Origin of the sequence: Rhodospira trueperi, assembly GCF_900101965.1 — a bacterium.
GTDB classification, from domain to species: Bacteria; Pseudomonadota; Alphaproteobacteria; order Rhodospirillales; family Rhodospirillaceae; genus Rhodospira; species Rhodospira trueperi.
Map to the genome: position 1 here is coordinate 56,130 of NZ_FNAP01000007.1, position 56,665 is coordinate 112,794.

Here is a 56,665-nt window from a genome sequence, read left to right on the forward strand (position 1 = left end):
GATTTCTTTCCGTTGACCGTCCACTACCAGGAAAAGACCTTCGCGGCCGGCAAGATCCCCGGCGGCTTCTTCAAGCGGGAAGGCCGCCCGACCGAGAAGGAAACCCTGGTCTCCCGCCTGATCGACCGGCCCATCCGGCCGCTGTTCCACAAGGGCTACAAGAACGAGACCCAGGTCATCTGCACCGTGCTGTGCCATGACATGGAGAACGACCCCGACATTGTCGCCATGATCGGCGCCTCGGCGGCGCTGACGATCTCGGGTCTGCCGTTCATGGGGCCGATCGGCGCCGCCCGCGTCGGCTACATGGACGGCAAGCCGGTGCTGAACCCGACCCTGGATCAGGTCAAGGAGTCCGATCTGGATCTGGTCGTCGCCGGCACCAAGGACGGCGTGCTGATGGTCGAATCGGAAGCCCAGGAGCTGCCCGAAGAGGTCATGCTCGACGCCGTCATGTTCGGGCACGAGGCCTATCAGCAGGTGATCGACGCGATCATCGATCTGGCCGAGATGGCCGCCAAGGACCCGCGCGAGGTGCCCGAGCCCCCGCCGGAGGCCGAGACCGTGGCGACCAAGCTGCGGGAGATCGCCACCGAGGGCCTGACCGCCGCCTACGCCGAGCCGGACAAGGTGGAACGGCAGAAGAAGGTCGCGGCCGTCAAGGACGAGGCCAAGGCCGCGTTCGAGGACGACGAGGCCGCCCTGGCCCTGTTCGGCGGCGCCTTCAAGTCCCTGGAAGCCGACATCGTGCGCGGCACCATCCTGAAGACCGGCCAGCGCATCGACGGCCGCGACACCAAGACGGTGCGCCCGATCGAGGTCGAGGTCGGCTTCCTGCCGCGCGCCCACGGCTCGGCGCTGTTCACCCGGGGCGAGACCCAGGCCATGGTCGTCGCCACCCTGGGCACCGGTCAGGACGAGCAGATCATCGACGCCCTGGAGGGTGAGTTCCGCCAGAACTTCATGCTCCACTACAACTTTCCGCCGTACTCCGTCGGCGAGACCGGTCGCATGGGCGGCGCCGGGCGGCGCGAGATCGGTCACGGCAAGCTGGCGTGGCGCGCCATTCGGCCGCTGCTGCCGGCCAAGGCGGACTTCCCCTACACCATGCGCGTGGTCTCGGAGATCACCGAGTCCAACGGCTCGTCCTCCATGGCGACCGTGTGCGGCTCGTCGCTGTCCCTGATGGACGCCGGCGTGCCCATGCCGCGCTCGGTGGCCGGCATCGCCATGGGCCTCATCAAGGAGGGCGACGACTTCGCCGTGCTGACCGACATCCTGGGCGACGAGGACCACCTCGGCGACATGGACTTCAAGGTGGCCGGCACCTCGGAAGGCGTCACCGCGCTCCAAATGGACATCAAGATCACCTCCATCACCAAGGAGATCATGGACGTCGCCCTGAAACAGGCGAAGGACGGTCGTATCCATATCCTGGGCGAGATGGGCAAGGCCCTGACCGGGGCCCGCGAGGAAGTCTCGGGCAACGCGCCGCGGATCACCACCATCAAGGTGAACCCGTCCAAGGTGCGTGAGGTGATCGGCACCGGCGGCAAGGTGATCCGCGAGATCACCGAAACCACTCAGACCAAGATCGACATCGAGGACGACGGCACCATCAAGATCGCCGCCACCGATGCCGACAACGCCCAGCGCGCCGTGGACTGGATCAAGGGCATCGCCGCCGATCCGGAAATCGGCGTGGTCTACACCGGCAAGGTCGTGAAGGTGGTCGAGTTCGGCGCCTTCGTGAACTTCCTGGGCAGCCGCGACGGTCTGGTGCACATCTCGGAGCTGTCCAAGCAGCGCCCGCAGAAGGTGGCCGACGTCGTCAACCAGGGTGACATGGTCAAGGTGAAGGTGCTGGGCTTCGATGATCGCGGCAAGGTCAAGCTGACCATGAAGCAGGTGGACCAGGAAACCGGCGCCGACCTGAGCCAGTCGGAGGACTGATCCCCGTCAGGGCAAGGGCGGGTGATCAGACCCCTCTTATCCATAATGCGGGCACGCGGAAGCCGGGCGGGAGATCATCTCCCGCCCGGCTTTTTTTGGTGCGCCAAGCATGGCGCATAGCGCCGTGCCGGGCGCTGTCTGGACCGCTGTGGTGCCGGTCTCCGGGGACCTTGGGGGGGAAGTCTCCTGCGGGCCCTGGTGACGGGATACCGGCCACTTCAGGCCGCATCAATCCGCGTAGCGCGCGGCGATGGCGCGCACCGCGTCTTCCTGAGCCAGCAGGGCATCAACGATGTCGGGGTCGAAATGCGTCCCCCGTCCGTCGCGGATGATCTCCATGGCGTTTGCGTGGCTGAAGGCGGGCTTGTAGACGCGCTTGCAGATCAAGGCGTCATAGACGTCGGCGACGGCCATCAGGCGCGCGGCGGTGGGGATCTCCTCGCCCTTCAGGCCGGACGGATAGCCGCTCCCGTCCCATTTTTCGTGATGCCCGCCGGCGATGTCGCAAGCGAGGCTGAGGAACCCGATGTCGGACGGGTCGCTGCCCTCGGCGGCGGCCAGCAGCGCTTCACGACCCAGCGCGGCATGGGTCTTCATGATCGCCATCTCGTCGTCGGTCAGTCGCCCGGGCTTGAGAAGGATGGCATCCGGAATGCCGACCTTGCCGACGTCGTGCAGTGGGGCGGACTTGAACAGCAGTTCGATGGTGTCGTCGTCCAGGAAGGCGGCGAAGCGTGGATGCTCCGCCAGTGCCTCCGCGAGCAGGCGGACATAATGCTGGGTCCGCTTGATATGGTTCCCGGTCTCGTTGTCGCGCGTCTCCGCGAGCGAGGCCAGGGCGCGAATGGTGACATCCTGGGCGTGCACCACCTCACGCGTTCGCGCCATCAGTTGGTCCGTGCGCTCACGCACCTCGGCTTCCAGGGTGCGGCTGTAGTCCTCCAGCACGCGGCGGGCGTGACGTAATTGCAGATGGGTGCGGATGCGGGCCAGGGCGACCGAAGGCGAAATCGGCTTGGTTAGATAGTCCACCGCGCCCAGTTCGAAGCCGCGCGTTTCGTCGTCCACCTCGCCCAAGGCGGTGACGAAGATGACCGGGATGTCCGCGAACTCCGGCGTGTCCTTCAGCACCCGGCAGAGCGCGTGGCCATCCATGCCCGGCATCATCACATCCAGCAGGATCAGGTCCGGCGGCGGCCCTGCCCGCAGGCGCTGCAGGGCCTGATGGCCACTCTTGGCGACGGTCAGGCGGTAGCTGCCGCCCAGCAGATCAACCAGTACTTTGATGTTCATCGGTTCGTCGTCGACGACCATCAACAGAGGACGGGTGTCATCGGGGCTCATCAGCGGATCCCTTGGAATGAGGGGGGTGATTGAGCGCGGTGTCCAGGCGCTCCAAGGCGGCCAGCGCGTCGTCAAAGTCGAAGCTGGCGGCGGCGGCAGTCAGAACCTCCGCCTCCGCCTTGAGATCCGGGCGCGCGCCGGACAGGCGGCCCGCCAGCGTTTCGGCCAGACCTTCGGAACTCGGGTCGCCCGCCGACAGGGCGGCTTGCAGGGCCGCGAGGGTCTTTCGCAGGGCTTGGGTGTCGGCGGTGGCTGTGGGGGCGGTCTCCGGCGCGGTCGCGCTGTCGTCCGACGCCGGGACGTCCGCCATTCGAGGGGCAGGTTGCATGGCCAGGATCGACTTGATGAGGGGCGACAGGGCACTCCCCAGCCGGTCCATCTTTTCCTCGGATGGCGCTTCGCCCTTTGCCAGCGCTGTTTCCACCGCGCCGGCCGCGCGCGCCACCTGGGTGGCGCCGATGGTGGCGGCCGTGCCCTTCAGGGTGTGCGCGATGTGGCGAGCGTCCTCCAGACGACCCTCGCGCACCGCCTGATGCAGAACCAGGCTTTGAACGCCCTGATTGCGGGCGAAATCGTTCAGCAGCCGGCGCAGAAGCTCCACCTTGCCGTTGACCGAGCGCACCGCCTGACGGACGTCCAGCACGTCCAGCACCGGCTTGCCTAGACTGTGCAGGATCTTGGTTTCCAGGTCGGGGTCGGACAGCGCGGGCGCGGGCGCGGGCACAACATCCTTGTTCAGCCAGCGCGCCAGGGTTGAGAAGAGGGCCGGCGGATGGATCGGCTTGGCGATGTGATCGTTCATCCCGCTGTCCAGACAGCGCTCGCGATCAGCGGCCATGACGTGGGCGGTCATGGCGATGACGGGCAATTCGGCCAACTCGGGCCGGCGGCGCAGCCGGCGCGTGGTTTCCAGGCCATCGATCCCGGGCATCTGCACGTCCATCAGCACGAGGTCGAAGCTCTCGCGGTCCAGCCAAGCCAGGGCCTCAGGGCCATCGCCGGCTGTGAAGACCTCGATGCCGGCGTTCTCCAGCATGTCGCGGGCGACCTGCTGGTTCAGCGGTGTGTCCTCGACCAACAGCACCCGCGCTCCGGACAGGGACCCGCGCGCCGACGGCGCATCCCCGTGTCCCGCCCGTGCCAGCGAACTCTCGGCGGCGGTCTCGTTACTCCAAAGGCCGGCCAGACGCAGCAGCGTCAGGCGCAGCCGCCATTCGGTCGGCGGCGGCTCCAGGTGGATCACGCCCTCCGCATCGTCACCAGTCGTGTGCGTTGCCAGCACGATCAGCGGCGCGCCCTCGACGTCGCGGGCGGCGTCATCAGCAATCACGGCCAGGGGCGGTGAGTCGTCCGAGCCTCCGTCCGCCACACGCAGATCCAGCCGCTCCAGAATCAGCGCGAGGGCAGCCCGGCGTTCGGCATCATCCACCCTCAGGCGCACGACCCGGCCTCGCAGCGCGGCGGGCACGGGATCGTCCGCCGGCGGACGGTCCGGTTGGTCGAGCGGCAGGACAACACTGAAGGTGGAGCCCAGGCCCGGGGCGCTGTCCACGGCGATGGTCCCGTTCATCAGGGCCACGATCTGGCGGGAGATCGCCAAACCCAGGCCGGTGCCGCCGAAGCGCCGCGTGGTTGAATTGTCAACCTGACTGAAGGCTTGAAACAGCCGAGCCTGCTGGGTCTGGCTCATGCCGATGCCGGTGTCTGAAACGGCGATCATGAGGTGCGGTGAGTCGCTCGTCTCCGCGGTGCGGGCCCGCGAGACGGTCAAGCCGATGCCGCCGCTTTCGGTGAATTTGACGGCGTTGCCGGCCAGATTGATCAACACCTGCCCCAGGCGTACCGGATCGCCCCGCAAGGAGTCCGGCACGTCTCGGTCCACATGGAGGGTCAGCGACAGGGTCTTTTCCCGCAGTCGGGGCCGGATCACGGTGACCACGGAGTCGATCACTTCCGACAAGCGGAACGAGACCCGCTCCAGCGACATCTTGCCGGCCTCGATCTTCGAGAAATCAAGAATGTCGTTGATGATCGCCAGCAGGTTCTGTGACGCCGTCGAGATGTTTTCCAGGTAGTCGCGCTGGCGCGGCGTCAACTCCGTTTGCAGCGTCAGATGGCACAGTCCGATGACCGCGTTCATCGGTGTTCGGATCTCGTGGCTCATGTTGGCCAGAAACCGGCTCTTGAACTGGCTTGATTGCTCGGCCGCCTGGCGCGCCTGTTCGGTCGCCACCTCGGCTTGCTTGCGCGCGGAGATATCGTGGAACAGGGTCACCGAGCCGACGATAACGTCGTCCTCGATCAGGGGAACGGAGGAGATGGCGACCGGGAAAAGTGTGCCGTCGCGGCGGCGAAACGCCTCGCCCTCGGACCGATAGGCTTCGCCCCGGCGGATGGTTTGCAGGATCACACAGTCATTCGCGGGGACCGTGCGGCCGGACTCGAACTTGTGATGTACCAGGGTATGGATGTCGGCGCCGAGCAACTCGCCAAGGGTCAGGTCCAGCAAGCGTTCGGCTTCCGGATTGACGAAGGTACAGCGACCGAATGCGTCAAGCGCGTAGACGCCCTCGCCCATGGCCTTCGTCATGCCGTGCAGGAAGCGGTTGCGCTCGCGGAAGCGCTCCTCGATCAGCTTGCGCTCGGTGATATCGGTGCGGATGGAGATGTACTGAAAGGGCGTTCCATCGTTGTCCAGAAACGGTACGATTGTCGCCGAGACCCAGTACGGCTGGCCGTTCTTGGCCCGGTTCTTGATCTCTCCGTGCCAGACCTCGCCACGCGTAATCGTTTGCCAAAGCTGGGCGAAAAACGCCGCGTCGTGTTCGTCAGACCGAACCATGCGGTGGTTTCGGCCGATGATTTCGTCGCGATCATGCCCGCTGATGGCGCAGAACCGGTCGTTGGCATAGGTGATCGTGCCGTCCTTGTCCGTCGCCGTGACGATGGCGTGTTGGTCTAAGGCGAATTTCTGGAATTCCAGGTCCCGCTTGACCTCTTCCAGGCGTCGGTTCGAGGCTCTCACCGAGCGCAGCATCCAGACGCCCGTGCCGACCACGAACAGGATCACGATGCCGGACAGGACGACCCGCGCGAGACGGTACGCCTCGGTTCGTCGGTCGATATCGAGGTTCAGCGCGTTGAGGGTCCGCTGACTTTGAAAGAACAGGCGGTTGGCGTTCTCGTTCATGCGCAGGAACAGCGGCGGCAGGCGCGCCATGAAGTTTTCGAGATCACGCTCCAACGCCAAGTAGGCGACCGCGTCGGACACCCGCCCCAAGGAGTCGTGACGGTTCATCAGATCGATGAGTTCATCCGTCAGGTGCTCGACATCGTCCAGTTTGGGGGTGATCTCGATGACCTCAAGAACATAGGGGAAATCGGTGTGGGTGGCCTCGTACGGGATGACGCGCTCCATGACGGCGCGCGATTCGATGTTCAAGCGTGTCTCGCGCCGGAGCACGCCACCATTGGACAGCACCTCCAGGGCCTCACGCAAATTCGCGACGGTGGACTCGACCTGCTCGCGCATCCACTCCCGGTCCTTGGCGTTGCGGGTGGCCGACGCAATGCGATACGTCAGCGCCTCCAGGCGGACTAGGTCATTGACAATGACCTCGCCGATCAGCACCCGATTGCTTTCATTGCGGGCGCGGTCGTTCAGGTCTCCGATCAGGCTGGAGAACAACAGCTCGCCCCCGATCAGCGCCAACACGCCAACCACATAAACCACGAACAGGACGAACAGCGGCCGGGTGGAAATGCTGTCGGTCCGTTTGGCGCGCGATGGCATCAGTTGGCCACTCCGACTCGACCGTCCCGATCAAGAAACCCGAATGAGCGAAAGATGGCTTGGCCGCGCTCCGACGCCGCTAGGCCCATGAATCGGTGCGCCAATTCCGGGTGTGCCGAAAAGGTCAGCAAATTGATCGCCAGGATCTTGGGTTCAGCGAGGGCTGGGTCGATATCCAGCACATCCAACTGGTCCCGGTTTTCGGGAAAGAAGGCGGTGGCGCGCCAGTTCATGATGAGGTCGGCGGCCCCGTCCAGGAGGAACTGGTTCAGGTTGCGGGAATCCGTGGCCATGAAGCTGGTGTTGGCGAGGACATCGCGGTTGAGACCGGCCGCCTCCAAGACTCTCTGAGTTTCCCGGCCGATGCTGCCGCTCTGCGGGTTGGCGATCACCACCGATAGCGCCGGATCCGCCAGGGCGGCCAGATCCGCCGGAATGCGCTTTGGGTTGCCCTCCAGCACCAACAGGGCCGAGACGTTGTAACCGAGCTCGAAGGCCTCGCCCAGGAGCCCTTCCTCAAGGTTCCGCGTGCGATAGGACAGGGATCCGGGGAAATAGAGGTCACCCAGACGGTTGGCCTTCAGGCTCTTGTAAAGGTCTTCCGAACCGCCCTGGCTGATGGTGACCGTGGCGCCGGTTTCGGCTTCGAACACGGCGGCGACGGCGCGGATGGGATGCAGCATCGTGATGCCGCAATAGATCAGCAGGTTAGCGTCGCTCGTCCGTGCCGCTTGGTCCACATCGTCATCGCAGCCGGCCAAAGCGAGCCCCATGGACACCAGAAGCAACACCAGAAGCCATGGACGCGCCTGGTGTGTCCCGCAGCGAGAGCGTCGGACATCACGCATGAGTCGAAACATGGACCCTCCCGCACTCCTGATCCTGCTAGACCGGTCGACGAAAAGGATGACCTTTGTCGGCGGCCGGCCGGTGCGCTTGTGGTGTCGCTGGGTGGCACCCGCTTGAAAGCAACGTCGGGCTGGCGCCGCGACGCGGCGGAGGGCCTTGATCCTGACACGTCAGGACCAAAGCGGCTAGCATAAGGCGTCGTTGACATGGATCACACATCGTTCCGCTCATCCCCGGCCGCTGTCTGGTCGCGCGCACGTCAGCCAGGAGGCGTTCCGGCATGCTCCTGAGCGTGTTGGACTGTTCGTTCAGCGAGGTGGTCGCGGTCGGCAAATCCCCGGGGGCCACGGCGCCGAGCGGACGAACCGGTCATGGCGAGAGCAAATCCCGAGCGATCCGGACCGGATCGCGACGCCAGCTTTGACCAAATGGGGCCGTCGCCCACGGCGCCGATTCAAGGAGGGCCGCCCTTTGGGCGGTCGGGGCGGCGAAAAAAACAAAGACTCAACAACGCCGGCTGGGCGTCGTGAAGGCCGGACGAATCAAGTCTATCGTCGGCCGGTATCAGCCCACCGACGAAGCGGGTCACCCGTTTCGTCGGGCGGGGTCAGGGCGTTTTGCGGTCGGGTTTCCGAGACGTGGCGGGGGATCTCTGGTCGGTGATCCGGGCGCCGTTCCGGAACACATGGGTGGCGTCGGCGTTCCAGGTCAGGCCGGTGGTTTCGCCCGTCCGCATGGCGGCGTCCGGGCCAAGTCGGGCCACCACAGGGTCGACAAGGCCCACGTCCACATGCCACAGCACCGACTCTCCCAGGTGCTCGATCACCTGCACCGTGCCGGACAGGTGCCCGGCACCGGGCGCGCAGGGGGTGACGGCCTCCGGGCGTACGCCTACCTCGACCGCCATGCCGGGCGTCAGCCCGTGACCCGGCAGCGGAATCCGCCCGGCCTCGCCGTCCGGCACCGCCGTGTCGTTCCCGGTCACCGTCGCCGGCAGCAGGTTCATCGGCGGCGTGCCCAGAAACCGAGCGACGAAGGGCGTGGCGGGCCGCGTGTACAGCTCCAGCGGCGGCCCGGCCTGCACCACCCGGCCGGCCTCCATCAACACCATGACGTCGGCCAGGGTCATGGCCTCGGTCTGGTCGTGGGTGACGTGAACCATGGTCGTGCCCAGGCGCCGGTGCAGCGCCGCCAGCTCGCGCCGCACCGACAGTCGCAGCCCGGCATCCAGGTTGGACAGCGGTTCGTCGAGCAGGAGCACCGCCGGATCCCGCACCACCGCGCGGCCGATAGCCACCCGCTGGCGCTGTCCGCCGGACAGGGCCGCCGGGCGGCGGTCGAGCAGGTCCTCCAGGTGCAGCATGCGGGCGGCCTCGTGGACCCGCGCGGTGATGGTCGCCTTGTCGCGGTGCCCGTCGCGGAGACGCAGGCCGAACGCCATGTTCTCGAACACCGTCATGTGCGGATAGAGCGCGTAGGACTGGAACACCATGGCCACGTCGCGCCGCTTCGGCGGCAGCGCGGTCACGTCCGCGCCGCCGATGCGGATGGTGCCGGCGGTGGGGTCCTCCAGTCCGGCCAACAGGCGCAGGAGCGTCGACTTGCCGCACCCGGAGCGTCCCACGATCACGGCATAGGCCCCGTCCGGCAGCGACACCGTCACCCCGTCCAGCGCCGTGACCGCGCCGAAACGCTTCGCCAGTCCGTCGATTTCGACCCCCGCCATCGGTCCTCCTTTAACCCTTCACCGCCCCGGCGGTCAGGCCGGAGACGATCCAGCGTTGGAACACCAGCACCAACAGCACCATCGGCACGGTGACGATGACCGACGCCGCCATGATGCGCCCCCACGGCAGTTCGTGGGCGCTGGCCCCGGAGATCAGGGCAATGGCCACCGGCACCGTGCGCGTCTCCGCCGTCAGGGTGAACGTCAGCGCGAACAGGAACTCGTTCCAGGCGACGATGAACGCCAGCAGCCCCGTGCTCACCAGCGCCGGCCAGAGAACGGGCAGGAACACGCGGCCGATGATGGTCAGCGGGCCGGCGCCGTCCATGATCGCCGCCTCTTCCATCTCCTTCGGGATCTGGCGCACGAAGGTGGTCAGCATCCACACCGTGAATGGCAGCGTGAGCATGAGGTAGCTCAGCCCCAGGCCGGGCAGGCTGTTGTACAGGCCCAGCGAGCGGATCAGCAGGAACATGCCCGACAGAACCGCCACCTGCGGGAACATGGAGACGCTCAGCACGGTGCCCAGCAGCAGGCCCCGGCCCCGGAACGACACCCGCGCCAGGGCGAAGGCCGCCGTCACCGCCAGGGTCAGCGACATCCCCACGACCCCGCCGGCCACGGCGATCGAATTCAGGATGTTGCGCGCGAACGGCTGCTCGGCGAACACGGCAGCGTAGTTGGTTCCGGTGGGGGTCTCGGGCCACAGGCCGGGGGTGAACAGGGCGCTGCCCGTCTCCAGACTGGTCACCACGGCATACCCCAGCGGCCCGATGGAGACCGCCACGATCAGGACCACGGCGAGGGCGAACCCGGCGCGGGCGATCATGACCCGGCCTCCCGTTCGCGCAGCCGGCCGGCGGTCAGAATCAGCGCCGCCGCCAGGGCGATGACCAGGAACACCAGCGTCGCCGCCGCCGAGCCGCTGCCGGCCGACTGGAAGTCGATCAGCTCGCGCCGGGCGTAGACCGACATGGTCATGGTCGCCGGGCTGTTGGCGGTCAGCACGTAGACCAGATCGAACACCCGCAGGGCGTCCAGGGTGCGGAAGACGATGGCCACCACCAGCGCCGGACGGATCAGGGGCAGCGTCACCCGAAAGAAGACCCGAACCGGATGGATTCCATCGACCCGTGCGGCCTCGTAGATGTCGCGCGGCAGCATCTCCAGCGCCGCCAGCACCAGCAGCGCCATGAACGGTGTCGTCTTCCACACGTCCACCCCGATGACCGCGATCATGGACAGCAGCGGATCGGCCGTCCACGCCAGCGGCGCGTCGATCAGGCCCATCCCTTCCAGGGCCGCGTTCACGACGCCGAACTGATCGTTGAGCATCCAGGCCCACATCTTGGCGGACACCACGGTCGGAATCGCCCACGGCACCAGCACGGCGGCGCGCACCCAGGCGCGGCCGGGGAACCGTTGATGCAGCACCAGGGCCACCAAGACGCCCAGCACGGTCTCCAGGCTTACCGACGTGACCGTGAACACCAGCGTGTTGCCGACCGACCGCCACCACTGCGGATCGACCAGGACGCCGAACGCCTGCCCGCCGTAGACGGCGTAGTAGTTCTCCCAGCCGATGAACGCCGCGTCGCCCGCGCCGGCCAGCGAGGCGTCGGTGAAACCGAGCCAGATCGTGCGTCCCAGCGGCCAAGCCGCCACGCACAGCAGCACCAGGACCATGGGCGCGATCAGCGCCCAGGCCTCGCGCACCCGCCGACGGGCGAGGGGAGTCGCGGCGCCCCGCTTCACCAGCCGCCGCGCTTGATCCGCTGCACGCGCGCGGCGATGGCCGCCACGCCGGCCGCGCCGTCCGACTGTCCACTGAGCACGCCGTGCACACCGTTGAAAAAGGCCGTGCTGACCTGATTGTATCGCGCCCCCGTGACCGTCGACGGCCGCGCCACGGCGGCGTCGAGCACAGCGCGCATGTCGGCCAGGAACGGCACCGCCTCCAGCACCTCGGGATCTGCGTACAGCGCCGGGCGGGAGGGATTGAACGACCCGACGATGGCGCGGCGCTTCTGTTCGGCGGCGCCGGTCAGGTGGCGCACCAGATCCACGGCCGCCTCGACATGCGCCGAGTGTTTCGAGACCGCCAACTGTGCACCGCCCAGGGTGGCTGCCGGCGCACCGTCCGGCCCGGCCGGCAGGGGAGCGACGCCGACCTTGCCCCGCACCGGACTGTCGTCGGACTGGGCCAGCGCCCAGGCATAGGGCCAGTTGCGCATGAACACGGCGCGGCCGGACTGGAACAGGCCGCGCGCGTCCTCCTCGGCATGGTTCAGCACGCCCGGCGGCGAGATGGTGCCCACCCAGCCGGCGGCGCGGTCCAGCGCGGCGGCGGCGGCCGGCGTCTCAAGGGTGATGGCCCCATCCGGCGCCACGAGGGTGCCGCCGCCGTGGCTGGCGACCCATTCCAGCGCGTTGCAGGTCAGGCCCTCGTAGGCGCGGCCTTGCCAGACGTAGCCCCACAGGTCCCCGGCCCCATCCGCCCGCTCGGCCGCTTGGATGGCGGCGGCGGTGTCGGTCAGCGCGGCCCAGGTGGCGGGCACGGCGCGGCCGTGCTTTTCCAGCAGGTCGGCGCGGTAGTACAACAGGCCGGCGTCGATGAACCACGGCAGGGCCACCAGACGGCCGTCGACGGTGTTGTTCTCGATCAGGACCGGCAGATGATCCCCGGCCGCGTCGCCCAGCGCCGGCCCCAGGTCCACCAGATGCTCGGCCAGCAGCCCGGGCCAGACCACATCAATCTGCAGGACGTCGATGTCGTCGGCGCCGGCGGACAGAAGCTGCTGATAGAGCCCCAGGCGTTCGGTGGCGGAATTGGGGATGGCCACCAGTTCAACGTCGTGACCGCTCTGCTCGGCCCAGGCGCGGACGCCGTCCTCGCACAGCGTGCGCTGCTCGCCGAGCGCACTGCACGCGATGCGCAGAGTCTCGGCCTGGACGGACGGGGCCAGCATCATCAGACCTGTGGCCAGCAGGGCGCGACCGACCCACGGGCGTCCCATCGCGGACATGATTCCCTCCCCTGTCTGTCGTTGGCGCATCACCCGACGCGCGGGTGCGATGATAGGACGCCAGACCTTCGGGGGAAACCGTCCGGTCACGGAGGTGAAGCGATCCGGGGCCGATTCGGGCGCGCCACTATGCGCGTCGGCGCCGGCTTGCGCTGCTTAAGCTGTACAGGCAGCCGCAATAGTCCTGACGGTAGAATTCCTCGCGTCGGGCGATGTCCAGGGCTCGGTCGACACCGCCGCCCTTGCGCCAGTCGTGATCCCAGTAGACCAGACCGTCATAAGGCGCGACGGCGCGGTGGGCACAGGCGTTGACCTGCGTCCGGTTCTTCCAGCGCGACAGGGCGAGGGACGATGTCAGGACCGGAAAGCCATGATCGTGGGCATGGCGTGCCGCGCGACCGAGGCGCATGTCGAAACACACGGTGCACCGTCGGCCCCGTTCGGGCTCGTCCTCCAAGCCCTTCGTCCGGGCGAACCACGCATCGGTGTCGTAATCGGCATCGACGAACGGCACCCCGAGGCGCTCGGCATAGCGCTTGTTCTCGTCCTTGCGCCGCCGGTACTCCGAGGCGGGGTGGATGTTCGGATTGTAGAAGAAGACCGTATAGGCGATGCCGGCGGCGGACATCGTCGCCATGATATCCCCGGAACACGGCGCGCAGCAGGATAGGAGCAGCACCCGGGCTGCGGTACCGCCGGGCGGGGTCAGCCCGCGCGCGTCGTGCGGAGACCTGGGGGGTGGTTCAGGCATCGGGTTTTCTCCGTGGCTTTCTGTGCCATAGGGTCCGCGCGGCCCCCAACCTGTCCCTGCTCCGCGCCTGACGCGTGGCGATGCAGGGAAAGGCCCTCCGGTCGCCCGGAGGCCCCCCTTTTCGAGCCGGTCAGGCCGGCACCGCCGCCAGCGCCTGTTCGACGTCGGCGATCAGGTCGTCGGCGCCCTCGATCCCGGCGGACAGCCGGATCATGTCCGGGCTGACCCCGGCGGCCGCCAGTTCCTCGTCGTTCATCTGGCGGTGGGTGGCGGAGGCGGGGTGCAGCACGCAGGTCTTGGCGTCGGCCACATGGGTGGCGATGGAGGCGATCTTCAGCCCGGCCATGAAGGTCTCGGCGGCGGCCCGCCCCCCTTTGACGCCGAAGATCACCACGCCGCAGGTGCCGTCGGGCAGGTACTTGGTGGCCAGTTCATGCTGCGAATCGCCGAGCAGGCCAGGATAGCGTACCCAGGCGATCTTGTCGTGCCCCTGCAGATACTCGGCCAGACGCAGGCCGTTGTCGCAGTGTTTCTTCATGCGCAGCGGCAGCGTTTCCAGGCCGATGTTGAGCAGGAAGGCGTTCATCGGCGCCGGCGTCGCCCCCAGATCGCGCATCAACTGGACCACGGCCTTGGTGATGTAGGCCCCCTCCAGGCCGAAGCGCTCGGTGTAGACCACGCCGTGGTAGCTGTCGTCCGGCGTTGTCAGGCCGGCGAAGCGGTCGCCGTGGGCGGTCCAGTCGAACCGGCCGGAATCGACGATGGCGCCGCCGACCGCCGCCGCGTGGCCGTCCAGGTACTTGGTGGTCGAATGGGTGATGATGTCCGCGCCCCACTCGAACGGGCGGCAGTTGACGGGTGTCGCGAAGGTGTTGTCCACGATCAGCGGCACGCCGTGGGCATGGGCCGCCGTGGCGAACTTCTCGATGTCCAGCACGGTCAGCGCCGGGTTGGCGATGGTCTCGCCGAAGACGGCCTTGGTGTTGGGCTGGAAGGCGGCGTCCAGCTCTTCCTTCGAACAGTCGGGCGAGACGAAGGTGAAGGCGATCCCCATCCGCTTCATGGTGATGGCGAACAGGTTGTAGGTGCCGCCGTAGATGGCGGACGACGCCACGACGTGATCCCCACACGACGCGATGTTGAACACGGCATAGAACGACGCCGCCTGCCCGGACGAGAGCAGCAGGGCCGCCGAGCCCCCCTCCAGCGCCGCGATCTTCGCGGCGACGCGGTCGGAGGTGGGGTTCTGCAATCGGGTGTAGAAGTAGCCCGCCGCCTCCAGGTCGAACAGGGCCGCCATGTCCTGACTGGTCTCGTATCGGAAGGTCGTGCTCTGGACGATGGGGATGTTTCTCGGCTCGCCGTTCTTCGGCTGGTAACCGGCATGCAGGCACTGGGTCTCGAGGTTCATTGGCAGGATGTCCTTTCGGCGGTCGCCAGGATGAAGGCACGGATCAACGGCCGTCTTCGAGGGGACAGAAAGAGGCCCCGGAGTTTCATGGCGGGTGACAAGAGGGCCAGATGACACACATGAACGCGGCGCGTCTACCCCGGGAAACAGATCGACCCACCATGGCAGGCGCGCCAAAAGGGTGGCCCCGGCACCCGCGATTCTCTGTGCGGGCGGACCGCACCCGACAGGCATCTGATCAGAGCGGTTCCCTGGGAAGAAGGACCCCGCCGGATGGGGGGCGCGGCTCCGTCCGGAGCCAAGTCGTCACCCAACGGCCACTCAAGAACGGTGCCGGTCGGGCGGACAACGCCCGCCCGACAACGGGAGGGCGGAGCCGGGGGTCATCCCAAAATCAAACTCCGTTTGATCGGCCGAACAGAATCGTCTCTCTGCCCCGACCTGTCCATCGATGGACCACCGGGCGCTTTCGCGGTCCAACGCGCCGGATCAGGCCGTGGCCCGGACGTGGCGGCGCGGGATCGCCTCCAGCGCCCAGGTCCGCAGAGCCTGGAGATCGCTGGGCAGGCGGGTCTCGATACCACCGGCAAATGCCAGGAACGCGTCCCGGTTCAGGCCGTTGACCCCCAGCAGCACCGGGATGCCCAGGCACAGCGCCTCGCCGACGAGGTCGCGGAAACCGTGGCCCTCGGCCTCGTGCTTGCCGAACTTGTTGAGGATCAGGAGATCCGGCCGGGGGGCCAGACGCTCGGCCACCGCGACCACGGCCGCCTCCAGCGCGTCGGCGTCCAGGCGGCACCCCCGCGCATGCGCGCCCCTCCACTGCGAGATGCGCATCACCGGGCCATCCGGCAGGACCCGGACGTCCATGTCGCACACCGGGCTGTCCGCCCGGTCGGTGTTCTGCTGGACCACGCCGGCCACGCGCACCCCGTCCCGTTGAAGATCGGCGGCCACGGTAGCGAGCAGGCGGTCGGCCGCGCCCCGGGTCTCGTTCAGCACATATCCGAGAGCGGGGGGGCTCATCGGGCGCCACCGGCGACGGCCGCCGCCGGATCGTCCGCCGCCCATCCGGCGACCGCCTCAATCAGCGGCGCGAAGGCCCGCGCGACGGCGCCGTCGGGGTGGTCCAGCACCGCGGGTCGACCGCTGTCCGACCCGATCGCCAGCTCCGGCGCCAGGGGAATGGCGGCGATCTTGCCGACGCCCTCGACCGCCAGCGCGGCGTCCAGACCGGCGTCCGGGAACACATGGAACGACCCGGAGCAGTGCGGGCAGACCACGCCGGCCATGTTCTCCACGGCGCCGATGATGGGCAGGGCACGCTCGGCGCAGACGCGCGCGGCCTTCAGGCTGTCCATCTGCGCCACCGCCTGGGGCGTGGTCACCAGCACGGCGGCGGCGGGCGGGCCGCCGTCGTCCAGCACATCGCACAGGGTGATCATCTCGTTGCCGGTTCCCGGCGGCATGTCCACCACCAGCGCGTCCAGATCCCCCCAGTCGAAGCTGCCCAAAAGGTGGTGGATGAAGTCGTGCTTGTAGGAATCGCGCCAGACGATGGGCGTGGCATCGTCCTCCATCAGGAAGGCCAGCGATCCGACGCGCAGCGGATGGGCGATCCCGTCGGCCGCGAAGGTCCGCGTTTCCAACCCGGCGGCGGACAGCCGCACCCGGGCCCCGACCAGACCGAAGAAGCGGCTCTGGTTGGGGCCGTGGATGTCGGCGTCGGCCACCCCCACGCGCAGGCCGCGCGCCGCCAGTCCGGCGGCGAGATTGGCGGAGACGGTACTCTTGCCCACACCGCCCTTGTTGGACAGTACCACCACGACCTGTCCCACCCGGGACAGCCGCGCCCGCACCAGCGCGCGATCATGATCCGACTTGTCCAGGGGGCAGGACGGCGCGACGGGACAGAACGAACAGGCGTGATCCCGCCCGCAGGCCGACAGTGTGGTGGTCGGTTGCGTCGTGTCCATCGGCTCAGTCCGCGCCCAGATCGAGCAAGATCCACCCGGTCGAGACGTTCTTCAGGCCATCGCGCTCGGCGTCGCTGCCTTGCCAGACGGCGAAGGCGACGGGCACCGACCCGCCCGTGTCGAACGTCACCTGATGGGGGCCGTTCGGCTCCAGCGGCCGCGACAGGACGACGGTCCATTCGTTCGGATCGTCGCTGTTCTCCACGTACTGTGACTCACCGGTGACCGGCTGTTCTTCCAATCTGGTCAGGCTGCGCGCGCCGCCGGCGGCCAGATTCTCGAACGCGTCGGTGTCGGCGCGCCAGTACCAGATGTTCACCGGCTCATCCGGGCCGTTGCCCATGATGTACGAGGTCGTGTCATCGCCCAGCGAGAACTGGACCGCGACGCCGTCCCGGAAGCGATCCCGCAGGGTGACGGTGTCGTGCGTGTCGTCACGCCAGCGCAGACGGACATAGAAGCGGTCGGACGTGCGGGCCGGGGTGAAGTACAGGGCCTGACCCTCGTCCGCGTAGTTGATCCGCAGACCGACCGACTCATGGACGACGGGCGCGGGCGCGACATGGACCCGGTACTCGGGCAGGCGCTCCCAGATGACGTCATCGGGATCGTTGGTCGAGCGCAGATACACGTCGTCGGGGATGCGCCCCACGGGAATTGTCTCGTAGGGCAGCACCCGGATGACGTTGGGTTCGGCGATGGTGACGTCATCTGCGGCAATGGCTGGAGCTGGGGCCAGTGCCGGCCCGACGGCCAGCAGGGTCAGGGCGCCCAGCGTGCAGGCAGTGTGTTTCATCCGGACTCTCCTGTGTCACCGGAGGTGCGGGGGGGTGCGGTCTCCGGGTCGCGGAAGGAACCGACCATGCCTTCCAGGTCGGCGACGCGGCGGCGGGATACGGATGCCAGCGCCGGGATCAGCGCCGCCAGCGTCGGGTCGAGGTCGTGGCCGGGGTGTTCGCGCAACTGGGCGGCGACCGTCGCCAGCGTCGGCCCCAGGAACCGGCCCAGCACATCGCGTTGCGCCCGCCGGGGCGGCGCGGGATCACCGCCCCGCTCCAGGGCGCCGGCCTCCAGGTGGCAGAGCACGGCCATGAACTCCATCAGGCTGGCCACATGATCGGGCTCGTCGCGCCGCCCCTCGTCTCCGGTCGCGGCCTGCAACCCGAAGTGCCGGTAGAACGCGCTCAGGTTCAGCATGAACACCGGACGGGACAGGCCACCCAGCACCCCTTCGTGATCGCCCGCCATCAGCGAGGCCACGGGGCGGCCGTTGCGGCCGTGCAGGAAGGCGCTGATGTAGCCGGCCTCGAACGCGGTGAAATCGCCCGTCTCTCCGGCAGCCGGCGGCGCGTCGCCGTCGGTGGCGCGCGCCCAGGCGACGTCCAGCGCCTCCCGGTACGCGCCGGAGGCCAGCGCGGCATGGAATTCCGGCACCGGATGGGCCAGCGCCAGCGCCGACAGGCGCCACAGCGTTTCCCAGGCCCGCGCCCGCGACGGGCTGTCCGCGACGGCGGGCGGATCGGTTGTCAGGATCGACATGGCTCATCCCACCTTGAACATGTCGGCGCGGCGATACCCGATCAGGGTTTCCATCAGCTCGCTGGCGCCGCTCTCGGCCTTCTTGCGGCGCTCGGCCGCCAGCGTCCCCAGCGCCTCCGAGACACCAGGGCCGAACAGCTTTTCGAGGTAGGCGAGGGGAATTCGGTCCTCGCCCGTGGGCTTGCCGTCGGGGCCGATCTTCGGCGGCGACAGCGGCGGCACATAGAACACGTTGGGCCGCGTGCCCCGGTCGGGATACAGCGGCAGCGCCACCTTGTATTTGTCCACGAGGATGTGGATGGGGCCGGCCTCGTCGTCGCGATAGCCGATGAAGCGGATGCGACCGGAACACTGGCTGGCGCAGGCGGTGGGCAGCCCCTTTTCGATACGCGGGAAACAAAAGATGCACTTCTCGGACATGCTCGTCTGTTCGTTGAAGTACACCTTCTTGTAAGGACAGGCGCTGACGCAGTATCGATATCCCCGACATCGCTTCTGGTCCACCAGGACGATGCCGTCCTCCTGCCGCTTGTAGATGGCGTTGCGCGAACAGGCCGCGAGACATGCCGGGTTCTCGCAGTGATTACAGAGGCGGGGCAGGTAGAAATAGTGCGTATTCGGGTACTCGCCCTCGCCCTGGTCCTCGTCCCAGTTCGCTCCCCAGGTGGGCTTGACGTTGGGACGCAGCCACGGATCCACGCCGTTCATCAGCGCTTCCTCGTAGTTGTAGTCCCAGGGAATCCCGTAGTCCTCGGCTCCGGGTTCCTTGCCAATCTTCAGCTTGCCGTTGCTGTCGAACCCGCCGCCCATATCGGCGAAATTCCGGGGATACCCGGTCCCGGGTTTGGTCTCGACATTGTTCCAGTACATGTATTCGCGGCCGTTCCGGTTGGTCCATTGCATTTTGCAACCGGACGAGCAGGTATGGCAGCCGATGCACTTGTTCAGGTCCAGCACCATGCTGATCTGGCGTTTCACGGCCATGCGTTGGGTCCTCCCTGGATGCCCTGGGCGTCTGGGTTATTGTGGGGGCGAGCGCGGACCGGCTACGCCACCGGTTCGACGTCGACGCTGCTTTCGTGCGCGAGTTGGTTCGCGTTCCACTTGAACAGCTTGAAGCCCAGGTGACCCCAGCCGCCGGCCAGTTCCAGCGGCTGCAACAGCGTCGCCATGGCGTTGTTCATGGGCTTTGCCTGCTCGTACTGGTGCGGTTCCCAGCCGTGTTCCATCATCAGCGAGGTCTCCGGCAGGCTGGGATAGAACTTGGCCTGGGCGAAGAACTCGCCGGTGCCGTTGAACACGCGCACCTTGGCGCCGTCGGCGATGCCCCGGGCGGCGGCCAGGGTCGGGTTGATGTAGATGTTCGGCTCACCCCGTTGCAGGCGCATCATCCACTTGTTCGACCGCCAGTTGGAGTGAATGCCCCAGCGGGTGTGCGGCGAGTAGAACGACAGCGGATAGCTTGACGCCGCGCGGCCGGCATGGTGGCGCGCCGTCGGCACGGTGGCCCCCAGGCGCACGAAGCTGGGGTGGTCGCAGAAGAAGGTCATGCGCCCGGTCAGGGTCTCGTAGGGCTTTTTGCCTTCGGTCTGGGCGACGAACGGGTTGTAGGGCTCATCCTCCGGGATCGGCTGGTTGGCGCCGCCCTCGGCCGTCATCACGAAGAAGCCACGCTCCACGCCCTCTTCCAGGGTGACGCCGCCCAGTTCGGGGCTGTTCTCCACCAGCCATCTGGTGGCGTCGTAATCGGTCATGAGCTGACCGCCCAGGGTGTAGTCGTCGTGGATGGTGTGCAGGTCGCGGGAGACCTCCCCATCCTGGAAGCCGGCCACGCCGCGCTTGATGGCCCGGTCCTGAATCTTACGGGTCAGGAGGGCCATGATGTCCCAGTCCGGCTTGGCCTCACCGATCGGGTCGACCGGCCGCGAGAAGACATTCATGAAGCGGTGGAAGCCCACTGTGCGCAGATCCCAGGCCTCGTAGTGGCTGGCCGCCGGCAGCAGGTAGTCCGCCCATTGCGCGGTGGAGTCCATGCGCACGTTGATGTCCACGAACAGCGCCTCAACCTCCTTGAGGATGCGCTCGCGGTACTTGTCGGCGAACTTGTTGCGGCGGAACTTGTTGTCGGCGATGGAGATCAGGCCCTTCATGTCGCCGTGATACGGCATCCAGCCCTGACCGATGCTCTCGTCGATCATCTCCTGGAGGTCGTCGAGATCGAAGCCCACCCGCTCCTTGAGCTTGTCGTTGTCAAAGTGCTTGCGGGCGTGTTCCATCATGTGGCCGCGCTGGAACTCGCCCAGCCCGCCGGGTTCCAGGCGCGGCAGCTTCTGGAAGCCGAACAACGCCAGTTCCAGCCACTTGGGCTGGTTCCACGCGATCCACGAGGTATCGATTCCGCCGGTGCGTCCGCCGTGGCCGGTCAAGGCCAGCATCAGCGACTGCGCCCAACTGGTGTAGATGCCGTTGGAGTAGCGGCCGATGTTGAAGCCGTGCATCAGCACCGCCTTGCGGGCGCCGGCGAAGCGGCGCGCCTCTTCGCGCACCAGGGCGGCACTGATGCCGGTTTCGGCCTCCGTGACCTCAGGCGCGAAGCGGGCCGCCTCGGCGCGGACGTTCTCGAACACCGTGGTGACCGTGATCCCCTCGACCTCGAACGTCCCCTCAAGCGCCGGGTCCACGCCATCGAGGGCAAGGGTCTTGTCCTCCGACCCCATGGACCCGCGCATGGGCACGGCGGCGCCGCTGTTCAGGTCCCAGTGATAGAACACCTGATCGGACCCGCCCTCTTTCAGGTCCGCCTCGCGCAGCAGCGTTCCGGTGTCCACGCGCACCAGCGCCGGCAGGTCGGTCTGCTCCTTTATGAAGTCCGGTTTGGTCAGGCCCTCCGTGATGATGACGTTCACGAAGGACATGGCCAGGAACGGGTCGCTGCCCTGGTGGATGGGCAGCCACAGGTCGGCGTGGATGGACGACGGGTTGTAGTCCGGCGCCACCGAGACGACGCGGGCGCCGTTGTACTTGGCCTCCCAGATGAAATGGGCGTCGGGGATACGCGTGGCGTTCGGGTTGATCAGCGACATCATGATGTAGTCGGCGTCGAACCACGCATCCGACGTGAAGCTCTCCAGCGGATTGCCGTAGGCCAGATGGGCGCCGGTGTTCAAATCACCGACGTCGGTGAAGATGTCGAGCTGCACGCCGCCGACCAGCGAGGCGAACCGATAGGGCGCGGCGAACCGCACCATGGACAGGTTGCCCGACCCGGTGTGGGTCATCAGCTTGCCGGGGCCGTGCTCGACAAAGATGTCGATGATCTTGTCGGCGATTTCCTCGGTGATCTCGTCCCAGGACAGCCGCTGCCACTTGCCTTCGCCGCGCGCGCCGACGCGCTTGAGCGGGTAGCGCAGGCGGTCGCCCTCGTACATCGCCGCCGAGTGGATGGACCCCTTCTGGCAGCCGCGCGGGTTGGCGTCCGGTACGGTCGGGTTGATCTGCGGATACTGGCCGAGCTGCTCTTCACGCAGCACGATGCCGTCCTTGACGAAGACGTTGAAGGCGCAGTTGCCCTCGCAGTTGATGCAGTGGGCCGCCTTGCCGATCTTGTCCCAGGTGAACTCGCGCCGATATAGGTCTTCCCAGCCGCGATACGGGTACTCCTCGTTGAGGGTATCGTCGATCGGCTCCAGCCGGTTCAGCGCCCAGGCCTGGTTGCCGACCAAGACCCCGGCGCCGACCAGGGTTCCGCCCTTCAGGAAATCGCGTCGCCCGATGCGTTGCATGTGTGTCCTCCCCATGTCTCGGGCCCGTGTCCCGGGCACCGTTCGGGCGCGGCCCGCCGATGCCTGATTTTGGGGAGGGACCATAGCGAAGATGCGGCCTTTAAAGGCTGCGAAGTTGTTACTGTCTGTAAATGAGAAGTAAACGCAGCAACGCGCGGGCTTGGCGTTCGGGCATGGGCTGGTGTAATCGGGAACCGGGACAGCAACGATCCCGCCAATAATCACGGGAGGGACGGCCGTTCTCGGCCGGCATGACCATGATGGACCAACCCCAGGCACCAGAGCAGGTGATCGAGAACCCGCGCGGCGCCAGCGGTCCTGACGTCGTTCGCGCCGACACCCTGGGTCGGTTCCTGGACGACCGCCAGGAGGATCTGGTGGACCGGTCCCTCGCCATCGCCAAGACCTACGGCTATGCGCCCCTCGCCACCACCATCCGCGCGGCGTGGGTGGAGGCGGTGCTGACCCTGTCGGAAAGCCTGTGCGCCGCCGTGACCCATGACCACGCCAGGACCGACGGCGAGGCTCTCGGCGCCCCCGTGGACCACGGCCTGGACCCGCGCTTCGCCCGGTTGCGCGAGGTCGCCCGCCGCCATCGCTCGCGCGGGATCACCGTGCAGATGTTCCTGGGCCTGCTGAAGCACTTCCGGAACGTCTATTGCGGGGTTCTGGCGGACATGCCGGGCGCGGAGCGGACCCGCGCCGCCGTCATCGGCCGCGTGCGCGATTTCTTCGACGGCGCCGAACTGAGCGTCGTCGCCGACTGGGCCGTCGCCGGCAAGGGCGAGCGGCTGATCGAACTCCAGACCCGCACCCGGACGCTGGCGCTCGAAAAGGACCGCTACCTCGCCATCTTCGAGAGTCTGCGCTCACCCGCCTTCCTGTTCGACCGCGCCCGCACCCTGGTCAACGCCAACCAGGCCGCCGCCGAGTTGTTCCTGGGCGAGGCGGACGCCGGCGACATCACCTATCTGCGCCACATGCAGCAGCGGAAGTCCGTGCTGGAGACGATGCTCGCCCCCCTGGTCGACTCCGCGGGAGAGGGGGAACGGAGCGTCTGGCTGGAAACCGTGGAGGGGCCGCGCTGCTTCGACGTCCGCATCCGGCCTCTGCACGACGCGCTGGAGCGGACCACGCTGGGCCATGTGCTGCTGCTGAACGACATCACCGCCCACCGCCGCGCCGCTGAGGACGCGCAGCGGGCGGAACGCCAGATGTCGCGCTTTCTGGCCACCATGAGTCACGAGATCCGCACCCCCCTTCATGCCGTGCTCGGTGCCGTCGACCTGCTGCGCACGGCCGAACCGAGCACCCGCCGTACCTACCTGGACGTGATCGAGGGCGCCGGGCAGACCCTGTTGCAGACCCTGAACGCCGTGCTCGACTACTCCAAGCTGGAGGACGGGCCGCCGGTGCCGCGCGTCGTGCCCACCGACATTGCCGCCGCGCTGGCGGCGTTCCGGCGCGTCGTCGTGCCCGTCCGGGCCGGGCAGGCGACTCGCCTGTCGGTGGAGATCGGTGATGACGTGCCCGCGTGCCTGTACCTCGACTGGGCCATGACGCGTCAGGTGCTCTCCAACCTCGTTCACAACGCCATTCGCTTCGACGACGGGCGCGGTGTCGGCGTCCGCGTATCCGCTTCGGTCGGCCCCGACGGTGCCGGCGCGGTTCGATTCGAGGTCTCCGACCACGGCCCAGGGCTCCCCGAGGAGGACGCCAAGGCCCTGATCCAGCCCTTCGACAAGACCAGTGCCCGCTACACCGGCGCGGGCGGCGCCGGCCTGGGGCTGGCCATCTGCAATCGCCTTGTCAGGGCGATGGATGGCCGCATTGGCGCCGAGACCAGCGACGGCGGCACCCTGGTCTGGTTCGAGTTGCCCTGCGGGACGGACGGCGCCGACGACGCCCTGTCCGATTCGCTGCCCCGCGCGGTGCCGGTCGCCTGGACGGAGGGCCAGCGCTGCCTGCTCGTGGACGACGACTGGAACTGCACCGTCATCACCACCCGCAACCTGGAGCACCTGGGCTTCGTTGTCGATCATGCCGACAGCGTGGCCGCCGCCCTGGCCGCCGTCGAGGCCGGGGACTATGACGCCATGGTCGTAGACTACGTGCTGCCCGACGGGAACGGCTCGGCCCTGGTCCGCGCCCTGCGCGAGCGCGGTGCCGTGGCGGACGCGCGCATCGTTGCCCTGACCGCCAACGTCGAGGTCGTCAACGGTGCGCGGGAGGTTCACGCCTTGTTCGACGCTGTGGTGGCTAAGCCCGCCGACCGGGCCACGCTGGGGCAGGCCCTGTTCGGCGCCGACGCGGCTGCGGCCGGTCTGGCCGACCGTGCGGCTGATCGATCCGCGCTTGAGGAACTGTCGCCCGACAGCATCCGCGCCATGGCGCAGGCCTTCCGGACACAATGGCGGGACTTTCGCGCGACCCTCTCCCGCCTGTCCGGAGACGACCCGCCGCCGCCCGGAACCATCGCCGATCTGGCCCACCGTCTGGCGGGCAGTTCCGCCCTGCTGGGCCTGCGCGACCTCGAAGAACCGCTGCGCGATCTGGAACACCGCTGCCGGGCCGGCGCTGGCGCCGGGGATATGGCCGACCTGATCGGGGCTCTGGACCGGGACCCGGTGAACAGTCCGTCGTGGGCCGCCATCGCGGCCGTCGTGGAGGGACCGTGAGCACCGCCCGCACGCCTCCCGCGTCCGCGCCCGAGGCGATGCCCGGCGATCTCGGGGATGTGCTGTGCGTCGAGGACGACCCGGTGGTGCAGATCGCCCTGGGCGATGTCGTCCGACGCGCCGGCGCCTGCCAGCACATCGCCGCGTCGGCCCGCGAGGCCGAAACGCACCTGGAGCGCCGCACGTTCGACCTGATTGTGCTCGACCGTCGCCTGCCGGACAGCGACGGGCTGCTGCTGATCCAGTCCATCCGGCGGTCCTCCGACTGTCCGGTGATCGTGCTGTCGCGGATGGGCGACACTCAGGACCGCATCCTGGGCTTGGGCCTGGGGGCGACCGAGTACGTCACCAAGCCGTTCAGCCCGGCGGACCTGAGCAGCCGCATCCGCTTCATGCTGATGGACCGCGCCCGTCAGCGCGCCAGTGACCGCTCGCAGCCGATCACGCGGGGACGGCTGTCGTTCCTGCCCGTGTCGCGCCGGCTGAGCATCGACGGCGCGACCGTCTTCCTGCCGCCCGCCGAGGCTCGCTTGCTGCTCGTTCTGCTGGAGAACGAGGGCGAGGTCCTGACGCGCGACGACCTGACCCAGGCCGCCTGCGGTCGCGACTGGAGCCCCGGCGACCGCACCGTGGACGTGCTGATCGCCCGCCTCAGGAAACGCATTCCCCAGGACGTGGCGGAGATTGTCACGGTTCACCGGGCGGGATACCTGCTGACCATCGCCCCGGCCCACCCGTGATCCCGGTGGAGGAGACGGAGTCGGCCGTCTTCGGGGCGGGGGCATCGTCCTTCGTCAACATGGCATATATTTTTGATGTTGAAGAGCGGCATTTCGCAATTTTAGGGATAATGCCGCGCGCAAAAGAATGACATTCTTATGGAATTCCCAGAAAAATAGGGGCCATCGGGTGGAACAGATTCCCCTTCTCGTGTAGCGTACGGATGTCGATGGAGGCTGCGGGGCCGGCAACCGGCCCCTTGAACTGTGCCCCATCAAACCCCGCGGGGGCCAACCAAACCGGCTCCACGCATCTTCGGCGTGGGTTTCATGACCTTGCCGCGCGCCGCAGTCACAGCGGCGCGCATGGAACAACAGCACTGATGATCTGCTGCCGGAGCCGGGCCACCCGTCCGCGCATCCGAACGTTCCGAGGCTCGCGACCGACGGACCACTGTGTCAGGGGGCCGCCCCCGCCCGACCGACGGACAGTCGGTCGTCGGCGCGCGCCCCCGGCCCGCCATGGAGAACGAGCATCGTGACTGAGTCCTACATCTTCACCTCCGAATCGGTCGGTGCCGGTCATCCGGATAAACTGGCCGACAACATTTCCGACGCCGTCCTTGATGCCATCCTGGCCCGGGATGCGCATGCCCGTGTGGCCTGCGAGACCATGGTGAATACCGGCATGTGCATTCTGTCGGGGGAAATCACCACCACGGCCCATGTCGATTACGCCCAGGTGGCGCGGGACACGATTCTCGACGTCGGCTACGACGATCCCCGATACGGCTACGATGGGCGCTCGTGCGCCGTTCTCGTCGCGCTCGACAAGCAGTCCCCCGATATCGCCCAGGGCGTCAATGAGGGCGCGGGCCTCGACCTGGATCAGGGCGCGGGCGACCAGGGCCTGATGTTCGGCTTCGCCTGCCGCGAAACCGAAGACCTGATGCCGCTGCCGATCCAGCTTGCCCACCGCATGACGGCGCGGCAGGCCGAGGTGCGCCGGGCTGGCGCCCTGCCTTGGTTGCGTCCGGACGTGAAGAGTCAGGTCTCCGTGCGTTACGAGAACGATCGGCCGGTCGGCATCGACGCGGTGGTTCTGTCCACCCAGCACGACGAGGACGTCACCCACGACACGCTGCGCGAGGCGGTGATCGAGGAGATCGTCAAACCGTGCCTTCCGGCCGACATGCTGACCGCGGACACCACCTACCACATCAATCCGACCGGCCGCTTCGTCATCGGCGGCCCGGTGGGGGACTGCGGCCTGACCGGACGCAAGATCATCGTCGATACCTATGGCGGCATGGGCCGGCACGGCGGGGGCGCCTTCTCCGGCAAGGATCCGTCGAAAGTGGACCGATCCGCGGCCTACGCCGCCCGCTACGTCGCCAAGACGATCGTCGCGGCCGGGTTGGCCGAGCGCTGCGAGGTCCAACTCGCCTACGCCATCGGCGTCGCCCGGCCGGTATCGGTCAGGGTCGATACCTTCGGCACCGGCGCCATCCCGGAGGCGCGGATCGAGGCGCTGGTCCGCGACCACTTCGATCTGCGGCCGAAGGGCATCATCGCCATGCTGGACCTGCTGCGTCCGATCTATCGCCCGACCGCCTCGAACGGCCACTTCGGTCGTCCCGACGTGCCGTGGGAAAAGACCGACCGCGCGGACGCGCTGGCCGCCGACGCGGGCCTCAAAACCGCCGCCGCATAGGCCGAACAGAAGGATTGCATCATGGAAAACATCGACTTCCAGGACCGCAACAGCGACCTACTTGCCCGCGACCAGGATCACGGCGACGATCCCATCTCCGCGCGCGACAGTGACCTGTACCGGGGCGAATACGTCCAGACGTTCGTCGAGAAGTGGGACGAACTGATCGACTGGGACGCCCGCGCCGAAAGCGAGGGCCGCTTCTTCATCGACGTGCTGAAGGCCCGGGGCAAGACCAAGATCCTCGACGTGGCTTGCGGCACCGGCTTCCACTCCGTCCAGTTGATGCGGGCCGGCTTCGACGTCACCTCGGTGGACGGCTCCGCTGCCATGCTGGCCAAGGCGTTCGAGAACGCCAAGAACCGCCATATGATCCTGCGCACCTGCCACGCGGACTGGCGGTTCCTGAACCGGGATCTGCACGGCAAGTTCGACGCCATTATCTGCCTGGGCAACAGCTTCACCCACCTGCACAAGGAATGCGACCGGCGCCGGGCGCTGGCGGAATTCTATGCGGCCCTGAAGCACGACGGCATGCTGATTCTGGACCAGCGCAACTACGACGCCATCCTGGACAACGGGTATTCGACGAAGCACAAGTACTATTATTGCGGAGACAAGGTGACGGCCGAACCGGAGTACGTGGACGAAGGTTTGGCTCGTTTTCGCTATGCCTTCCCGGACAAGTCCGAGTACCAGCTCAACATGTTCCCGCTGCGCAAGAACTACATGCGGCGCTTGCTCAGCGAGGCCGGTTTCCAGCATGTCCGCACGTTCGGCGATTTCCAGGAAACCTATCAGGAGGAAGAGCCGGACTTCTTCATTCACGTTGCCGAGAAGACTCACGACGCGGAGCGCGGTGAGCGTGACCTGAAAAAGATCGCCTCCGTCGCCGAGACCTATTACGACAGCGGTGATGCCGACAACTTCTACTACCACATCTGGGGTGGTGAGGACATTCACATCGGCCTGTACACCGACAAGGCCGGCGAACAGATCAAGGATGCCAGCCGCCGCACCGTCGATACCATGGCGGAACAGGTGGAGCTTGACGCGGACAGTCGGGTGCTCGATCTGGGCGCGGGCTACGGGGGTGCCGCCCGCCGGCTCGCCGCCACGCGGGGCTGCCGCGTGCACTGCCTCAACATCTCGGAAATCCAGAACGAGAAGAACCGCCAGCTGAATGATGAGCAGGGTTTGGCCGACAAAATCACCGTCGTTCACGGCAGCTTCGAGGACGTGCCGGAACCGGACGCCCGGTTCGATGCCGTCTGGTCGCAGGACGCCATCCTGCACGCCGGTGATCGTGAACTCGTGCTGGAGGAGGCGTTCCGGGTTCTCAAGCCCGGCGGCCACCTGATCTTCACCGACCCGATGGAGATCGACGATGTCGCCGAGGGCGTGCTCCAGCCGGTCTATGACCGCATTCACCTGGAGAACCTGGGCTCCATCGGCTTCTACACGGAAGCGGCCGACCGCGTCGGCTTCGAGACGGTGTCGATCACCGAACTCACCGAGCACCTGCCGCGTCACTACGGCCGGGTCGCCGAGGTGCTGCGCGAGCGCTACAGCGAACTGACCAAGGTGTGCAGCCGGGGCTATCTCGACCGCATGCTGGTCGGCCTGGACAACTGGGTGAAGGCCGGCGAGGCCGGGCACCTCGTTTGGGGCATTCTGCACTTCCGCAAGCCGGAGCGGTAATCGACCCTCCGCGCGCGGCCCATCGCGGACGGGGCGGACTCGCGCGGGCGGGTCCGCCCCTTGGCTTGGGGGCGGCTGTCTTTCGGCAGCCGCCCTCCAGGTGCGAACGGTCTCATCAGAAACCGTACGACCGACGCTGGACCTTGCGTCCCCCCCCCCCCCCCCCCCCCCCCCCCCCCCCCCCCCCGCCCCCCCCCCCCCCCCCCCCCCCCCCCCCCCCCCCCCCCCCCCCCCCCCCCCCCCACGGGAACAGGAGCGGCACCACCGCGACCGTCAGGGCGATCACCAGCCCCTGGAGCGGCACCCCAACCTTGACGAAATCCTTGAACCGATAGGCGCCCGGGCCGAGCACGAGGGTGTTCACCGGCGACGCGACCGGGGTCGAGAACGCCGTGGAGGCCGCGATGGCCACGCCCATCAACAGTGGATAGGGGGAGATGCCCAGGGTTTCGGCCGCGCCGATGGCCATGGGGGCGACCAGGACCGTGGTCGCCGTGTTGCTGATGACCTGACTGAAGACGGAGGTCAGCACAACCAGCCCGGCCAGCAACGCGGTCGGTCCCACCGCGCCCAGGCTGTCGACCAAACCGGTGACGATCATGTCCATGGCGCCCGTGTTTTCCAGGGCGGTGGCCATCGGCAGCATGCCGGCGATCAGGACCAGACTCTGCCAGTTCACAGCCCGGTACAGGCCGGAGCCAGAGACCGCCCCGGTCAACACCATGGCGGCGGCCGCGCCCAGCACGGCGATCACGGTGGGCACGATCTCGACCGTGATCAGCCCCAGCATCAGCAGGGTCACGATCAGGGCATGGGGCGCCTTTTCCGGAGCCTCGGCCACCTCGTCCAGTTCCTCCGGCAGGCGCAGGACGAGGAAATCATGGCGAGCCTCGCGCAGGGCGGCGATCTCCTTCCAGCCGCCGCCCACCAACAGGGCGTCGCCGAAACGCAGCGGCCGGGTGGCGAAGTTGCCGGGGACGGTGCGTCCCTTGTGCTGGACGGCCAGCACGCCCAGGCCGTGGCGGTGACGAAAGCGGGTGTCCTTCAACGTCTTGCCGATCAGGCTGCTCTCGGGCGTCAACAAAACGTCGGCGATGCCCAGTTCCCGGGCCATCACCCGGTGATGCCGATCCTCCATCGGCAACACCTCCAGACCCAGGGCGGCGGCGGTCGGGATCAGTTCGGCCGTGGTCTCGGCGCTATGGACGGCGAACAGCACCTGTCCCGGCCGAAACCGGCTCTGCGCCAGGGCCGGCGTCGCAGTGTCGCCAAACCGCCCGGTGGACTCGAAGCCCAGCACGGTGATCCCGTGTCCGGTCCGCAGCGCGGCCTCGGCCACCGTCTGCTCGATCAGCGGTGAGCCCGGGGTCAGGCGCATCCGGACCAGCTTGCCGGCAATGCCGTAGTGCTCGGCCAGGGCGGCGAGGGTGCGGCGCTCGCCGGCGCGCCGGGGCGCTGGCGCGGTTCCACCGGGCAGCAGCCTTCGGCCCACCGTGAGCATGTAAACCATGCCGACCGCGAGCACGATCAGACCCGGCGCCGTGAAGTCGAAAAAGCCGAACGGCTCATGCCCCGCCCGCTGCAACTGGGTGGACACGACCAGGTTCGGCGGCGTGCCGATCAGGGTCAGCATGCCGCCGATCAGCGAGGCCAGCGACAAGGGCATCATCAGGCGCCCGGGGGCGAGGCCGGCCTTGACCGCCAGCCGCAGGGCGACCGGGATGAAGATGGCGACCGCGCCGGTCGAACTCATGACCGCCGACAGGCCCGCGACAACGGCCATCAACAGCACGAGAAGGCGCACCTCGCCCGTGCCGGCGGTGTCCACCAGCCAGTCGCCGACCCGGAAGGCAACCCCGGTGCGGAACAGGCCCTCGCCGACCACGAACAGACCGGCGATCAGCACCACGACGGTGGCGCCGAAGCCGGCGACCGCCTGCTGGGGCGTGACCAGCCCGGTCAGGGCCAGCGCCAGAACCGCCAGCACGGCCACCACATCCAGGCGAATGCGGTCGCTGACGAACAGGGCGATGGTGGCGGCCAGAATGGCCAGGACCGTCACGATCTCAGGGGCCACGAGAACCTCTCCGGGTGATGGGCCGGGGCCGCGCCGTGGCGCCGGCGCGGTGCCCTGTTGAACGGCTTCATGGCCGCGATCACCCCCGGTTGTCCACCATAAATCGCCCCGCAGGCGCACCCGGGTGGGCGAGCGGGAACCGGCGCGTCTGACGGAATTGGTCGTGGCAAATCCTTCTGGAACCCGGCGGCTGTGCCAAGCGTTCCCTTCCGAGATCTCCGTTGAAAGGGCGACCGCACAGCATCACCTTGCGGAACGGGAGGCCACAATCACCGTGACGCGTATTGATCACGCCTATCATGAAGCCAACATATGGCTGAACACGTTGGCCGAAACCCCCGGCATCGGCGCACAGGGCCAAGCCTATGGCGCCCTGCGTGTGGTGCTGCATCAGGTGCGCGACCGTGTCACCGTGGATCAGGCCGCGCACGTCGGAGGTCAACTCCCGACCCTGATCCGGGGCATCGACTTCGAGGGTTGGAAGCTGGCCGTCATCCCCACCCGGGAACGGTCCCTGGATACGGTCCTGGAGTCCCTCGGCGACCGCTTGGCGGATGTTCCAAAGATCGACGGTGAGGAGGCCCTGGTGGCTGAAAAAACGGCTCAACGACACGGAAATCGACCACATGCTCGCGGAGATGCCGAATCAGGTCCGCGCGCGCATTGAGGAGGCCGAGACGACCCGCCACTGACGGCGGCTCCCGTCGTTCCCGTCCCCTCGATGTCAAAGGAGGCCAGCATGTATTCCCGCATCATGGTTCCCGTCGATCTGGCCCACGGTGAAACCCTGCGTAAGGCCATGACCCAGGCCGGCGATCTCGGCCAGTATTATGGCGTCCCGGTGAGCGTGGTCGCGATCACCACGGCGCAGCCCACCGACGTTGCCCGCAACCCGGAGGAGTTCGTCGATGAACTCACCGCGTTCGTTCAGGAGTACGCCGTGCGGACGGGTGCGCGCATGCAAGCGGATCCCATCATCAGCCACGACCCGGCCACCGATCTGGACCGCGTTCTGCGCAAGCGCAGTCAGGAACTGGGGGCGGATCTGGTGGTGATGGCGTCCCACATTCCCCGCTTCCACGATTCCATTTTCGGTTCGCACGCCGGGGCCTTTGTACGCCACAGCGACGTGTCGGTGTTCGTGGTGCGGTAGGCCCCGTTCGGTCAGCCGACCGCCGGATCGTGATTGCCCGCGCCGCCGCTATCCATGGCGAGGCGGGCGATCAGGGGCAGGTGATCCGAGGCCACACGGGCCGGCCAACCGCGCCACGCCCGGGCCGAGACTAGGCGCGCGCCCGGGCCGGGCCAGACCTTGTCCAGCGGCAGCAGGGGAAGCGGGGCTGGCCACGTCCGCCGCCAGGGCGGACGCCCACCCAGCCGATCAATCAACGGCCGATAGGTGGGCGACGGCGGCCACATGTCATTGAAATCGCCGAGGACGACGGTCGCGCGCGGGGCTGCCTTGATCTCCACCTCCCAGGGCGTTCCCAAAAGGCTCGCCAGCCGTTCGGCCTGCCAGGCCCTCTCCGGGCCTGAAAGCCCGAAGTGGGTCACTACCACGCGCAGACAGCCCCGCGGCGCCTGGATCAGGGCGTCGATGGCCCCGCGCGGCTCGCGTCCGTCGCGGGCGAGGCTGAAGCGGCGCGCGGCGACGATGGGGTGGCGGCTGAGCAGGGCATTGCCGTAGCGCCGTCCGGCCCGCATCAGATTGGCGCCGGCGCGCGCCTCGCAGCCCAACGCGTCGGCGAACGTGGCCAGTTGGTCCACCTCCGACGGATCGCTGTCAGGCAGCACCGGCAGGACCGTCAAGTCCTCCAGGTCGGCGCCGCCGGGGCCGAGCACCTCCTGAAGCCCGATGATATCGGCGTCCAGCCCCCGCAGCACGCGCGCCACCCGCCCGACGTCGCGCCGGCGGTCGAGCCCGACGCAGGTATGAACGTTGTACGTCGCGATGGTCAGCGTATCCGGGGACGAGGACAAGGTTGGCATCACGGTTCTACCCCCGCCGCCGGACATCCGGCGCCTGGGTGCGCGCCGCGCGCCGCGAGACGGCCCTGAAGGCGACCACCAACGCCAGCAGGCCGGCCGCGATCAACCCGGCGCGCCATGGCGAACTCGCCTGGATCACCTGCCACAGCCCCTCGCCCAACAGACTCATCACCGCGATCCCCGGCACCATGCCGACCAGCGTGCCCCAGATGAAGACACGCCAGGACAGTCCGGCCGCCCCGCAGGCCAGATTGACCAGCGTGTACAGCAGCACCGGAACAATCCGAAAAAAGAGCACGGTCTTGAGGCCGTGGCGGCGCGCCGCCCGTATGACTCCGTCCATGGGCTTGACGCGGGCCTGCAACGCCTCAAGCGCCGGGCCGCCGAGCCGACGGCCGATGGCGAACCCGGCGGCGGCGCTCGCCAACGCGCCCACGGTGCTGTAGACGAAACCGAGCAGCGGGCCGAACACCACCGCCATGGCCACGATCAAAGCGGTTACCGGTGCCCCCACCAGAGAGCCGCCCGCCATCAGGCCAATGGCGCCAACCGGCGCCAATGGGTGGACACGGATCGCCTCGACCCAGGCCGTCACCGCCTCGCGCGTCACCATGGCATGCAGAGGGGTCCCCTGCCACACCGCCACCACGAGGATGACCAGCGCCCCCAGCAGCAACACGCGCCGATACGGATGGCCCTGGGTTTGCCGCGCCACCGCCGTTCCCTCCGGAAAAAACACGCGCGGCAGGTCCCGGGCCGAGACCGGCGCCTCGAAGTCCCCCGGCACCGGATCGGGCAGCGCCTCAACCAGGTCCTCGGGCGCGTCGCCGCTGTCCACCGGTGCCAGTCCGCGTACGGCCGGATCGCCGTGGTGGTCGAGGACGGCATGGAGCGAGCCGGTCTCGCGCAGGGTGGCCCGCACCGTCTCGGGCGGGGTGGCGAGGTGCTCCCCCAAAAGGCGACACAGCACGGTCTCGATCAGAAGTGCCACGTCGGCGCCGCGCGACCGCCCGGTGTCCGGATCGGGCAACCCCGGCTCCAGGTGCAGATCCAGCTCGGTATCCAGCCCCATCGACCGGTTGTTGAGGTTGGCCGAGCCGTGACGCATGGCGATGTCATCCACGATCATCAGCTTGGTGTGGATCTTCATCAGTCCCGACCCGCGCCCTTCCAGCACCGGCGTCACCACCCGCAGGCGCCCGTGCCGGTCGGCGGCGCGCAACGCCCGCAGCAGCCGCTCGCGCCCCACGCCCATGGTCGCGGTCTCCAGCCAGCCGTCCCAGACGCGCGGGATCACGGCCACCACCTCGGGTCCGTCCGCTGCGGCCAGCCGCTCGGCCAGCGTCTCGGCGACGAGCCGGCTAGTGAGGTACTGATCCTCGATGTAGATCCAGCGCCGGGCCGCGCGGATATCAGCGGCGATCAGACGGGCGATTTCGTCGATGGCGGGGGCGTCGTCGTGGGCCGGCCGGGTCCGCGCCAAGGCCACGGGGAGGGATTCGATATCCGCTGGCACCGACGCGGGCCAGGGAGACGGCAGGTCGGGCGCCGGGGCGGGCGGCGCCGGCTCGTCCGTGACCCGCGCCCAGCGCGCGCGGATCATGGCGCCGAGGTTGGCCGCGACCGGCCCCTCCATCATCGACTGCATGTCATGAAAGGGCGGATATGCCTCGCCGCTGGCCGACAGGCGACGGCGCGGGTCTTCCAGGCGGTGCTCGACGGTATCCCAGCGCGCCTGCGCCAGATCCAGCCCGCCCATGAAGGCCAGACGGTCGTCGATGACCACGATCTTCTCGTGGTGTGCCGAATCGACCGGTCCCGTGCCGTCCAGGCGCAAGGTCATGCGCGGGTGCGGATTCCACTCCCGCCGCCACGCCGGCAGCATCTCCCGGTCGCTGGCGTAGAACATGGGGAAATCCCACAGCAGAACCCGCGCGACAAGCTCGGGGCGCGCCTCCGTCAGCGCGCGCAGCAGCGGCGCCAGCGTGACCGGCCAGCCGTCGTCCGGCGGCGGGGCGTCCGGATCGCAGAGGGGGACCGTGCTGGAGATGTCCCAGGCCACGATCAGAATCTGGGACCGCGCCGCGATCAGCGCCGCGCGCAGGGCGGCGAAGTAGGCCGCCCCGTCGATCAGGACCGCGTACCGGTCGGCCCGCGTGATCCGCCAGCAGGTCTGGCCCGGTACGGCGAGCGGTGACACGCCGTCCCAACCGTCGAACCCGGCGATATCGCCCGTTGTTGAACGTTCGTGATGATTGGACATGGCAACACCCTACGGAACCCGCCCCGATTACACCAGTTCCAGGTTAGACGCGCCTCGCGCCGCCGTCATGGAACGCATCCCTTGGACCGGCGTTGACTCCTTACTGGGGCCCACCTTGGCACACAGGAGGACAGACGATGGCCAGATCGAGCGGGTCGCCAACTCCAATGGCACCAACTCCTATGGCACCATCGTCGGGGCGCTGGCCGTGCCCTTGCCGGAGGGTGGACCGGCGCGCTTCAGCGCGCCGCGCGGCGTAACGCAGGAGCACCGAATACGATGGTCGAACCAGACAAGAGCGTCCAGACACCCGCGCCCGGTCGAGTGGTGCTGACCCACGGCCGCAGCCTGATGGCGCTCGCCGTGGCGCGTTCGTTGGGCCAGCGCGGGATCGAGGTGATCGGGTGCGACGAGACGCCGATGATGGCGCTGTCGTTCTCGCGGTATGTCACCCGCACCTTTCTTCATGACCCCAAGGGACCCCACGGAACGGACCATATCGACTCCCTGGCCCAGGGTGTGCGGGACACCGCGCCGTCGGACGGTCGGCCCTATGTGCTCATGCCGATTCACGAGGACACGCCGAACATCGCTGCCCGGCGCGATCTGTTCGAGCCTGTCGCCCGGGTCGCGGCGCCCACCATCGAAACCATCGACGCGGTGTTTCCGAAACACAATCTGGCGCGCACCTTGGAGCGTCTGGGCGTCGAGGCGCCACCGACGCGCCTTCCGGACTCCGCAGAGGAAGCCCGGCGCGCCGCGGAGGACATCGGGTTTCCGGTGTTCGTCAAACCGGCCTCGTCCACCGGCGGGCGCGGAATCGCGCGGGTCGAGGACGCCGCCGACATGGCGGAGGCGTTCGAGGCCGCGCGGCTGATCGATCCGGACGGCACGGTGCTGGTCCAGGGCTTGGCCGACGGCGAAGACTACTGTCTAACCGCGTTGTACCAGGACGGCGTGCCCCGGGTTCACATGGCCTATCGCAATCTGGAAACGTTTCCGGGGGCCGGCGGCTTCGGGGTGCTGCGCGAGACCGTCGATCCGGGTCCCATGCCGGCGGTGGCCGAGCGTCTGCTCGGGCCGCTCGGCTGGACCGGTGTGGTGCAACTCGATTTCCGTTGGGACGGAACAGCCGCCGGAACGCCGCGCCTGATCGAGGTCAATCCGCGCTTCTGGGGCGGGTTGTTCCAATCCATCGAGTCCGGCGTCGATTATCCGTGGCTGCTGTACCGGATGATGGTCGACGGGACCGTGCCGGCGGTGCCGGAGGTGCGCCTGGGGCAACGCACCAAGGTTCCGTTGGTGTGGATCCTGGGCGCCATCGAGGACCTGGCCGAGGACGGCGCCCGCTTCGACTCCCTTGAAGAAGCCTGGGCACGGGCGCGAACGGAAGCCCGCAGCGGTGGCTGGTGGCGCGCGCTGACCCAAATGGCCGGCGGTCTCGGTGATGCCCTGGTGCCGGCCGCGTCACGCCAGCGTTTTGAATCACGCTGGCAGCGCGCCGAGAGTGCCCGCTCGGAACTGTTCACCGCCGATGATCCGCTGGCCGGGCTCGGCCTGCTGTACGCGGTCGGCTCCCTGGTTCGAAACGGACGACTGCCGGAGGAGTTCTCCCGATGACCGACCATCTCCCGACCCTTGGCCGGCGCTGGCCCCGGATCGGTGTGACGGGATCGGCGGGGCGGCGCGGCGGACGCCTTTGGCCGCTGCACGCACTGTCCCTGTTGATGGCGGGGGCCGTGCCCCGCCGTCTCGTTCCGGGTGCGGACGTGGAGCAGGTGGACGACCTCGACGCCCTGGTGATCGGCGGCGGCGATGATATCGGCGCCTCCGTGTACGGCGGCGACGTGATGCTTGATGTGCGCATCGACCCGGCCCGCGATGCCTTCGAACTGGCGGCGCTGGAGCGGGCGGAGCGGCGCGGGCTGCCGGTGCTGGGGGTGTGCCGGGGCGCGCAGATGCTCAACCTGTCGCGCGGCGGGACGCTGCACCAGGATATGTACGCGGTGTATCGAGAGACGCCACGCCGACGGACCGTCCTGCCGCGCAAGCGGGTCGATGTGGCGCCGCGCACGCGGCTGCGCCGCCTGCTGGGCCGAGCGGTGACCGGCGTCAACAGCCTGCATCATCAGGCCGTGGACCGCCTGGGCGCGGGCGTGCGGGTGGCCGCGCGCGACCAGCACGGCATCGTCCAGGCCATTGAGGTGCCGGGCCGCCGGTTCTTTCTCGGTGTGCAATGGCACCCGGAGCTTCTGTTCTACCGGGGGCGTCAGGCGGGACTGTATCGCGGTCTGGCGCGCGCGGCCCGTCGGCACCGCCGCCTCGCGGTGGGCCGGCATCACTCATCGGACGTGAGGTAGACCATGCCCGAAGATCAGACTTACAGTCCGCAGACACCGGCGTTGCAGTACCGGCTTGGCGATTGCACGCCGGCCGAGTTGCTGGACCGCCCTGACCTGTCCCGGCGGGACAAGCTGGCGGTGTTGCGCCAGTGGGACCACGACGCCATCGAACTGATGGTGGCGGACGAAGAGAACATGGGCGGCGGGAACACTGCCTCGTTGTCGGACATCCGCGACGCCATCCGAAGCCTTCAGGACCCTCAAGGCGAGGGAGAGGGCACGGAGGATCGCAACGGCTCCACCGTCCGCGAGGTCATGACCACCCCTGTCCGAACGGTGCACTCCGACAACCGGGTGAGCGAGGTGGCCCGCCAGATGGCTGCGGACACTGTCGGGCTGTTCATCGTGCTGGATGGTGACGCGGTCGCCGGGGTTGTCACGGATCGTGACATCGCCGTGCGGGTTGTTGGCGCCGGGCTCGATCCGGCCGCCCATCCCATCGCCGATGTCATGACGAACCGGGTCGTGGCGTGTTACGGCCGGGCCAGCCTTTCCGAGGCCGCCGACGTGATGAGTCGCGAAGGGGTGCGCCGCCTGTGCGTCGTGGACGACGAGGGCGCGCTGATCGGGCTTGTGTCGCTCAGCGATCTCGCGCTCGGCAGCGAGAGCGATGCCATGATCGGCCGTGTCCTGCGGGCCATCACGCGGGCGCCGGGATCGGGTCCGTCCATGGCGGGTGGGGTCACAAGCCGGCATTCCGAGACCAATCGACCGGGCGGACTGCAGGTTTATCACCTGCGTCCGAAAGTCGGCCCCTGACCCTCGACGAGAGGTGATTTCCATGACCATGGCGACGCATCGCGAGGAAACCGACAGCCTGGGTGTGGTGCGCGTTCCGGCGGATCGGTACTGGGGCGCGCAGACCGGGCGCGCGCTGGAGAACTTCCCGATCGGCACCGAGCGCATGCCGCTGCCCCTGATCCACGCCCTTGGCGTGCAGAAGCAGGCGGCGGCGCGCGCCAACGTGGCCCTGGGCGACCTCGACTCCGGCCTTGGCGACGCCATAGAAACGGCCGCGCGCGAGGTGGCCGACGGCCGGCTGGACGATCATTTCCCGCTGCCCGTCTGGCAGAGCGGCAGCGGCACCCAGACCAACATGAACGCCAACGAGGTGATCGCCAACCGCGCCAACGAGCGCCTGGGGCAGCCCCTTGGCACGCGCGCGCCCGTGCATCCCAACGACCACGTCAACCGCGCCCAGTCGTCCAACGACACCATACCCACGGTCATGCACCTGGCCACCCTGCTGGAGATGCGGGACCGCCTGCTGCCGGCACTGGACCACCTGCACGCCGTCCTGCGCGAGCGGGCCGCCGCGTTCGGCGACCGCGTCAAAAGCGGCCGCACCCACCTTCAAGACGCCGTGCCGGTCACCTTGCGGCAGGAGTTCGAGGGCTACGCCGCGCAGGTGGCGGGGGCGACAGCACGGCTGCGGCGCCTGACGGACGACCTGCTGCCGCTGGCCCAGGGCGGCACGGCCGTCGGCAGCGGCCTGAATTGCCCGCCCGGGTTTGTCGAGCGGTTTCTGGAGGAGGTTCGCGCGCTGACCGGGCTGCCGGTGACGCGGACGCCTGACCACTTCGCCGCGAATGCGTCCCATGACGTGTTCGTGGACCTGTCGGGCGCGCTGGGCGGCGCGGCGGCGGCATTCAGCAAGATCGCCGGCGACATCCGCTTCATGGGCAGCGGCCCCCGCTGCGGCATCGGCGAACTGGCGCTGCCCGCCAACGAGCCCGGCTCGTCGATCATGCCGGGCAAGGTCAACCCGACCCAGGTGGAGGCCCTGTTGATGGTCTGCGCCCAGGTGGTGGGCAATCACGGCGCAGTGATGCACGGCGCCGCCGGGGGACAGATGGAACTGAACACCTACAAGCCGGTCATCATTCACAACGTCCTGACGTCGATCCGCCTGCTGGGCGACGCCGCGCGCTCGTTCGCCGACCGCTGCGTCGCGGGACTGGCGCCGGTGGACGCCCGGCTGGAGGACTTGTCCGGCCGGTCTCTCATGCTGGTCACGGCGCTGGCGCCGGTCGTGGGCTACGACCGCGCCGCCGAGGCCGCGCACAAGGCCGCGAAAGAGGACACGACCCTTCGCGACGCCGTGTTGTCGCTCGGTCTGCTCGACGCGGCGGACTACGACCGGGTCGTCGATCCGGCCGTGTTGGCCCGGGGCGGCCTCAGCGCATCCGGTCGCTGAGTTCGGGCGGCGCGTCCTGCGTCGTGTCTTCGGAATCGCGCATGGCCGGGTGTCCCGTCGGCCGATCGCCGAGCCCGCGATCCACCAGTCCGCGCAGCACCGGCGAGCGCATCAGCACCAGTGCTCCGGCCAGGATCAGGATGGCGCTGGCCTCGAAGAAGATGGCGCGCGGGTCCATTTCCTTGCTCTGCAGCACGATCAAGCGCGACAGCGCCGTCATGGCGATGAGGATCGGGTACAGGAACGCCGCCCGCTCGCGCGCGTAGTACACCTTCACCATGCTGAGAACCTCGGCGTAGAGGAACAGCAGCAGAATGTCGGCCAGGGTGACGGTCCGGTTCAGGTAGACGGCCCAGATTTCCAGGCCGACCGCTACGATGGTCATCACCACGACGAAGCCAAGCAGGATCCGCTCGGCCGCGCCGATCAGGTGCGTGGGACTCATGCGTCGCCTCGCTGGGTCGGGTTTCGGGCTGTCCCGGTGCGAACCGCGCGCCGGGGCTCTGCGAGGAAACGCTTCTCCACCCGGTGGGTTCCCGTCCCGGAGAGAGGGATGTTTCCTTCTTTTGGATGAGGTGGGTTGCACCAACGGAGAAACGCCCCAGATACTTGGTATGGTTGGACGCGCCATGGAACGCACCCGCCACCGCAAACGTTTCGCTCCAGTGGGAGCCACGAGACGGGTGGAGCGAAACCATGTCGCACACTGAACGGAACCACGGTCGCTCCCATTGGGACCAGGCGGCCGAACGCAAGCGTGTCAACGGCGGCGGCAATGGCCGCGCGGACACCGGACTCACCATCGGGGCGGACGCGAAACGCCCCCCGTCTCCGCAAGGAGACCAGCACGTAACGTCTCCGCAAGGAGACCAGCACGTAACGTCTCCGCAAGGAGACCAGCACGTAACGTCTCCGGACGGAGACGCCGGCCACGGCATCACAACGCACCTGAAACGGATGTACCGGGAGAGGGTCGAAGAACCCCTGCCAGAGACCTTCCGCTCCCTGGTGCGGCGCCTGCGAAGCGCCAACGACACCCCTTCGGACTGACGGAGCGAGCGATCCTCCGCTTTGTTTTCTCCGGACGGTCCCGAAGCGAGGCCGTCGGGCTCCGTGGCCGGTTCGACGAAAGAAAGGAGGCATCCATGTCGTCCTTCAATCAGGAACTGACCGACGCCTTGCCCCACATGCGGGCCTTCGCGCATTCGCTGACCAACGACCGTGCGCTGGCGGATGATCTCGCCCAGGAGGCCGCGACCCGCGCGCTGGCCAACCGCGACAGCTACCAGCCGGGCACCAACTTCCGTGGTTGGGTGTTCACCATCCTGCGCAACGCCTTTTACTCCGAGCATCGGCGCAAATGGCGCAAGAGCGAGGAGACCGACGAGGAGACCATGCTGTCCCACGGCGTGCCCAGTGGACAGCAGGCCAGTCTCGAACTCGACGATTTCAAGCGGGCCTTCGCCTGCCTGCCTGAGGAACAGCGCGAGGCCATGGTCCTGGTCGGCGCGTGCGGGTTCGAATACGAGCAGGCCGCCGAGATCGCCGGATGCGCGCCCGGTACCATCAAGAGCCGGGTCTCGCGCGGCCGGCGCGACGTCAAAGCCTTGCTGGACGAGGATAACCTGGACCTGCCCCGGATGCCGGCCGGCAGGCCCGCGCCGCATGACGGCCTGATGGAGGAGATCGACACCCAACTTGGCTTGGCGGCGCAGTAGCGCCCGGACGGTCAATCCGACACGCAAAAGGGAGCGCACAGTGGGCGCTCCCTTTTTCTTGGTCGATGCTTCGCCGGCCCCGGCGCACGTCGGTGTCGCCTCTGTCGGAGCCTCTACCCGAACGTCCAGACGGCGAACCCGAGGGCGCCGAGAGACATCCCAAGGGCGACCAGCATCAGGGCTCCATCTTCGGCGAGAAGCGCCAGCCCGAAGACGGCAATTGCGAGGGAAGGCGGCCCCGCCCCGCCTGGAATGATCGCCAGCGGATACATCGACAGGGCGGTGATGATGATCATCACCATGGCCATTCGACGCCAGACATCGGTGGTGAATGTTCGTAGCCGAGGCTGAACCAACACACTGGCTCGCCGGGCCCACGGCCGCACGGCGGCGATGGCCTGTCGCGCGCGGTCGCTGCTGATTTCGGCCCGCCCCACGCGTCGCGGCAGGCGGGGCGGCCCGGATCGCAGCAACGCCTGCGACAAGAACAGCGTCAGGGCGGTCGCCAGCACGATGCCGGCCCCGGGGATCCAGTTGACCGGCGAGAGCATCACCAGCCCGATGGCGAACACCAGCGGTCCCTGGGCGCGCGGCCCGAAGGTCTCCAGGACGTCATCAAGGGATACGGTGTCGCGCTCTGCGGCGCTTCGGTCCAGCGTGTTCAGAACGCTTTCGACGGTCTGGGCCATTGTTTGTCTCCCCGTTCAACCGCGGGCGGCGAAACACCCCGGAGGGGCGGGTTCAAGAGTCGCGACACCGCGTTCGCGGTCGAGAGGTGCCCCCGACCGAGAACGCGGCGGTCCACTGGACGGCTGCCCACTGGGACGCGACAGGCGGCGCTCAGGTTCGCTCGCGAGCCAGCCCCAGCTTCAGCATCCAGCCGCCGTTGATGAGCAGCTCGGCGGCCACCAGGACGCCAAGCAGCGTCTTCGACAGGACCGGAATCGTGAACAGGATCGCCAGACCGACGCCCAGACTGAGCAGACCGCTGCCCAGCGCCCAGGCCCACCCTTGTAGCAGGCGAACCGAAAACGAAAACGCGGCCTTGGCGAGACCCGAAGCGGTGAGGAGCAAGCCGACCAGCTTGGTCAGCGTCAGAGTGCCGGCCAGCGGCTCGACCAGGAACATCAGCCCCGCGCCGCCTGCGATCACGCCCAGAATCAGATGCCAGACGGATCCGCGTTCGCGATTGAACGGCAGGGCGTGCATCAACTCAAAGCCGCCGAGAACGATCAGCGACAGCCCAAGAAACCACTCGACGGCCGTCGTGGCCAGCCAGGGCAGGAAAAGCGCCGCCGCCCCGGCCAGCAGCGAGACGACGCCGATCCGGGTCAGGTCGCCCTGATCAACGCCCCAAACCCGTTCCTCTGGCTCGCCATGAAACGTGGGCTCGTCGGCGGTGGATGTCATGGAATGTGCCATTGGATCATCCTCCTGTTTCCGTCCCAACGCCCCGACGTCCGGGCGGGCCGGACGTCGGGTGAGGGAACACGCGGGCGCTTACCCGCGCTGATAGGCCTCGACAACCTTCTTGACCTTGTCGCGAGCCGCCTCGTAGCTGCCGCGCAGTTCGTTCGAGGCGGCGCTGCCGGCATTCTTCAGCTTTTCGGACTGGTCCTGGAAATCGGCCCAGGCCGTTTCGGCGAGGCGGGAGTCAACCTTGCCGTTGCCGCCGCCCGATGCTTCGCCGGAACCGCCGCCATTTCCCGTGTCGGAAAAGCTCTGACGCATGTCGTCCCACTTCTGTTTGAGGGCGTCGAAGTCGCTCTGAACGGCCTGCACATATTTGTTGTCTTGCATGGTCATGGTGGTCCTCCATTTCCGGTTGCTGGTTGCGCGTTGGTTTTTCGGCGTTCGACGGTCCGCGACGCGTCGGCCGTGTCGCAGACGGCGCTCGCGGACGTCATTGGCGAGTGTCATGCCAACCGACGATAGGATTGACTCGTCCGGCCTTCACGACGCCGAGCCGGCGTTGTTGAATCTTTGTTTTGCTCGCCGCAGCGCCCCTTCTGGGCGCGCGGCTCCGCCGCCCCGGCCGCCCAAAGGGCGGCCATCCTTAAATCGGCGCCGCGAAGCGGCGCCGTGGGCGCCGGCCCCCAGTCTGAAAAAGCTGGCGTCGCGAAGCGACGCCAGAGGCGCGCCGGCCGGCCGTCGAATGAAGTCAGGTCATTCGACGGCCGGTATCCGTGGCCTCAAGGCACCGGCGGGCGCCGGCCCGACATCACCGAGGCGACCACGGACACGGCGAACAGGATCAGGAACACGAAGAAGAGAACCTGCGCGATGCCGGCCGCAGCCCCGGCGATGCCGCCGAAGCCGAAGATCGCGGCGATGATGGCCACGACGAAAAACATGATGGCCCAACCCAACATGGGAGCCTCCTGTTCGTTTGTGACGATGGAGCCGTCGGTGCCGCCAATGATGGGGCCAAAGACGGGACGCGACGGCCGCGCCACGGTGTGACTGCATAAACAACTCCGAGCACCCCTGTCGGGTTCCGATGCCGCCAGCGATTTCGTTGCGCGTCTGTTGCGCGTGCCGCCGAGCGCCCGGGATTCGGGCCTGTCATTCGAATGGGCACTTCGCCCTCTCACGTCAGGGAGGGATTCGGTTTAGCTGGTTGAATGGTAATTGCTTTTCCGCCCGAGACAGGATGGCGGGGGACGCCAGTCAGCGGGCAATTCGCGCCGTGACGTGCAATCGGGCGCGTTTTCACGGGAACCCCAGGGCGGCACCGGCGTTTCCGATTGGCGAAGCGAAATGAAGGAGACAAGTGATGAAAGCCGACGATCCCGCTGGCACAAACGGTACCGCGACCATGAGTGCGGCCAACATGATGAAAGTCGGGCTGGGGCTGGTCCTCGTCGTCATTCTGGCATTCGTCTGGGTGCGTTGGGGACCGGGTTCCTGGGAGGTGCAGATCACCGGCACGACCGGTGACGGGCGCGATGTCCAATACCGCATCGAGACGGTCTATGCCGGCACCGCCGACACACTGATCTTCAAGAACAAGGATGCCGGGTTCGCGCCCCCGTATTTCAAGTTCGATTCTGCGGACCTGCAATCCGTGGCAAGCCGGGTGACCCGCGAATGCCCGCAAGAGCCCGTGATGGTGAACGGGTATGGCCTGCGCATTCCCTTCCTGGACATGTTCCCCAACGCCGTCTCGATTGACGCACCGGAGCGTTGCCTTAAGGCCCCGTCCGACCAAGGCGAGGGCGAAGTCACCGGGACCGGGTGACATCTGTCCCGCAACCATGATGCGCGGGAACAAAGCCACTGCAAAAAGGAGACCCCGATATGAAACAGGCGCTGATGGCCATCGCGATCATTGTGCTCGTCGCCGGGGGCGTCATGGTCGGCATGTCGTTGACTCAGTCGGATAGCGAGCAGGCCGGCGATCAGGCCCGGGATGCCGTCGAGGAGGTCGGCGACGCGGTCGAGGAGGCCGGCGAGGCTCTCAACGAGGCGACCGAAGGGGCCGCCCAGAGCATTGAGGACGCCGCCCAGCAGGCCGAGGACGCTGCCGACGACAGCTAAGGCGTCCCACGATCCGCTTCCCGGGTCGGACCCCGCAGGGACGGGGCGGGAAAAATCCCGGAACCCGCTCCCCGGGTCCGGCGTTCCCCATCAAGTCCGTCCGACCACGAAAGCTGTCGGACATCCGTTCACCGGAAAGACCAATGGAGAGCATCCCATGACTGTGCGCACGACCCTGGTTCTCGCCCTGGCCGCGCCGCTCGCCCTGGGCGCCTGTTCGAACATGACCGCCAGCCAGCAGAGCACCGTCAGCGGCGGCGCCATCGGCGCTGGTGTCGGTGCGGCGGGGGCCGCCGTTACGGGCGGCTCGGCGGCTGCGGGTGCGGCCCTGGGCGGTGCCGCCGGTGCCGCCGCCGGTTATCTGAAGGAAGAACTGCGCGACTAGGATGTGAACGACCCGGGCGGCTTCTTCGACGAAGCCGCCCCCCCCCCGTCCTTCCTCTCCCCCCTCTCTCCCTCGCGCGCCCGTCCCCACGCCCTGTCCCGCAGGGGACGCGACACCGACGTTGTTTTCCAATCCATGCCGTCGCAGAGACCGCGCGCGCCGTTTCAAGGAGGAGACGACCCATGAGCATGCCCAAGACGACCAAGCCCAAGATGACATTGGGCCGGCTTGCCGCCGGCGCCGCACTGGGTCTCGCCGTGGCCTCTCCGGCCCATGCCCTGTTCGGCTTCGAGGGCGTCAGGACCATGCGCGATGCCGACATCCCGGCCGATGCGCCGACGTTCGAGGAACAGGCGATCCGCTACTACAAGCAGTTCAGTTTGTTCGAGGCGGACCGGATGGGCGATTGGTACGACGCCGAGCACTTTGCCGACAAGGGCATCGCCGTCGGACACGGCGAGGCGCCGAGCCCGGAAGTCGCCGCCGACCAGGGCATTACCGACCCACTCCATCTGGCGCGTCTGAATCAGGCCCGCGAGGCCCTGATGCATGTTCTGACCACGGATGGTCCCGACATCGCCCCCAAGGCGTCGGCCTTCGCGTTGGTGAGCTACGACTGCTGGGTCGAGCAGGTGCAGGAAGGCCACCAGCACCAACACATCGAGGCCTGCCGGACCCAGTTCCGCGACGCCATGACGGTGCTCGCCGCCCTGGATGCGGTGGACGATCCGTCCGTGGTGGCCGAGGCCGTGGTCTTTTTCGGCTTTGACGAGGCGACCCTGACGCCGGACGCCCGCGCCGTGCTGGACGAGCTGGAGGAGACCCTGGACAATCCGGACTCGGTGGCGATGCGCGTGGTCGGGCACGCCGACCGCTCCGGATCGGCGGACTATAACCAGGCGCTCTCGGAGCGTCGCGCCGTGGCCGTGGCGGACGCGCTCACCAACATGGGCCTGACCGTGCGCGAGATCGACACCCTGGCCCTGGAGGCCCAGGGCGAGACGGCGCCGGCCGTTCCCACCGGCGACGGTGTGCGCGAACCGCGTAACCGCCGCGTCGTCGTACAGGCGGTGGGCCAATCGACGCCCGATGTCGTCGTCGTGGGCGCCAAGGACATGCCCGCGCTCGAGTCCACGCTCTGGTAGGCGGAGTGTCGCCTGTCCGAGCCTCGCGCGCCTCGGGTTGATCCGTGTGAACGGGTCGGCCCGGGGCGCGGTGTGTTCACCCCCCCATGCTCAGGTGATCGCCGATGTTCGACGCGTTGTCCCTGCCCGTGGTGGTCGGGCTGTTCGCCGCCGCCGGCCTGACCATCGCCGTGCTCGGCGTGCGGTTGACCTCTCTGGCGGATCGCCTGGGAGACCGGACGGGCCTGGGCGAGGCCGTGGTCGGCGGTGTTCTGTTGGGGCTGGCCACGTCGCTGTCCGGAACGGTCGTGTCCGTCACGGCGGCGCTGGACGGTCGCGCGTCGCTGGCCTTTTCCAATGCCGTTGGCGGCATTGCCGCCCAGACCGCATTCCTGGCCCTGGCGGACCTTCTGTATCGCCGCGTCAACATGGAGCACGCCGCCGCCGAACTGGCCAGCGTCGTGCAGGCCGCCCTGTTGTCCCTGTTGCTGGCGGTGGCCCTGCTGGCGGTGACGGGGCCGGACATCGCCGTCCTTGGCATTCACCCGGCCTCACTGGCGCTGGTAATCCTCTATGTCCTTGGCACCCGCGCCACCGCGCGGGTTCGCCAACGGCCGATGTGGCACCCGGAACAGACCCGCGATACGCGGACGGACACCCCGGAGGAAAGCCCAGAAGAAAGCACGGGGGCGCGGGGCGGCATCGCCCCGCTGCTGGCGCAATTCCTGGGCCTCGCCCTGGTGCTCGGCGCGGCGGGCTGGCTCATCTCCAAGACGGGCGGACGGATGTCCGACATGCTGGGCGTTTCGGAAACCGCCGTAGGCGCCCTGCTGACGGCGGTGACCACGTCGCTGCCGGAACTCATCACGACGCTGGCGGCGGTGCGGCGCGGCGCGCTGCAATTGGCGCTCGGCGGCATCATCGGCGGCAACACCTTTGACGTGCTGTTTCTGTCCGCCTCCGACGTGGCGTACCGCGACGGCTCGTTGTATCACGCCGTGGGTCTTGGCGATCTGTTCTGGCTGGTCATCGGCCTGACGATGACCGCCGTGCTGCTGCTCGGCTTGATCGTCCGGGAACGCCGGGGCATCGCCGGCATCGGCTTCGAGAGCGTCGGCGTTCTGGGGCTCTACGCCCTGGGCATCGCCGTTCAGGCGGTGCGGTAACGGCGCGTTCGCCCTTGGCGCCCCACGAAAAAACGGGAGCCGCGCGCGCGACTCCCATTTACGGCGCGGTCGCGCCCGGCCTTCCTTCCGGATCAACGCCGGAGGGTCGGCCGGGGTCCATGGAGCGACGGAAAAAACGGGCGTCCCGAGATCGTGGCCGGGAGCACCTCCCGCGCCCATGACCTGGAACCGCTCGCAAACTCCCCATATGTGGACAGTGGGCGCCATCGTTCGCGGTGGCGCTTTCGGCGGACACGGACTCTTGCGGTGGGACAACCAGATGCGGGATCGGGTGGTGGTGCTTGTGAACAGCGCGGCCGGTGCGTTCGTCGGCCAGCCGGAGGCGGCGCGCGCGCTCGCGGATCGGCTGGTGACGGCACTTGAACGGCACGGCCTGCCGGCCACCGCGCGCCTGGAATCGGGTGCGACGATGGCCGACGCGGCATGCGCGGCGACCGAGGCCGGCGCGCGGGCGCTGCTGGTCGCGGGGGGCGACGGCACCCTGGCGGCGGTGGCCCAGGCGCTCTGTGATGCGGAAACGCCGCACGATCATCCCCCGCTGGCGGCGCTGCCGCTGGGCACCGCCAACCTGCTGGCGCGCGATCTGTCCATGCCGGAGGATCCGGAGGCCGCCATTGCCGCCCTGGCCGAGGGCGTGGTCGGCCGGATCGATGTCGGCCGGGTGAACGGTCGCGTGTTCCTGAACGCCGTGGTGCTCGGCCTGTTCGCCAACACGGCGCGCCAGCGCGAGCGTCTGCGCGGTGCCATGACACCGGTGCTTTGGGGACGGTTGGGGTGGCGCCTGCTGACGGCGGTGCGGCGCTGGCCGCGCCTGCGCGCCGTGCTGAAGACAGAGTCGGGCGTCCTGCGGGTGAAGACCCATGCCATGGTCGTGGCCGACAACGCCTATGCCGAACGGCCCGGCCTGCTGGTGCGGCGCGACAGCCTGGGACGCGGTGCCCTGGCCATCTATGTCATGAAGCACCACCGGCCCTGGCAGTGGCTGCGTCTGGCTTTGGGGCTCATGGTCTCGGGAACCTGGCGCCGTGATTCCGACATGCTGACGGCGGACGCCCGGCGTCTGACCGTGTTCGTGCGTCGGCGGGTGATCCGCGCCACCGTGGACGGCGAGGTGGTCCTTCTGCCGCCGCGCCTGCGCTTCCGCCTGTGGCCGGCCGCGCTGCGGGTCTGGGTGCCGGCCGAGGCCGTCCCGGTGCTGGCGCGGTTTGACGGAGCGGCGCGGGATCTGTTCAGGAGTGGCTGATGCGAACCCTGGCTCACATGTCCGATCTGCACTTCGGCGCCATTGATCCTGGAGCGGTGGCGGCCCTGGAGGCCGACGTCGCGGCCGTGGCGCCCGATCTGGTGGTGGTCAGCGGCGATCTGACCCAGCGCGGCCGCCGGCGCGAGTTTCGCGCGGCGAGGGCGTTCCTGGACCGGCTCGCCCGGCCCCTTCTGGTGGTACCCGGCAATCACGACGTTCCGGCATTCAACCTCGCCAGCCGTTTCCTGCACCCGTACCGGCGCTTCACCCGCCACATCACCGCCGACCTGTTCCCGCTGGTCGCGGACACCGAGATGGCGGTGCTTGGTCTGAACACGGCGCGGCGGGCGGTGCGTCACTGGAACTGGGCGTTGGGCAGCGTCAACCGGCGCCAGCTTGCCCGGGCGGCGGCGGATCTGGCGGATTTCGGTTCAGACCGGATCCGCGTCGTCGTGATGCATCATCCCGCCGTTCTCCCGCCGGGACATCGCCATGGACCGATGCTGTTCCATGCCGCCCGCGCGCTGGGGGCCTTCGCCGACAGCCGCGTGGATCTGGTGTTGAGCGGCCATCTGCACCGTGCCCATGCGGCGGTCGCATCCGTCCCGACGGCGCGGGGCAGCGCGCCGGCGTGGCCCATGGTCGTCGCCCAGGCCGGCAGCGCCACCTCCGTCCGGCTTCGTGACGAGGCCAACGGCTACAACGTGATCCGCCTGCGGTCGCGTCCGCCCCGCCTGAAGGTGGAAACACGGGCCTGGACCGGCGCCGGCTTTGAGGCCGTTGACACGCGCGCGTTCAACCGCGCGGACGGTTTGTGGACCGAGGCGCGCTGAGGCAGCCCGGCCGGGATGACGCAACCCGGTTCTGATCCCGGTGACGGTCCCGGTATCGGTGCGCGCCGAAGGTCGAACCCGACGCGGCCCCGCCGGGCGGCGCTGGGGCCATGGTGGTCTCCCATGCCAACGACAGCGTCTTCTGGGTCGTGACCCAGTTCTCCAACATGGACGCCAAGACCGGTTACCGCCTGCAAACGGTTGGGACCCTGGTCGAGGGCACGGTGGAGGCAAGCGCCGTCATGATCATCGGGCTGTTCGCCCTGTGATCCGCCCGGCCCCGGAGAGGCCGAGGCACGGCGTCTCGTTCACGACCTCGTCCCGCAACCTGAATATGGCCTCAACAGGACCGAGGCTCGTCCTCGGAGGGCGGCGCACACACCGTCGAGCGGGTCAGGAACCGCTTCTCGCGGCCGTTATCGAGGCTGAACTGGCCACCGCGCCCGGGCACCACGTCGATGATCAGGTCGGTGTGCTTCCAGGCCTCGTACTGGCTGCCGGAGATGTAGAAGGGCATCCCCCCGATCTCGCCCAGCCGGACGTCGGCAGCGCCGAGCTTGAACTCGCCCTGCGGGAAGCACATCGGCGATGAGCCGTCGCAGCAGCCGCCCGACTGGTGAAACATGACTGGGCCGTGGTCGGCCACGATCTCCTCCAGGAACGCCAGGGCTTCCGGCGTGGCGGTAACCTTTCCGGTGGCATGAGTCGTCTGGTCCATCGAATCCTCCCTGCGCCGAAGGTATCGGGCGCGGCGCCCCGGTCGATCGAATCCGGCCGGGGCGCCGCCCGTTCTCAGAAGAACCCGAGCTTCTTCGGCGAGTAGCTGACGAGGACGTTTTTGGTGTGCTGGTAGTGGTCCAGCATCTTAAGGTGTGTTTCGCGTCCGATCCCCGACTGCTTATAGCCACCGAAGGCCGCGTGGGCCGGATAGGCGTGATAGCAGTTGGTCCACACCCGGCCCGCCTGGATGGCGCGGCCGAAGCGGTAGCAGCGGTTGATGTCGCGCGACCACACCGCCGCCCCCAGGCCGTAGAGGGTGTCGTTGGCGATCTCCAGCGCCTCGTCGTCATCCTTGAAGGTGGTGACCGACACCACCGGGCCAAAGATCTCCTCCTGGAACACGCGCATCTTGTTGTGCCCCTTGAGCACCGTCGGATGGACATAAAAGCCGTTGCCGAGATCGCCCGGCAGCGAAGTATTGCGGCTGCCGCCGACCAGGATCTCGGCGCCCTCCTGGCGGGCGATGTCGAAGTAACTGAGGATCTTCTCCATCTGCTCTGAGGAGGCCTGTGCGCCGATCATGGTGGCCGGGTCGAGCGGGTCGCCCTGGATGACCGCCTTCACCCGCGCCAGCGCCCGCTCCATGAAGCGGTCGTAGATGGACTCGTGGATCAGCGCGCGCGACGGGCAGGTGCAGACCTCTCCCTGGTTGAGGACGAACATGACGAAGCCCTCGATCGCCTTGTCGAAGAAGTCGTCGTCCTCGGCGCATACGTCTGAGAAGAAGATGTTCGGCGACTTGCCGCCCAACTCCAGCGTCACCGGAATCAGGTTCTCGCTGGCGTACTGCATGATCATCCGGCCGGTCGTGGTCTCGCCGGTGAAGGCGATCTTGGCGATGCGGGGCGAACTGGCCAGCGGCTTGCCGGCCTCCAGGCCGAAACCGTTGACCACGTTCAGCACGCCGGGCGGCAGCAGGTCCTGGATCAACTCCATCATCACCATAATGGAGGCCGGCGTCTGCTCGGCCGGCTTCAGCACCACGCAGTTGCCGGCCGCCAGCGCCGGCGCCAGTTTCCACGTGGCCATCAGCAGCGGGAAGTTCCACGGGATGATCTGCCCGACGACGCCAAGGGGTTCGTGATAGTGGTAGGCGACCGTGTCGTCGTCGATCTCCGACAGCGAGCCCTCCTGCGCCCGGATCGCTCCCGCGAAATAGCGGAAGTGGTCCACCGCCAGCGGCAGGTCGGCGATGGAGGTCTCGCGAATCGGCTTGCCGTTGTCCCACGTCTCGGCCGTGGCCAGGGTGGTCAGGTTCTGCTCGATGCGGTCGGCGATGCGGTTGAGGATCGCCGACCGTTCGGCGGGCGGCGTCTTGCCCCAGCCGTTCTTCGCGGCATGGGCCGCGTCCAGGGCGGCCTCGATGTCCGCGGCATCGGAGCGCGCCACCTCGCACAGCACTTCTCCGGTGATGGGGGACGTGTTCTCGAAATAGCGGCCCGACTTCGGCGCGACAGGTTTGCCGCCAATGAAGTTGTCATAACGGGCGGCGAACGTGTGCCGGTTCTGACGGAAACTTTCCATCTTGTTCATCGTATCCTCCCTTTCTTCACGGTCTGTGTTCTTTCCGAACCTTGGCGGTTTTTTCTTACGGTTTGCGGCGTTTCGCAGGCCAGGTTGCGGCGGCCGGTCCCGGGGCCGCCGCAACCGACCGCGCGGATCCTCTGCGGTTCGCAGCGGCCGGGCAAGTCGTTTCTACAGCACAACAACGGGTCGTCGCATGATTCTAGATTTCCTGGAGCGCTTCCAGCGACTCCGGCAGAATCTGGCCGCCGTCCACCACGACCTGCTGGCCGGTGATGTAGCCGGCCTCGTCGGAGGCGAAGAACAGCGCGGCATGGGCGATGTCTTCGACCGAGCCCAGTCGCTTCAGCGGGATGGAGGCGGCCATGGTGGACAGGTAGTCCTCGCCGAGATCCTGCAGACCCTCGGTCATGATGTTGCCGGGCATGACGGCATTGATGGTGGTGCCGTAGCGCGACAGCTCCATGGCCGCCGTCTTCAGGAAGCCGAGCTGGCCGGCCTTGGAGGCGCCGTAATGCGTCCACCCCGGAAAGCCCGTGACTGGGCCGGTGATCGATGAGGTCACCACCACGCGGCCCTTGCCGGCCGTCTCGAAGTAGGGAATGCACGCCTTCACGCACAGGAACGTGCTCTTGAGGTTGGTGCCCAGCACGCGGTCCCACTCGGCCGGGTCCATGTCCACCATCTTGGACTGCGGGAAGATGCCGGCATTGGCGCACAGGATGTCGATGCCGCCGAACGTCTCGGCCGTGTGTGCGGCCATGGCCCGGACCTGATCCCAATCGGAAACGTCGCACAGATACATCTCGGCAGTCCCGCCGGCCGCGCGGATCTCTTCGACGGTCGCCTTGGCGTCGGCCTCGCCACGGGCGACGACCATCACCTTCGCCCCCTTGGCCGCGAACACCCGGGCGATGCCCTTGCCGATGCCCTTCGAGGCGCCGGTAACGATGCAGCTCCGGCCGTCAATGCTGGTCAGCATGGCAATCTCTCCTTGTCGTTTGTCTCGGCGTCCGGATGTGTCTGGCGGCTCAGTCCGCAGCGTTGCGCCGCCACAGTCGCACCAGGGTGGGCGCCAGCAGGGCGACCGCCAGCAGCACCGCCGATGCAACCACGCTCAGCACACCCACCGTCGGCACCAACGGCGAATACCCGGCCACCATTTTGGCGTAGAGCCACTCGGGCAGCGTCGAGTCGGCCCCGGTGGTGAACAGCGACAGCGGGAAGTTCCCCCAACTCAGCAGGAAGGCGAACAGCCCGGCCGAAATCACACCCGGCATGAGGAGCGGAATGGTGATTTCACGAAGGATTTGCAGCGTCGAGCAGCCCATGTCGCGGGCCGCCTCTTCCAGCGTCGGGTCGAAGCTATAGGCTCGGATGGCGATGATCAGGGTGGCGATCGGCGAGATCCAGACCAGATGGGCGACCACTGCGGTATGCCACGACGGCACCACGCCGAGGGCGTTGAACCACATCAGCAGCGCGAGCCCGAGGACGGTCTGGGGGAAGAAGATCGGCAGCAGGATCAGCTTCTGAAACAGGCCCCGGAAGCGCCACTGGTAGCGCGCGAAGGCCAGCGCTCCGAAGAACCCGACGATCATGCTGATCACGGTGACAAGGCCCGCGACCTTGAGCGAGATCAGCAGCAGGTCGCGCACGGTGTCGCTGGCCATGGCCTCGGCGTACCAGCCGGTGTCGTAGCGCCGGATGGGGAAGCTCAGATAGCGGGCCTTGGAGACGGAGGCGAACCCCACCGCCACCAGCGGCAAGTACAGGAAGCCGAGTGTCAGGATGCCGTAGAGCAGCAGACCGGCGCGGGATAGGCGCGAGGGTTCCATCAGCGGCGCCTCCCCATGATCGCGTCCAGGTCGACCCGGTTGACGCCGACAATGGCGATGGCCCCGACGATGGCAATCAGGACCATCGCCAGGGCCGAACCGAGCGGCCAGTCCTGTCCGTAGGTGAAGGCGGTTTCCACCTCGTCGGCGATGACGATCACCGCCTGTCCGCCCAGCAGCTTGGATTCGGCGACGGCCCCGGTGGCCAGCACGAAGGTCAGCAGGCAGCCCACGACGATGCCCGGCGCGGCCAGCGGAAGGTCGATCTCCCACAGGATGCGGGCGCGACTGGCGCCCAGGTCGGCGGCCGCCTGGCGGGCGTCGTCAGGCACCATGGAAATGCCCTGCGCCAGCGGGAACAGCATGAAGGGAAGGTAGACGTAGACCAACCCGAACACGATTACCGGCATGTTGTATAGCAGGCCGTCGAACCCGGTCCCGGTCCAGTGCCTCAGGTAGCCTTCGATCAGGCCGCCCTTCATGAGGGTCAGCACCCAGCCGAACAGCCGGATGTTCTCCGATACGAACAGGCTCATCACCACGCCGATGGTCAGAATCAGCGTGAAGCGCCGGTAGACCTTGGCCATGGCATAGGCGAGTGGCCAGCACAGCACGAGCAGGATGAGGGTCGAGGCCAGCGCCATGCCCAGCGACCAGGCCAGCGACTTCCAGTAGCCCTGGCGGAGCAGCTCCGCGTAGGCCGAGAAATCCGGCTGATGCCACAGATCGAACACCTTAGACGGCATGACGGAAAACCCCGCGACCACGGCGAGCGGTGCCAGGAAGCAGAGGCCGAGAAGCACCAGCATGGGCGTGGCGGTCAGGGCGCCGAGGCGACGGTCGAGACGTTCCATTGATCGGGTCCCCGTTCAGTCGCCGTGAATGACGTGGCAGCGGTCGAGGGTCCAGCCCAGCGTGACCGCGTCGCCGGGCGCGCCGCCGAAGCGGTTCTCCCGCAGGGTCTCGACCGTCAGGCGCTGTCCGGACGGCCCTTCCACCTCGTACTGCAGGCGCGATCCGAGGTTGTACTCGGCGCGAAGGTGGCCGCCGATGGTGATTTCCGGGGCCGCGCCGCCGGCGTCCGACCGATTGACCATCGCAACGTTCTCGGGCCGCACCATCAGGGTACCGGCCTCGCCGGCGTGCAGGCCCAGCCGTGCGGCCACGGCGGGATCGAGCGCCAGGCCATCGGCCCGGATCACGCCGTCGTCGTCGGCCCGCACCGGGAACAGGTTCACCTCGCCCATGAACTCGGCCACGAAGCGGCTCACCGGACGGCTGTAGATCTCGTCGGCGGGTGCGATCTGTTCGAAGCGGCCGGCTCGCATGATGGCGATCCGGTCCGACATCGCCATTGCCTCCTCCAGGCTATGGGTGATGTAGACGAACGTCTTGCCGGTGCGGGCGTGGAGGTCCTTGAGTTCCTTCTCCAGCGTCTTGCGGAGGCGGAAATCGAGCGCCGACAGGGGCTCGTCGAAGAACAGGATCTCCGGATCGAAGGCCAGGGCGCGGGCCAACGCCACCCGCTGGCGCTCGCCGCCGGAACACTGGTGAATGCGTTTGGCGTAGTATTCGCGCGGCAGGCGCAGCAGGTCCAGCAGCTCCAGGGCGCGCTCGCGGCGCTGGGCGGGGTCGACGCCGGCGACCTTCAGAGGGAACTCGATATTGCGGCCCACCGTCATGTGCGGGAACAGGGCGAGGGACTGGAACACCATGCAGGTGGGCCGCTTGTTGGCGGGCACGGTGTCGATGCGCTGGCCCCGCAGCCAGATGGTGCCGTCGGTGGGTTCGTCCATGCCGACGAACAACCGGATCAGGGTGGTCTTGCCGCTGCCCGAGGGGCCGACGATGGCCAGGAACTCGCCCTCGCGCACCTTCAGGTCGATGCTGTGCAGGGCCGTGAAGTCCCCGAAGCGTTTGTACAGACCGGCAATTTGGAGAATGGTTTTCTCTGACATCCAGGCGGGATCCCGAAGCGGCGAAGAAGGGGTGGTGTCTTGGACGACGGGGGAACGGCGGGGGACGGCGGCGCACCGCGTCCGGCTCCGGCCTCACGGGACGGAAGACCGGACGCGGCCGCGCGCCGGTGGGGCGGGGGTCAGCCCCGTTTGGCGGCGTTGTAAATCGTGGAGAGGTCGTCATACGACGCGACCACGTCGTACTCGACCGAGCGGTTCATTTCGTCCTCGAGGGTATCCCACTGGATGGCGTCGAGTTCGTCCTCGTCCCACTTCTCGAACACCGCCGGATCACCCATCTGGGCGACCGGGTTGTAGGTGCCCTCGGCAAATCCGACGGCCTTGCAGACTTCCGGCTCCTGCACGAATTCGAGGAAGTCCGCCGCCAGAGCGGAGGGATCGGGATTGTTGACCAGCGAGGTCAGCTCGATCCAGACCACGCCGCCCTTGCCGTTGATCGGACCCGACGCCGGCGTGATGCCGCGGATGTTGGTCAGGCCGTCCAGGCGGGCCGGGCTGGCGGTGTACGTGCCGCCAGTGAAGTAGGCGTCGATCTCGCCGTTGATCAACGCGGTGTTCATCGCCACCAGATCGTCGGACCGCAGCCGCGCGCCGCCGAAGATGGTTTCCGCCGTCTTGCGGAAG

51 protein-coding genes (2 of these 51 only partly in view) are annotated in these 56,665 nt (G+C 67.9%); 21 read left to right on the plus strand and 30 right to left on the minus strand.

Annotated elements, in window-relative coordinates; genetic code table 11:
• Nucleotides 1-1,953: the 3' portion of a polyribonucleotide nucleotidyltransferase gene (pnp, locus tag BLS85_RS10450; protein ID WP_092786006.1), read on the plus strand. Its footprint begins 168 nt before the window's first position; 1,953 of the gene's 2,121 nt are visible here — the last part of the coding sequence; its start codon lies beyond the left edge, outside the window; it ends in the stop codon at nucleotides 1,951-1,953.
• Nucleotides 1,954-2,181: 228 nt separating this feature from the next.
• On the opposite strand, the gene BLS85_RS10455 is transcribed toward pnp, so the two are convergent.
• The 15 genes from BLS85_RS10455 to BLS85_RS10525 form a co-directional block, all read right to left on the minus strand.
• Entirely contained in the window at nucleotides 2,182-3,297 is a 1,116-nt protein-coding gene (locus tag BLS85_RS10455; protein WP_092786008.1) for a response regulator, read from the minus strand.
• Complete coding sequence (locus tag BLS85_RS10460) at nucleotides 3,284-7,090, minus strand: response regulator (protein WP_092786009.1); 3,807 nt, start codon at nucleotides 7,088-7,090, stop codon at nucleotides 3,284-3,286. Before BLS85_RS10460 ends, BLS85_RS10455 begins: the two co-directional genes overlap by 14 nt.
• Nucleotides 7,090-7,950, minus strand: a complete 861-nt coding sequence (locus BLS85_RS10465; protein ID WP_218128375.1) for a substrate-binding domain-containing protein — start codon at nucleotides 7,948-7,950, stop codon at nucleotides 7,090-7,092. Before BLS85_RS10465 ends, BLS85_RS10460 begins: the two co-directional genes overlap by 1 nt.
• A 596-nt stretch (nucleotides 7,951-8,546) precedes the next feature.
• Complete coding sequence (locus tag BLS85_RS10470) at nucleotides 8,547-9,665, minus strand: ABC transporter ATP-binding protein (RefSeq protein WP_092786011.1); 1,119 nt, start codon at nucleotides 9,663-9,665, stop codon at nucleotides 8,547-8,549.
• 10 nt (nucleotides 9,666-9,675) lie between these two features.
• The gene (locus BLS85_RS10475; RefSeq protein ID WP_092786013.1) at nucleotides 9,676-10,494 is read right to left on the minus strand and encodes a carbohydrate ABC transporter permease; all 819 of its coding nucleotides are present in this window, start codon (nucleotides 10,492-10,494) and stop codon (nucleotides 9,676-9,678) included.
• Complete coding sequence (locus BLS85_RS10480) at nucleotides 10,491-11,420, minus strand: carbohydrate ABC transporter permease (protein WP_342729453.1); 930 nt, start codon at nucleotides 11,418-11,420, stop codon at nucleotides 10,491-10,493. Before BLS85_RS10480 ends, BLS85_RS10475 begins: the two co-directional genes overlap by 4 nt.
• Nucleotides 11,417-12,691 carry an ABC transporter substrate-binding protein gene (locus BLS85_RS10485; protein ID WP_342729454.1) on the minus strand — a complete coding sequence of 425 codons (1,275 nt, stop codon included), beginning with the start codon at nucleotides 12,689-12,691 and terminating at the stop codon, nucleotides 11,417-11,419. Before BLS85_RS10485 ends, BLS85_RS10480 begins: the two co-directional genes overlap by 4 nt.
• Before the next feature lie 127 nt (nucleotides 12,692-12,818).
• Nucleotides 12,819-13,442, minus strand: coding sequence for an epoxyqueuosine reductase QueH (locus tag BLS85_RS10490; protein ID WP_092786017.1), 624 nt, complete (start codon nucleotides 13,440-13,442; stop codon nucleotides 12,819-12,821).
• A 130-nt stretch (nucleotides 13,443-13,572) separates the two neighbouring features.
• Nucleotides 13,573-14,853: an O-acetylhomoserine aminocarboxypropyltransferase/cysteine synthase family protein gene (locus tag BLS85_RS10495; protein WP_092786019.1), complete on the minus strand. Its 1,281-nt coding sequence runs from the start codon at nucleotides 14,851-14,853 to the stop codon at nucleotides 13,573-13,575.
• A gap of 489 nt (nucleotides 14,854-15,342) precedes the next feature.
• A complete protein-coding gene (locus tag BLS85_RS10500) occupies nucleotides 15,343-15,879 on the minus strand; it encodes a DUF2478 domain-containing protein (protein WP_092786284.1) in 537 nt (178 codons plus the stop codon).
• Nucleotides 15,876-16,829: a P-loop NTPase gene (locus BLS85_RS10505; RefSeq protein WP_092786021.1), complete on the minus strand. Its 954-nt coding sequence runs from the start codon at nucleotides 16,827-16,829 to the stop codon at nucleotides 15,876-15,878. Before BLS85_RS10505 ends, BLS85_RS10500 begins: the two co-directional genes overlap by 4 nt.
• A gap of 4 nt (nucleotides 16,830-16,833) precedes the next feature.
• On the minus strand, nucleotides 16,834-17,625 hold the full coding sequence (locus BLS85_RS10510; protein ID WP_092786023.1) for an ethylbenzene dehydrogenase-related protein: 792 nt from the start codon (nucleotides 17,623-17,625) through the stop codon (nucleotides 16,834-16,836).
• A complete protein-coding gene (locus BLS85_RS10515) occupies nucleotides 17,622-18,368 on the minus strand; it encodes a molecular chaperone TorD family protein (RefSeq protein WP_092786025.1) in 747 nt (248 codons plus the stop codon). Before BLS85_RS10515 ends, BLS85_RS10510 begins: the two co-directional genes overlap by 4 nt.
• A 3-nt stretch (nucleotides 18,369-18,371) precedes the next feature.
• Complete coding sequence (locus BLS85_RS10520) at nucleotides 18,372-19,352, minus strand: 4Fe-4S dicluster domain-containing protein (RefSeq protein WP_092786027.1); 981 nt, start codon at nucleotides 19,350-19,352, stop codon at nucleotides 18,372-18,374.
• A gap of 62 nt (nucleotides 19,353-19,414) precedes the next feature.
• On the minus strand, nucleotides 19,415-22,150 hold the full coding sequence (locus tag BLS85_RS10525) for a molybdopterin-dependent oxidoreductase (RefSeq protein ID WP_092786029.1): 2,736 nt from the start codon (nucleotides 22,148-22,150) through the stop codon (nucleotides 19,415-19,417).
• 257 nt (nucleotides 22,151-22,407) lie between these two features.
• On the opposite strand from BLS85_RS10525, the gene BLS85_RS10530 reads away from it, so the two are divergent.
• The 4 genes from BLS85_RS10530 to BLS85_RS10545 all read left to right on the plus strand — a co-directional run bounded on the left by BLS85_RS10530 (nucleotide 22,408) and on the right by BLS85_RS10545 (nucleotide 28,962).
• Nucleotides 22,408-24,828, plus strand: coding sequence for an ATP-binding protein (locus tag BLS85_RS10530; protein ID WP_176793601.1), 2,421 nt, complete (start codon nucleotides 22,408-22,410; stop codon nucleotides 24,826-24,828).
• Nucleotides 24,825-25,568, plus strand: coding sequence for a response regulator transcription factor (locus BLS85_RS10535; protein ID WP_218128377.1), 744 nt, complete (start codon nucleotides 24,825-24,827; stop codon nucleotides 25,566-25,568). The genes BLS85_RS10530 and BLS85_RS10535 overlap by 4 nt, the downstream gene beginning before the upstream one ends.
• A 514-nt stretch (nucleotides 25,569-26,082) precedes the next feature.
• Complete coding sequence (metK, locus tag BLS85_RS10540) at nucleotides 26,083-27,261, plus strand: methionine adenosyltransferase (protein ID WP_143027159.1); 1,179 nt, start codon at nucleotides 26,083-26,085, stop codon at nucleotides 27,259-27,261.
• 21 nt (nucleotides 27,262-27,282) lie between these two features.
• Entirely contained in the window at nucleotides 27,283-28,962 is a 1,680-nt protein-coding gene (locus BLS85_RS10545) for a glycine/sarcosine N-methyltransferase (RefSeq protein ID WP_092786035.1), read from the plus strand.
• A 115-nt stretch (nucleotides 28,963-29,077) separates the two neighbouring features.
• Here BLS85_RS10545 and BLS85_RS10550 read toward each other — a convergent pair whose 3' ends face one another.
• On the minus strand, nucleotides 29,078-31,039 hold the full coding sequence (locus tag BLS85_RS10550; RefSeq protein ID WP_092786037.1) for an SLC13 family permease: 1,962 nt from the start codon (nucleotides 31,037-31,039) through the stop codon (nucleotides 29,078-29,080).
• A 274-nt stretch (nucleotides 31,040-31,313) separates the two neighbouring features.
• On the opposite strand from BLS85_RS10550, the gene BLS85_RS10555 reads away from it, so the two are divergent.
• Together BLS85_RS10555 and BLS85_RS10560 are read left to right on the plus strand one after the other, a co-directional pair.
• Nucleotides 31,314-31,706, plus strand: coding sequence for a DUF2267 domain-containing protein (locus BLS85_RS10555; RefSeq protein WP_218128379.1), 393 nt, complete (start codon nucleotides 31,314-31,316; stop codon nucleotides 31,704-31,706).
• A gap of 72 nt (nucleotides 31,707-31,778) precedes the next feature.
• Nucleotides 31,779-32,192 carry a universal stress protein gene (locus BLS85_RS10560; RefSeq protein WP_176793603.1) on the plus strand — a complete coding sequence of 138 codons (414 nt, stop codon included), beginning with the start codon at nucleotides 31,779-31,781 and terminating at the stop codon, nucleotides 32,190-32,192.
• A gap of 11 nt (nucleotides 32,193-32,203) precedes the next feature.
• On the opposite strand, the gene BLS85_RS10565 is transcribed toward BLS85_RS10560, so the two are convergent.
• Both BLS85_RS10565 and BLS85_RS10570 read right to left on the minus strand, forming a co-directional pair.
• A complete protein-coding gene (locus BLS85_RS10565) occupies nucleotides 32,204-33,028 on the minus strand; it encodes an endonuclease/exonuclease/phosphatase family protein (protein ID WP_176793605.1) in 825 nt (274 codons plus the stop codon).
• Nucleotides 33,029-33,035: 7 nt separating this feature from the next.
• Nucleotides 33,036-35,291, minus strand: coding sequence for a VTT domain-containing protein (locus BLS85_RS10570; RefSeq protein ID WP_092786043.1), 2,256 nt, complete (start codon nucleotides 35,289-35,291; stop codon nucleotides 33,036-33,038).
• A 279-nt stretch (nucleotides 35,292-35,570) separates the two neighbouring features.
• On the opposite strand from BLS85_RS10570, the gene BLS85_RS10575 reads away from it, so the two are divergent.
• From BLS85_RS10575 to BLS85_RS10590, 4 genes are read left to right on the plus strand one after another with little or no spacing between them, the layout of a single operon-like run.
• Nucleotides 35,571-36,911 (plus strand): carboxylate--amine ligase, encoded by a 1,341-nt coding sequence (locus BLS85_RS10575; protein WP_092786045.1) that lies wholly within the window; start codon nucleotides 35,571-35,573, stop codon nucleotides 36,909-36,911.
• Nucleotides 36,908-37,651, plus strand: coding sequence for a gamma-glutamyl-gamma-aminobutyrate hydrolase family protein (locus BLS85_RS10580; protein WP_092786047.1), 744 nt, complete (start codon nucleotides 36,908-36,910; stop codon nucleotides 37,649-37,651). The genes BLS85_RS10575 and BLS85_RS10580 overlap by 4 nt, the downstream gene beginning before the upstream one ends.
• A 3-nt stretch (nucleotides 37,652-37,654) precedes the next feature.
• On the plus strand, nucleotides 37,655-38,452 hold the full coding sequence (locus tag BLS85_RS10585; RefSeq protein ID WP_092786049.1) for a CBS domain-containing protein: 798 nt from the start codon (nucleotides 37,655-37,657) through the stop codon (nucleotides 38,450-38,452).
• 22 nt (nucleotides 38,453-38,474) lie between these two features.
• The gene (locus tag BLS85_RS10590; protein ID WP_218128381.1) at nucleotides 38,475-39,890 is read left to right on the plus strand and encodes a class II fumarate hydratase; all 1,416 of its coding nucleotides are present in this window, start codon (nucleotides 38,475-38,477) and stop codon (nucleotides 39,888-39,890) included.
• Here the strand turns inward: BLS85_RS10590 and BLS85_RS10595 are convergent.
• Nucleotides 39,871-40,335 carry a phosphate-starvation-inducible protein PsiE gene (locus BLS85_RS10595; RefSeq protein WP_092786051.1) on the minus strand — a complete coding sequence of 155 codons (465 nt, stop codon included), beginning with the start codon at nucleotides 40,333-40,335 and terminating at the stop codon, nucleotides 39,871-39,873. The two genes, BLS85_RS10590 and BLS85_RS10595, sit on opposite strands and share 20 nt — an antisense overlap.
• A gap of 251 nt (nucleotides 40,336-40,586) precedes the next feature.
• Between BLS85_RS10595 and BLS85_RS19785 the strand changes: the two genes are divergently transcribed.
• Nucleotides 40,587-40,940: a NepR family anti-sigma factor gene (locus BLS85_RS19785; protein ID WP_425438478.1), complete on the plus strand. Its 354-nt coding sequence runs from the start codon at nucleotides 40,587-40,589 to the stop codon at nucleotides 40,938-40,940.
• 95 nt (nucleotides 40,941-41,035) lie between these two features.
• Nucleotides 41,036-41,608 (plus strand): sigma-70 family RNA polymerase sigma factor, encoded by a 573-nt coding sequence (locus tag BLS85_RS10600; RefSeq protein ID WP_092786053.1) that lies wholly within the window; start codon nucleotides 41,036-41,038, stop codon nucleotides 41,606-41,608.
• A gap of 113 nt (nucleotides 41,609-41,721) precedes the next feature.
• Here the strand turns inward: BLS85_RS10600 and BLS85_RS10605 are convergent, their stop codons facing one another.
• The 4 genes from BLS85_RS10605 to BLS85_RS10620 all read right to left on the minus strand — a co-directional run bounded on the left by BLS85_RS10605 (nucleotide 41,722) and on the right by BLS85_RS10620 (nucleotide 43,980).
• Nucleotides 41,722-42,297 (minus strand): exopolysaccharide biosynthesis protein, encoded by a 576-nt coding sequence (locus BLS85_RS10605; protein WP_092786055.1) that lies wholly within the window; start codon nucleotides 42,295-42,297, stop codon nucleotides 41,722-41,724.
• Nucleotides 42,298-42,448: 151 nt separating this feature from the next.
• Nucleotides 42,449-43,030, minus strand: a complete 582-nt coding sequence (locus tag BLS85_RS10610) for an HdeD family acid-resistance protein (protein WP_092786057.1) — start codon at nucleotides 43,028-43,030, stop codon at nucleotides 42,449-42,451.
• A 78-nt stretch (nucleotides 43,031-43,108) separates the two neighbouring features.
• Entirely contained in the window at nucleotides 43,109-43,414 is a 306-nt protein-coding gene (locus BLS85_RS10615) for a hypothetical protein (RefSeq protein ID WP_092786059.1), read from the minus strand.
• Nucleotides 43,415-43,800: 386 nt separating this feature from the next.
• On the minus strand, nucleotides 43,801-43,980 hold the full coding sequence (locus BLS85_RS10620) for a DUF1328 family protein (RefSeq protein ID WP_092786292.1): 180 nt from the start codon (nucleotides 43,978-43,980) through the stop codon (nucleotides 43,801-43,803).
• Nucleotides 43,981-44,384: 404 nt separating this feature from the next.
• Between BLS85_RS10620 and BLS85_RS10625 the strand changes: the two genes are divergently transcribed.
• The 8 genes from BLS85_RS10625 (at nucleotide 44,385) to BLS85_RS18715 (ending at nucleotide 50,189) form a co-directional block, all read left to right on the plus strand.
• On the plus strand, nucleotides 44,385-44,849 hold the full coding sequence (locus BLS85_RS10625; protein ID WP_218128383.1) for a DUF1523 family protein: 465 nt from the start codon (nucleotides 44,385-44,387) through the stop codon (nucleotides 44,847-44,849).
• Between the two features lie 59 nt (nucleotides 44,850-44,908).
• Nucleotides 44,909-45,148 carry a hypothetical protein gene (locus BLS85_RS10630; protein WP_092786061.1) on the plus strand — a complete coding sequence of 80 codons (240 nt, stop codon included), beginning with the start codon at nucleotides 44,909-44,911 and terminating at the stop codon, nucleotides 45,146-45,148.
• 157 nt (nucleotides 45,149-45,305) lie between these two features.
• Nucleotides 45,306-45,533, plus strand: coding sequence for a hypothetical protein (locus tag BLS85_RS10635; RefSeq protein WP_092786063.1), 228 nt, complete (start codon nucleotides 45,306-45,308; stop codon nucleotides 45,531-45,533).
• A gap of 182 nt (nucleotides 45,534-45,715) precedes the next feature.
• The gene (locus BLS85_RS10640; RefSeq protein WP_092786065.1) at nucleotides 45,716-46,678 is read left to right on the plus strand and encodes an OmpA family protein; all 963 of its coding nucleotides are present in this window, start codon (nucleotides 45,716-45,718) and stop codon (nucleotides 46,676-46,678) included.
• Nucleotides 46,679-46,782: 104 nt separating this feature from the next.
• Complete coding sequence (locus BLS85_RS10645) at nucleotides 46,783-47,823, plus strand: sodium:calcium antiporter (protein WP_092786067.1); 1,041 nt, start codon at nucleotides 46,783-46,785, stop codon at nucleotides 47,821-47,823.
• Between the two features lie 262 nt (nucleotides 47,824-48,085).
• Nucleotides 48,086-49,087 (plus strand): diacylglycerol/lipid kinase family protein, encoded by a 1,002-nt coding sequence (locus tag BLS85_RS10650; RefSeq protein WP_176793609.1) that lies wholly within the window; start codon nucleotides 48,086-48,088, stop codon nucleotides 49,085-49,087.
• Complete coding sequence (locus tag BLS85_RS10655; RefSeq protein WP_092786071.1) at nucleotides 49,087-49,920, plus strand: metallophosphoesterase family protein; 834 nt, start codon at nucleotides 49,087-49,089, stop codon at nucleotides 49,918-49,920. The genes BLS85_RS10650 and BLS85_RS10655 overlap by 1 nt, the downstream gene beginning before the upstream one ends.
• A gap of 110 nt (nucleotides 49,921-50,030) precedes the next feature.
• Nucleotides 50,031-50,189, plus strand: a complete 159-nt coding sequence (locus BLS85_RS18715) for a GntT/GntP/DsdX family permease (RefSeq protein ID WP_218128384.1) — start codon at nucleotides 50,031-50,033, stop codon at nucleotides 50,187-50,189.
• A gap of 71 nt (nucleotides 50,190-50,260) precedes the next feature.
• Here BLS85_RS18715 and BLS85_RS10660 read toward each other — a convergent pair whose 3' ends face one another.
• The 7 genes from BLS85_RS10660 to BLS85_RS10690 form a co-directional block, all read right to left on the minus strand.
• A complete protein-coding gene (locus tag BLS85_RS10660; RefSeq protein ID WP_092786073.1) occupies nucleotides 50,261-50,638 on the minus strand; it encodes a DUF779 domain-containing protein in 378 nt (125 codons plus the stop codon).
• A gap of 74 nt (nucleotides 50,639-50,712) precedes the next feature.
• Nucleotides 50,713-52,233 (minus strand): aldehyde dehydrogenase, encoded by a 1,521-nt coding sequence (gene adh, locus BLS85_RS10665; protein WP_092786075.1) that lies wholly within the window; start codon nucleotides 52,231-52,233, stop codon nucleotides 50,713-50,715.
• Nucleotides 52,234-52,426: 193 nt separating this feature from the next.
• Complete coding sequence (fabG, locus tag BLS85_RS10670) at nucleotides 52,427-53,206, minus strand: 3-oxoacyl-ACP reductase FabG (RefSeq protein ID WP_092786077.1); 780 nt, start codon at nucleotides 53,204-53,206, stop codon at nucleotides 52,427-52,429.
• Nucleotides 53,207-53,255: 49 nt separating this feature from the next.
• Nucleotides 53,256-54,062, minus strand: a complete 807-nt coding sequence (locus BLS85_RS10675) for an ABC transporter permease (RefSeq protein WP_092786079.1) — start codon at nucleotides 54,060-54,062, stop codon at nucleotides 53,256-53,258.
• Nucleotides 54,062-54,916 carry an ABC transporter permease gene (locus BLS85_RS10680; RefSeq protein ID WP_092786081.1) on the minus strand — a complete coding sequence of 285 codons (855 nt, stop codon included), beginning with the start codon at nucleotides 54,914-54,916 and terminating at the stop codon, nucleotides 54,062-54,064. The genes BLS85_RS10675 and BLS85_RS10680 overlap by 1 nt, the downstream gene beginning before the upstream one ends.
• 15 nt (nucleotides 54,917-54,931) lie before the next feature.
• Nucleotides 54,932-56,020 (minus strand): ABC transporter ATP-binding protein, encoded by a 1,089-nt coding sequence (locus BLS85_RS10685; protein ID WP_092786083.1) that lies wholly within the window; start codon nucleotides 56,018-56,020, stop codon nucleotides 54,932-54,934.
• A 140-nt stretch (nucleotides 56,021-56,160) separates the two neighbouring features.
• Nucleotides 56,161-56,665: the 3' end of an ABC transporter substrate-binding protein gene (locus BLS85_RS10690; protein ID WP_218128385.1), read on the minus strand. Its footprint extends 635 nt past the window's final position; the window shows 505 of its 1,140 coding nt (coding positions 636-1,140); its start codon lies beyond the right edge, outside the window — the gene reads right to left on this strand; its stop codon occupies nucleotides 56,161-56,163.

Excerpts from the sequence above, each read along its gene's own strand:
- BLS85_RS10455 (WP_092786008.1), bottom strand. The coding sequence starts at position 3,297 with ATGAGCCCCGATGACACCCGTCCTCTGTTGATGGTCGTCGACGACGAA.
- BLS85_RS10460 (WP_092786009.1), bottom strand. The coding sequence starts at position 7,090 with ATGCCATCGCGCGCCAAACGGACCGACAGCATTTCCACCCGGCCGCTG.
- BLS85_RS10465 (WP_218128375.1), bottom strand. The coding sequence starts at position 7,950 with ATGTTTCGACTCATGCGTGATGTCCGACGCTCTCGCTGCGGGACACAC.
- BLS85_RS10470 (WP_092786011.1), bottom strand. The coding sequence starts at position 9,665 with ATGGCGGGGGTCGAAATCGACGGACTGGCGAAGCGTTTCGGCGCGGTC.
- BLS85_RS10475 (WP_092786013.1), bottom strand. The coding sequence starts at position 10,494 with ATGATCGCCCGCGCCGGGTTCGCCCTCGCCGTGGTCCTGATCGTGGCG.
- BLS85_RS10485 (WP_342729454.1), bottom strand. The coding sequence starts at position 12,691 with ATGTCCGCGATGGGACGCCCGTGGGTCGGTCGCGCCCTGCTGGCCACA.
- BLS85_RS10490 (WP_092786017.1), bottom strand. The coding sequence starts at position 13,442 with ATGCCTGAACCACCCCCCAGGTCTCCGCACGACGCGCGCGGGCTGACC.
- BLS85_RS10495 (WP_092786019.1), bottom strand. The coding sequence starts at position 14,853 with ATGAACCTCGAGACCCAGTGCCTGCATGCCGGTTACCAGCCGAAGAAC.
- BLS85_RS10500 (WP_092786284.1), bottom strand. The coding sequence starts at position 15,879 with ATGAGCCCCCCCGCTCTCGGATATGTGCTGAACGAGACCCGGGGCGCG.
- BLS85_RS10505 (WP_092786021.1), bottom strand. The coding sequence starts at position 16,829 with ATGGACACGACGCAACCGACCACCACACTGTCGGCCTGCGGGCGGGAT.
- BLS85_RS10510 (WP_092786023.1), bottom strand. The coding sequence starts at position 17,625 with ATGAAACACACTGCCTGCACGCTGGGCGCCCTGACCCTGCTGGCCGTC.
- BLS85_RS10515 (WP_092786025.1), bottom strand. The coding sequence starts at position 18,368 with ATGTCGATCCTGACAACCGATCCGCCCGCCGTCGCGGACAGCCCGTCG.
- BLS85_RS10520 (WP_092786027.1), bottom strand. The coding sequence starts at position 19,352 with ATGGCCGTGAAACGCCAGATCAGCATGGTGCTGGACCTGAACAAGTGC.
- BLS85_RS10525 (WP_092786029.1), bottom strand. The coding sequence starts at position 22,150 with ATGCAACGCATCGGGCGACGCGATTTCCTGAAGGGCGGAACCCTGGTC.
- BLS85_RS10530 (WP_176793601.1), top strand. The coding sequence starts at position 22,408 with ATGATGGACCAACCCCAGGCACCAGAGCAGGTGATCGAGAACCCGCGC.
- BLS85_RS10545 (WP_092786035.1), top strand. The coding sequence starts at position 27,283 with ATGGAAAACATCGACTTCCAGGACCGCAACAGCGACCTACTTGCCCGC.
- BLS85_RS10560 (WP_176793603.1), top strand. The coding sequence starts at position 31,779 with ATGTATTCCCGCATCATGGTTCCCGTCGATCTGGCCCACGGTGAAACC.
- BLS85_RS10565 (WP_176793605.1), bottom strand. The coding sequence starts at position 33,028 with ATGCCAACCTTGTCCTCGTCCCCGGATACGCTGACCATCGCGACGTAC.
- BLS85_RS10570 (WP_092786043.1), bottom strand. The coding sequence starts at position 35,291 with ATGTCCAATCATCACGAACGTTCAACAACGGGCGATATCGCCGGGTTC.
- BLS85_RS10575 (WP_092786045.1), top strand. The coding sequence starts at position 35,571 with ATGGTCGAACCAGACAAGAGCGTCCAGACACCCGCGCCCGGTCGAGTG.
- BLS85_RS10580 (WP_092786047.1), top strand. The coding sequence starts at position 36,908 with ATGACCGACCATCTCCCGACCCTTGGCCGGCGCTGGCCCCGGATCGGT.
- BLS85_RS10585 (WP_092786049.1), top strand. The coding sequence starts at position 37,655 with ATGCCCGAAGATCAGACTTACAGTCCGCAGACACCGGCGTTGCAGTAC.
- BLS85_RS10590 (WP_218128381.1), top strand. The coding sequence starts at position 38,475 with ATGACCATGGCGACGCATCGCGAGGAAACCGACAGCCTGGGTGTGGTG.
- BLS85_RS10595 (WP_092786051.1), bottom strand. The coding sequence starts at position 40,335 with ATGAGTCCCACGCACCTGATCGGCGCGGCCGAGCGGATCCTGCTTGGC.
- BLS85_RS19785 (WP_425438478.1), top strand. The coding sequence starts at position 40,587 with ATGTCGCACACTGAACGGAACCACGGTCGCTCCCATTGGGACCAGGCG.
- BLS85_RS10600 (WP_092786053.1), top strand. The coding sequence starts at position 41,036 with ATGTCGTCCTTCAATCAGGAACTGACCGACGCCTTGCCCCACATGCGG.
- BLS85_RS10605 (WP_092786055.1), bottom strand. The coding sequence starts at position 42,297 with ATGGCCCAGACCGTCGAAAGCGTTCTGAACACGCTGGACCGAAGCGCC.
- BLS85_RS10610 (WP_092786057.1), bottom strand. The coding sequence starts at position 43,030 with ATGGCACATTCCATGACATCCACCGCCGACGAGCCCACGTTTCATGGC.
- BLS85_RS10615 (WP_092786059.1), bottom strand. The coding sequence starts at position 43,414 with ATGACCATGCAAGACAACAAATATGTGCAGGCCGTTCAGAGCGACTTC.
- BLS85_RS10620 (WP_092786292.1), bottom strand. The coding sequence starts at position 43,980 with ATGTTGGGTTGGGCCATCATGTTTTTCGTCGTGGCCATCATCGCCGCG.
- BLS85_RS10625 (WP_218128383.1), top strand. The coding sequence starts at position 44,385 with ATGAAAGCCGACGATCCCGCTGGCACAAACGGTACCGCGACCATGAGT.
- BLS85_RS10630 (WP_092786061.1), top strand. The coding sequence starts at position 44,909 with ATGAAACAGGCGCTGATGGCCATCGCGATCATTGTGCTCGTCGCCGGG.
- BLS85_RS10635 (WP_092786063.1), top strand. The coding sequence starts at position 45,306 with ATGACTGTGCGCACGACCCTGGTTCTCGCCCTGGCCGCGCCGCTCGCC.
- BLS85_RS10640 (WP_092786065.1), top strand. The coding sequence starts at position 45,716 with ATGAGCATGCCCAAGACGACCAAGCCCAAGATGACATTGGGCCGGCTT.
- BLS85_RS10645 (WP_092786067.1), top strand. The coding sequence starts at position 46,783 with ATGTTCGACGCGTTGTCCCTGCCCGTGGTGGTCGGGCTGTTCGCCGCC.
- BLS85_RS10655 (WP_092786071.1), top strand. The coding sequence starts at position 49,087 with ATGCGAACCCTGGCTCACATGTCCGATCTGCACTTCGGCGCCATTGAT.
- BLS85_RS18715 (WP_218128384.1), top strand. The coding sequence starts at position 50,031 with ATGGTGGTCTCCCATGCCAACGACAGCGTCTTCTGGGTCGTGACCCAG.
- BLS85_RS10660 (WP_092786073.1), bottom strand. The coding sequence starts at position 50,638 with ATGGACCAGACGACTCATGCCACCGGAAAGGTTACCGCCACGCCGGAA.
- adh (WP_092786075.1), bottom strand. The coding sequence starts at position 52,233 with ATGAACAAGATGGAAAGTTTCCGTCAGAACCGGCACACGTTCGCCGCC.
- fabG (WP_092786077.1), bottom strand. The coding sequence starts at position 53,206 with ATGCTGACCAGCATTGACGGCCGGAGCTGCATCGTTACCGGCGCCTCG.
- BLS85_RS10675 (WP_092786079.1), bottom strand. The coding sequence starts at position 54,062 with ATGGAACCCTCGCGCCTATCCCGCGCCGGTCTGCTGCTCTACGGCATC.
- BLS85_RS10680 (WP_092786081.1), bottom strand. The coding sequence starts at position 54,916 with ATGGAACGTCTCGACCGTCGCCTCGGCGCCCTGACCGCCACGCCCATG.
- BLS85_RS10685 (WP_092786083.1), bottom strand. The coding sequence starts at position 56,020 with ATGTCAGAGAAAACCATTCTCCAAATTGCCGGTCTGTACAAACGCTTC.